Genomic DNA, 57671 nt, shown 5'->3' on the forward strand with positions numbered 1-57671 from the left:
TTTAGGGCATTATTGTGGTTTTGGTTAGATAATTTCATCGTGAAGTTGAAAAAAGCCGCGCATCGATTCGAGCGCTTTACTCATTTGGTTCCGGACCGTATTTATAGAGATTCCGAGTTCCTGACTTATTTCTTCGTAGCTCATTCCTTTTTTCCGAGACATTTTAAAAATCTGCCGTCGTTTAGGAGGGAGCTGTTTTATAGCTTGTTTTCGGAGTTTTTTACAATCGGCTTCGCGAACTGCATAATCTCCGTATTCATGTGATTTCTGACTTTCGTAAAAAACAGCTTCTTTTAAGATCTCCTCATTTGCTGCTTTATTTAAAACATTAAAAGCCTGATTTCTCGCTATGGTAAAAATATAAGCTTTAAAAGATTGTTCTATATTTAAACTTTCGCGGTTGAGCCAAACCTTCATAAAAACATCCTGTACATTCTCTTCTGCCGCCTCTTTCGATTTTAGAAGACTGATGCTGTAACCATAAATAGCTTGGTGGTATAAATCAAAAAGTTGGCGAAAAGCTTTTTCGTTTCCATTTTTGAGTTCACTTACCAATAATTTTTCACTATGGTCGCTCGCTTCTAACAATTTAATTCGCTTTTATTTAAAATCTAATGGTATTAAACTATCGAAATAGGAATTTGCATTTGACTTCGTGACAAATATATAAAAATATTATTCGCAACAAATCATATCTAAAAAAACTTAATTCGGATTTTTTGTTAGTTTTTTGTAGTGATGAGGTAAAAAACCTTGTAAAGTGGCTTTTATACAAGTAAGTGTCAAATTGACGCTTTTGAGAAATAAATTTGAATTATAGATTTCACTTTTGAGAATATTCTTATCTGCGAAAAATTGAATTTGGAAGTTAATCTTGTTTTACAAAAAAATCCTTTTAACTCTTTTCAATTAAAAAGAGATAAAAGGATTCTGTTTATAATGATTTTTAAAACTATTTTGTTTTAGTTTTTCAAGTCTTTAATTACTTTAAAAGCAACATCAACTTGATCTTCTCCTACAAGAATTGTAAATTCGTTTGAAGTCGAAATCACTTCGTTAATAATAATTCCTTCCCAAGCCAAACGCTGGAAGATGAAATAGTAAATACCCGGAACTACGATGTTTTCTTTCGGTAGTTTAACGGTGATAGAAGCTAAATTGTCTAATTTCTGAATTAGTTTTTCTCTCATAAAGTGTTTTTCAACTAAATGATTTACACTGCTGCTCACTACAATATTAGTCTCATTTACGCCACGGGATGAAGTATAAAAAATATCCGATAAAGCATTGATATCCGAAATTAAATCAGCTTGTTTGTTTAAGACAGTTTCTGATGCCGCAAAAGTGTAATCGGTAAGTTCAGAACGGACCGTAATTTCTCCAATGTTTTTAATTACTTTATTGATTTTGTGATTCAATTTAAAGTCCAATTCTTCTGTTAGCCTTTTTAAAGACATTACAACAGCGCCTTGTTTTACTTCTTTTCCAAATTCACTTTCCAATTCCGTCATAATGTTTCGAGAAAGCGAAGTCAGGTTGATAATTCCCAGCGACAATGCATTTAAGAGAAATGGTTTTGTTTTGATGTAATTTTCTACAATTGAAGAAACAGTTTTCATAATCTTTTTTTTTTTTGTAATCTAGTTGGTTGGTTAATTTAACATTTTGATGTTATAAATCTCTGCAAATATAAATAAAAAAACAAATTGTTACAATTATAACATTGAAAAATTATGTTAAAAATGATAAAATGCATCAGTAAGATGTTCAATTGCAAACAATTCCCCGTTTTTATGGACGGCAACAATGTCAAAACGGATTTCTAAATCTTCTCCAAAATCCTTTTCCCTATCGTTTATGTAGGCATTTACTGCTTTAATGAGTAATTGAATTTTTTTTGGCTTCACAAAATCTTGTGGCGCGCCAAAATCGAGACTCGATCTGGTCTTTACTTCGACAATGGCCAAAACAGATTCTTTTTGTGCAATAATATCTATTTCGGCTTTCTGAAAAACGTAGTTTCTGACTAGAATTTTATATCCATTTTCTTTTAAATGAGCGGCCGCAAGTTCTTCTCCTTTTTTTCCAAGTTCATTATGTTCTGCCATTTTTTTTTGTTTTAAGTTTCAGGTTTCAGGTTTCAGGTTTCAGGTTTCGAGTTTCAAGTTTCGAGTTTCAAGTTTCGAGTTTCAAGTTTCAGGTTTCGAGTTTCAGGTTTCAGGTTTCAGGTTTCAGGTTTCAAGTTTCGAGTTTCAGGTTTCAAGTTTCAGGTTTTTGAACCTTACTAATGAGCACGCAAAGACGCTAAGTTGCAAAGTGATTAAATTAAAAACTTTGCGACTTAGCGTCTGCGGGATAATAAGTATTGTGGTATTTATTTCTTTATAATAAAGAAATGGAAATTGGTATTATTTTTTAAAAGTAACGATGCTTCCTGTTGCAGTAACTTCGATAGAAACGGTATTTCCCATTATTAAAGCTCTGTTGTCTCTAATATGACCAGCTGGGAAATTAAAAATAACTGGAATATTGTATTTTTTAGTGACATCATCAATAATTTCTAAAGCATTTTTACCCCATGGCACTTCGTTATCTTTCATGCTTGTCATGCCTCCAATGATAATTCCTTTTAGGTTTTCGATGCATCCGTTACGTTTCAAATTCATCATCATTCTATCGATATGATAAAGATATTCATCTAGATCTTCAATAAATAAAATTTTAGCGCGGCAGTCAATTGCAGAAGGCGAACCTAATAAACTATATAAAATAGATAAATTACCGCCGACCAATTCGCCTGTTGCACTTCCAAAACGATTCATAGGAGCTGGGCTGATAGTATAGGAAACAGGCTCGCCAAACAGACTTGCTTTTAACGAACTTACAGCGTCTGGAGTTGCTCTAGGAACGGTAACCGGCATAATAGCATGGAGTGATTTGTAACCCATGGTATTCAAATGATTGTGCAAAACTGTTACATCACTAAACCCAATAACCCATTTTGGATGTTGTTTGAATTTTGTAAAATCTAACAAATCCAGCATTCGCACAGTTCCGTAACCGCCTCGAACGCACCAAATTGCTTTAATGTTTGGATTGTCTAACTGCTTTTGAAAATCGGCAGCTCTTTGCTCATCAGTTCCTGCCAATTGGTGATAATCTAATCCGATCGTAGAACCTACAACGGCTTCTAGTCCCCAGCTGTGAAGTAAATCGATAGTAGGTTTTAAGTTATCGTCTATATTTTTTCTTGCTGTTGCTAAAAGTGCTACAGTATCTCCTTTTTGTAAATAAGGTGGTGTTATCATGGTTTGTTGAGAATAACAGGTGAATGATTGTAAGGCAAAAGTAAAGAATAGGATTTTACAAAATGTAAAATGTTTCTTTAAGTATCGAAGTATGTTTGTCATAATATCTTTTACTTAAAATTATAAATTATTTTTTAGATTAAAATTTAACCGCCGTATTGTTTTTGTAATTTTTCAAGAAGCAGCATTAATCCTTTGTCTGCCTCCTCAGATTGTACATTGCAAAAAATAATAAAAGCTTTGTTGACAGCTTTACAAATATACACTTTGGTCAAAAAAGTTCCAGGATTTCCGTAATGAAATGAATATTGTAAATCTGAATTTTTATTTGTTTCTGAATACCAGCCATATGAAAATTCAAATAGGCCATGGTGCATCAAATTAAATTCTTCTTTTGAAAGTACCTTTGATTTCCCTAATAAACCTTGCAATTGCATTTGAGTAAATTTGCAATAATCAGGCAGGCTGCTATTTATATTTCCCGCAGATGAGAGCCAGTTTAATTTATAATTTAATGCAGGCTTTTCTGGGATTAAGTTTTCATCATGTCCCCAAGGCTGATTTTGATTTAATAAATTGGGTTGTCCAAAACCAAAATTGATACTTAATTCATCGCCCAATTCTTTTACCAACTTCTCATAGCTTTTCCCTGCCGCTTTTTCCAGCATGAGACCGGCAGCAACATAACTCATATTGGAATAATATACATCTTGCTTCTCTGAAAGCACTTTATTTTGTTTAAAAAACCAAGCAATAAATTCATAACGCTGCTGTTGGTCATTGCCTTTAATTTCTTTTTCTGCTAGTGTCGTATTTCCGTAAGACCAAGTTGGAATATTGGCTCTAAAAGTGATGAAATCTCTTAGAGTGAAGTCGTAGTATCTTGGATTACTTTGCGCTTTTAGTTCTGGATATAAATCGAAAAAATTGGTGTCCCATTTCAGTTTTCCCTGCTTTACCAAAATGGCAGCAATATAACTGGTAACAGTTTTTGTTAACGAACCTAATCGAAATTTATCATCAATATCTGCTTTTGCCGCTGCATTAATACGTTGATAACCTAAAGCTTGAATTTCGAGTATCGAATCGGAAGAAACAACAGCATAAGACAATTCAGGAATGTTGTGTTTAATTCTAATACTGTCAGCAAAAGCACTATTTTTTTGACCATAGAAAGTCCATAAAAAACTAAAGAAAAAAAGAAAAACAAGATTTTTTTGCATTTAAATGTGGTAAGATTTTGATGGCAAGTTACAAAGAGATTTTGCGAATTACGAAGATAAAAACAAAAAACAAACAATATAAAATTCTTACAAAAAAAAACAAATTCACTAAATTGCAGCATTTTTTAAAACATAAAATAGATGTCATTTGTTAGATTTTATTTCTTAGTTCTTCTTTTCACGATTCCGATTCAATCGCAGTCCAAAAAATATACAATTCATACCGTTGCCTTTTATAATTTCGAAAACTTCTACGACAGCGTTGACGATCCTATTATCAATGACGACGAATGGACACCCAATGGCGCACAGCATTGGACAGAAGAAAAGTATCAGCAAAAAGTAAAAAACCTGGCAAGGGTTATATCTGAAATCGGTACGCCAGAAAATCCGAACGCACCAACAATCATTGGGGGCGGTGAAATCGAAAACAGGGGAGTTTTAGAAGATTTGATTAAAGATTCAAAATTGCAGTCTTATGATTTCGGGATTGTTCATTTCGATTCACCCGACCGCCGAGGTATTGATGTAGCATTATTGTATCAAAAAAAGTATTTCCGTCCCACTTCATTTTCAAGTATACCGCTGATTATTTATAAAAAAGCTTTTGAAAAGAAAGAAGAACAAAATGATGTTTTGAATGATAGTATTGAAACAAAGACGATTAATAAAAACCGTGTTTTTACTCGAGACCAGCTTTTAGTTTCGGGTTTTCTCGAAGGAGAAGAAATTCATATCATTGTCAATCACTGGCCGTCGCGATCGGGAGGAGAAAAAGCCAGCAGTCCGTTTCGGGAAGCAGCGGCACAATTGAATAGAAAAATTATCGATTCACTGCAAAATATAAATCCAAAAGCCAAAGTCATTACGATGGGCGATTTTAATGACGGGCCACTAAATAAAAGTGTGAAAAACATTTTAGAAGCAAAAGCAAAGAAATCGGAAGTTTCAGAATTTGGCGTTTTCAATCCTTTTGAAGAAATGGCAGATAAAGGAATGGGAACAATTGCGTATCGTGATTCTTGGAATGTTTTTGACCAGATTATAATGACAGAGCCTTTTATAAACCCAGAGTCTTCGACTTATAAATTTTGGAAAGCCGGCATTTTCAATCGCGCATATCTCATTCAGACAACAGGACGATATAAAGGATATCCGTTACGGCACAGCCAGAAAGAAGTAGGTTTTAGCGATCATTTTCCAGTATATATTTATTTGGTAAAAGAAGTTAGGTGAGGGGGTCAGTATTTTTAATATTCAAGATGAGACCGAACACTAAAAATACTCAACACTGAATACTTTTTAGTAACTTAGCTTTTATAATTAGTACTAAAAAAAATGGGAATTGCAAAACCTTTCAATCTTACCAAGTGGATTGACGAAAATCGACACTTACTAAAACCACCAGTTGGGAATAAAAACCTTTACGTAGATTCTGGCGATTATATCGTGATGATCGTAGCGGGGCCAAATGCCCGAAAAGACTATCATTATAACGAAACCGAAGAACTTTTTTACCAGCTTGAAGGAAGTATAAAAGTAGTAATCCAAGAAGACGGCGAGCGCAAAGAAATGGAACTAAATGCCGGCGATATGTACCTGCATCCTGCAAAAGTGCCGCATTCTCCTGTTCGTTCAGAAGGTTCAATTGGTTTGGTAATCGAGCGTAAACGCGCGGGCAAAGGCTATACAGATGGTTTGCTTTGGCACTGTGACAATTGCAATCATAAATTGTACGAAGTCTATTTTGAACTTCATAATATCGAAAAAGACTTCCTGCCTCATTTCGAACATTTCTACAATTCAGAAGAATTAAGAACCTGCGATAATTGCGGTACTGTTATGGAAAGTGATCCTAGATTTGTGGCGAAGAAATAATATTTTATAACATATTCGTTATATTTGCATCATTGATGAAGTGAAAAAATATCAAAAATGATACAGGAAATTATCACATATAAGAGGATTGTAAGTAATCTAGAAAATTTAATGAATGAATCACCATTCAAAAAGAACTATATTATTGAAAAAACGGGTATTCCAAGTCCTACATTTTATCGCAAACTAAAGGCACAATCTTTTACTCCAGATGAAATACTTCAGATAGCAAAAATTATTTCGCCAGAAGAAAATTATATGTTAGAATTGAAAGCAGATATTGAACAGGGAAAACGGGATATAAAAAATGGAGATTTTATAACCCATGAAGAAGTGCTGGCAGAATTAAAAAGAAAAAATTTTATTTAAATCATAAATTGGTTAAATCTATAGGTTTTTGCCGGCTGTTATAAAAAGTGATTAATTCGATATAGTGATGTGTTAGTTCATAGTACAAAGTAATATTTTTTGAAATTACGATACTTCTACATTTTAATTTTGGATTGTATTTTCCAAGCAAAGGATTATTTTCTAATAAAACAAGAACGTTTAAGACATCATTGACGAATTTTTGAGTTACAAATGGAGACCAAGATTGTTCCAAATAATTTTGAATCTGATCAAAGTTGTATTTCGCTTTTTTAGACCAAATAATTTTCATTAATAGAATTTGATTATTCGGCAAATATAAAAAATAACCTACAAATTGTAGTTTTACAATTCGAACTTTTTGCCCTGTTCAGGATAAATAATCTGTACTCCCAAATCATTTTGGTTTTTAAGCTGTTCTTTAATTTTTGCAATATTTTTTGCTGGTGGTTTCAAATGTGTAATGATAATTTTTAAACCTTTTAGAGAACCTTTTCCGGCTAAATCTTCTAAAACATGAAGTTCTTTCATTAAATAATTTGGAGTTAAATGACCAAATAAGAATTTATCCGGCTGTTCATTCGGGAAAGAAACTTCGATTAAAATTCCTTTCAGTTTTTTCTCTTGAATTAAAGGTGCAGCCACTGTCCATAAATTTTTAAGAGCGTCACTTTTTTCAACTTCATCAGGTCCTGTGTCGCCAAGATATAAGGCATATGAATCCTTATTTTTAACTAAAAAAGCAGTACTCTCAAAGGGATTTACGTGACTTAATGGAAAAGCTTTTACCGTCATAGAAGTATTTGCAAGAGCAGTTTCTTCATTACTATTTAAAGTTTGAAAATGGTATTTTTTTAATGGAAAACCTAGCCCGGCATCTCCAAAATTGGCCCAAGTCTGATCATTAAAATAATGGTTTTCCATCATTTCCATGCATTTGTTAGTGGCATAAACAGTTTTAGAAGAATCAGCAGGCGAATTGATAATCAAGCCAGAAACATGGTCTAAATGCGCATGAGAGATAAGATATCCTTTTATGTATTTGCGTAAAACTTCGCTTGTCGAAACTTTAAATGTTTTCTTTTCAATTGCTTTTTCGATTCCTGCATTTAGAGTTCCCGCATCCAGACAAATAAAATCTTTGGAATCGGTTGGCGCTAATAAATAGGCAGAAAGATTTTTTTCGTCAATACCGCCTTTTACGCCAAGTGGAATAACTTGAAAAGATGATTTTACGTTATTTTGAGCAATTGCAGTTATTGAAATAAAAAATGTACAAAGTAAGATGCGATTTAAAAAAGTCATGTTTTCCTAATTTTTAATGCAAAGGTCAATATTTCTCAGTAATAAAGTGTAATCTAGTTTTTAAATTGATGTAAAATAGCTCTAAATTTACTTTAAATTTATTTTGGAATTACGCTGTAAGAATGTTTTAATTCACTTCGAAATAATATCTTTACAATAAAATATAACAATTTTAACCACAAAAGTTACAATGACAACAATAGCATCACAATTTGGAATGGATGAAGCTCTAGAAAAATTGGGCATCAAAAAGATAAATGAAGGAACATCAACCGGATCTAATAATTTTGCGTCTGGAGAAATCCTAGACAGTTATTCGCCAGTTGACGGAAAATTGATTGCTTCAGTAAAAACATCAACTGTTGCAGATTACGAAAAAGTAATGCAGTCGGCAACCGAGGCTTTTAAATCTTTTAGAGTAATGCCAGCACCTCAAAGAGGTGAAATCGTTCGTCAGTTTGGAGAAAAATTGAGACAAAATAAAGAAGCTTTAGGAAAACTCGTTTCTTATGAAATGGGAAAATCATTGCAGGAAGGTTACGGAGAAGTTCAGGAAATGATCGATATCTGTGATTTTGCGGTCGGACTTTCGCGTCAGCTTCACGGACTTACAATGCATTCAGAAAGACCTGGACACAGAATGTACGAGCAATATCATTCGCTGGGAGTTGTCGGAATTATTTCGGCTTTTAATTTCCCGGTTGCAGTTTGGTCTTGGAACACGGCTTTGGCTTGGATTTCTGGTGATGTATGCGTTTGGAAACCTTCAGAAAAAACACCTTTGTGCGGTATTGCCTGCCAGAATATTATTGCTCAGGTTTTAAAAGAAAACAATCTTCCTGAAGGAATTTCCTGCTTAGTAAACGGAGATTATACAATAGGTGAGCTGTTGACGAAAGATACCCGTATTCCGCTTATTTCAGCAACTGGATCAACGAGAATGGGTAAAATTGTGGCAAAAGAAGTTGCGGGTCGTTTAGGTAAATCGTTGTTAGAATTGGGCGGCAACAACGCCATAATTGTAACGCCGGATGCAGATATCAAAATGACAGTAATAGGCGCAGTTTTTGGAGCTGTAGGAACGGCAGGACAGCGTTGTACATCAACTCGAAGATTAATCATTCACGAAAGTATCTACGATAAAGTAAAAGAAGCATTAGTTGCTGCGTATAAACAATTAAGAATCGGAAATCCGCTTGACGAAAACAATCATGTCGGACCGCTTATTGACGTTCATGCGGTTGAAATGTATGCCAATGCTTTAAATAAAGTTACAGCTGAAGGCGGTACTATTTTGGTTGAAGGCGGTGTGCTTTCTGGAGAAGGTTATGAAAGCGGTTGTTATGTAAAACCAGCAATTGCAGAAGCTAAAAATTCTTTTGAAATTGTACAGCATGAGACTTTTGCCCCAGTGTTGTATTTAATAAAATATTCTGGAGAGGTTGATAATGCGATAGAATTGCAAAACGGTGTAGCTCAAGGTTTATCATCTGCAATCATGACAAACAATCTTCGAGAAGCTGAAAGATTTTTATCGGTTGTAGGTTCAGACTGTGGTATTGCGAATGTCAATATCGGAACGTCGGGTGCGGAAATCGGAGGTGCTTTTGGCGGTGAAAAAGAGACTGGCGGCGGACGCGAATCTGGGTCTGACGCTTGGAAAATTTACATGCGCCGTCAAACCAATACTATTAATTATACAACAAATCTTCCTTTAGCACAAGGAATAAAGTTTGATTTGTAACGATTCTAATAAATTTTTTGAGGCCGTTTTTTTTCATTTCTTTTGAAAATAACGGCCTTTTTTATGCATGATATTGTAGTAAATTACATAAGTTTGGTAAAACTTGGAGTTGATGAGATACAAAACAATTTTTTTGGCAGCAGTACTCTGTGCACTAAGCTGTACTAAAAAACCAGAAGCAAAAATTAAAGCCGCTGCAGTAAATAAAGACACTTTGAATCAGGAAGTTTATGAAGGAGAATATGAAGGTTATGAAAGTGAAGAAATAAACCTGAAACAGCTCGATTTTCCAAAATCAGGAAAAAATGCAGAAGCTTTTGTGTTAGAACCCTGCGAAATAAAAATGAAAGCAGAAGGTTTTTTAAATGACGATACACTCAAAGATATTGTAATTGTACTGCAGAATAAATACAATAATACAGATGATCGAGCAGTATTGGTGCTTTTGCAGCAAAGATCAGGAGAATATAAATTGCAAGATATTTCATGGGAAGCATTACGTGATGGTGATTTTAATGATTCTGAAGAAATTTCTATAGATAATGAGAAAAAACTTCATATTATGCTTCAGAACGTGGGGCCTGCTGGTTCAAGAGAAACAGTGTATAAATATGTAAACAACGAGTTGGTTCTTGTTAAAATTGAAACTTTTTATGCTGGTGCTGGTTCTCATTTGTCAAGCCAATATGATCTTGTTTCTGGAAAAGTTGATCATGAAGTAACCAATACGCTGCATGACAGCATGCCGAGTGAACATCAAATTAAAAGTTTCAAATTAAAAACAGCACCGCTTTTTGTTCGTGATAATCCTGAAGAGATTTTAGAAAAGCTGCCTTATGCAGAGTGGTAAATAGAAAAATTAAAAATGGCATTACTTTTTTTGGCAGGACTTACACCTTTTGGATATGCATTTATCGCATTAATCTTTTTATCATTCCTTATCGCCTACTTTTGGCTTAAATCTTCAAAAAAACAAAATAAGCCGGGGTGTTTGTCTATAGGACTTACCGCATTTCTTATATGGTTTGTATTAATGTTTCCGACTGCTTTTACTTTTACGATCATTGAAAGCGGTAATACATACGCACAAATGGGTGCAGCCGTTTTCTGGTGTATCATTTTGTTATTTATTCTGTATTTTGTTTTTGTAAAAGATACATCGAAAGGGAAGCGTTTTATTTTTTCGATTTTCAAATATCTTTTGTACCTAATATTTGCAGGTTTGTTTTTAGTATTGTTTGGCGGATTAGCTTATTACGCTTACATGAGATTGTTTACCACCGAGAAAAATGATGATCCGATATGGGTGGCTTTTTTGTGTATCTTTTTTGTAGCCTCTCTTATTATTGCTGCATTTGGACTTTTTATCCGAAATAAAGAATCTGAAAAGAAAGAAAAAACAACTTTTGACAATCTTGAAAAAGCAAAATTACAGCCAGAATTAGTTATAGAATTGAACTTATCAAATACCAATTTAAAGATGCTTCCAGAAGAGATTTTGAAGTTTCGACACCTAAAATTTCTTGTTTTGTCTCATAATGAGATTACTGAGCTTCCAAACGAAATTAACAAATTACAGCAGTTGATAGGCATTGATTTAAGTAACAACCCAATTTCTGATACAGAACGGGCAAAAATAAGAAGGTTGCTTTCTAAAAATGTTGAAATTGTATTTTAAAATGCCTGAGATTTAATTACTAAATTTATATGAATGATTTTTTTGATTTTTTAGTCCAAAACAAAGCAGAAGCTCCCGAAGTTATTTTTCTGATGCTTTTTAGTTGCGGCATTGCATTATTTCATACCGTTATATTTGCAGGGCTTTTTGATTTAAAGTTTCCGGGGTGGCTTTTCTTTGTTTTCGACCCGCTTTTTGTTGGTGTCAGTTATTTGGCTGACGATCATTATCCGCTTGCCGTGGTACTTCTTTTGTTTATTTCGGTTTTTATATTTGCCTTTATTGGAATGATTTATACGGGCATTAGAGGGCGTAAAGAAGATCGGTTAGAGCGGGAAAAATTCAATAGACAACATAATATTCCTAAGACCACATTCGGTCAAAAAGTATTGGGATTACTTATTCTAGTTTCAATTGGAGGAACTTTTTATTATTTAGCGATAAGCGAAAATTTAAAGCTTTTATTCTTAATTATTCCAGGTTTCCTTATCATAAAAAACATATTTTTTCCCAGCACTAAAAGTAAATTTTTCAGAATGCAGGCGGTATTGCCAACTTCTAAAATTGGCTCGGCAGCTATGGGATTAGTTGAGGTTGAAGGAGATCTGGAGCAAATAGAACCCATCATTTCGCCTTATTTTAAAAAGCCCTGTATCGGATATTCTTATAAGATAGAAAAAGAGAGTCCGCCGGATGATGATGGAAAAACAAGCTACAGTACTATTTTTAGCGAAGTTAAAACGGGTAAATTTAAAATAAAAGACGAAACAGGTTCTGTTGTGGTACATGGGGAAGGACTGGAATATTTTTTTGATCGTATAGATAATCAATTTGGAGGAAAAACCAGATATACAGAAACCTATCTGCATGACAATGATTATATGTTTTTAATAGGATATGCAGGCTCTGATAAGGGAAATGTTATGATACAGAAAGGAAATGAAGACAGCATTTTTGGCATTGCAGAACCGCGCAGTATTTCTTTTAGAAATAAATTCAAACCATTATTAGATTCCTTTTTAATTACCATATTCTTTATTTCACTTATACTTATCTATATCATTTTAAACTAATAAACATGACTATTCAAAATATTGCATTAATCATCGGAGTATTATTACTTATTGTATTTTTAAACTTTTTTATTAGAATTTACAACAAGCTTGTAATGCTTAAAAACAATTACGAAAAAGCCTTTCGAAACATTGACGTTATTCTGATGCAGAGAGCCGACGAAGTTCCCGAACTGGTAAAGATTGCTTCTAAATTTATGGAACATGAAACCGCAATTTTAACAAGTCTTACCAAATTAAGAACCGATTTTTTGAATTCTAAGAGCGTGGCAGATAAAGTTGAAAACGCTAATGAATTTTCGAAGACATTGAAGAATCTGTTTTCTGTTTCAGAGAATTATCCAACCCTTTCTTCTAATACCAATTTCTTAGAACTTCAAAAGAGAGTTTCTCAAATGGAAGATAAAATAGCCGACAGAAGAGAGTTTTTTAATGACAGCGTAAATTTGTATAATATAGGAATCGAGGAGTTTCCAAATTTTATTTTAGCCAAAGCAGCCGGTTATAAAGCTCAAGCTTTGTTTGATGTTACACCAGATCAGAAAAAATACGATGGAGTTCAATTTTAATACTTTTTTTGGATACGAGAAAGAAATTAATACTATGCAGGATCAGGTATTGATTTATGGGTTCGCAATTATTATTTTCAGTATTGTTGGATTGTTGTTCTTAGCTGCCATTTTGAGAAAAATAGGTTTGACTTCGTTTATTAGTTTTATTATTAACCCCTTGTTATTGTCTTTGGGATTAACGTTAATCATTGCAATTCTTCCAACGATAGTTTTTTATACCTCAAATTCAGAGGTTTCAAGTGTAAAAATAATCTACAGCTGGCTTACTATTTTTATTGGTATGTTATGGTTTGTGTTTTTTAATCTGGAAACTATAAAAGGATGTTTTAGAGAGTTTGATAAAATGAGTCAGCAGAAAGCGTTTAGGCACAGAAATAAATAGAATATTTAAAAAAGGCTTCCAACATTGGAAGCCTTTTTAGGTAGTTTTATTTTTTTATTAGAGTTTGGTTGAATGATCCATCCGAAGTGTAAATTTTGGCCAAATACGTTCCAGAAATTAAACCGCTCAAATCGATACTTTCAGATTTTCCAGATGTAATTACTAAATTTCCAGACATATTGTAAATCAAAACTTTTTCGACTTTCTGATTTGAATCTGACAAATATAAAGTACTTGAAACAGGATTTGGATACAATATGATTTTTGAATTTTCTTCAAAAGTTGTCGATTCTGCTGCATTTGCGGTTTTTAAAGTACCGCCATAAACCGTGCTGATGTAGAACAAGTTAGCAACAGAACCTTTTGTAATAGTATGTGATCCTGCAGGAATAGAGGCAGTAACGATTCCAGCAGAAGCGGTGTAAGAAACATTATCCACTTTTATTGTCCCTGTAAAACTTGCGTCAAAAACTAAAGTCAGTGTAGAAGCACTAGTTGTGGTATAAGTAATTGAAGTGCTTGACTCAATTTTTAAACGCTCTGTTAGTGTTAGTCCGTTGTAAGTTACAGATCCTGGTGTCGAATTGATATTTCCTGTGATAGAGTAAAATGAGCTGGTTTTTCCAGAAGTTGTAAAGTTATGAAGCTCGCTTCCGCCGCCCGAACCCGTTGTAACCGTTATTGTTCCAGAAGCTGTTATTGGTGTTCCAGCAGTTCCAGAAGTGGCAATAGAGTACGATACATTTGCTGTAGGCGTCCCGCTGATCGTGATTGTTTTTGCCGTTGTGTTTTTAACAAAAGTTAACCCAGAAGCTGGTAAACCTGTAACTGAAGCATCTGTGGCATTACCTCCCCAAGTAAAAACGATATTCGCAATAGCAGTTCCTGAAGAAACTGTCTGGCTGTTATTTCCTGTAGAAGTTAAGGTTTGCGTTCCTGCAGGTGTTACGGTTATGGTTCCAGATCCCGTTGCAGGCGAACCGCTGGTTCCGGTTGTTGCAATTGAATATGAAACAGTTGCAGTTGGTGTTCCTGTAATAGTAATAGTTTTAGCCGTTGTGTTTTTAACAAAACTTAAACCAGAAGCTGGTAAACCTGTAACAGTTGCGTCGGTTGCATCGCTGCCCCATGTAAATACGATAGAAGCAATTGCAGTTCCTGCCACAACAGTTTGATTGTTATTTGCTGTAGAAGTTAAAGTCTGACTTCCAGCAGGCGGATTTCCTTCTCCTTGTACCGCAACTAAAGTTCCTGTATAATTGGTAAGTGCCGATTTTAGGGCTGTAATTACTAATGATGAAGTATCATCTGTTGCATTGTTAAAAGTCCATTGCAAATCTCCTCCCGAAACACGTCCAGCATATTGAGTTGTTTTGGTTTTAGCAGCAGCTGGCGAGTCTACCACTAAGTTTTTAACATACAAAGCAGCATCAGTATCAAAATTATTATAAGTGTTTGCCCCAGATTTTGATTTTACAGAACTGCTCACTACTTCTCCTCTCGTTGAAGCAACATAAGCGTCAAAGTCTGTGGTAGAACTAATTTTTCCTGAGATATTGTACAAAGGATTCGGGTCATTATAAGCTACAAATCGCATATTGTTGGTACCGTTTGAGGCATCAAAAGTATTATTGAATGCTTTGATGCTGCCGCCAGCTTCACCAGAGAAAGTTCCCATTGTTCCGGCGTTATTTACTTGGTTGGCTTCGTCCCAAATGTCTGTTCCTTGTAATGATGTCAGCATTGGGTGTTTACTATTTCTAAAGTAGTTCCCTTCAACAAATAGGGAAGACCCCAGTGTTGAACCCGAACCATATTTAGCAACACCATCAAAATAGTTGTTGTAAATGTGAGCTGAGTAGTAACGTACTCTTGGATGGCGGGAATCAGAGTGGTCAAACCAATTGTGATGATAGGTTATATAAAGCCCAGAAGTGGTTCCTTCACTTAAACCTAAAAGACTTGCTTTTCCATTGTCCCAAAAATGATTGTAAGATAGGGTAATGTAAGTTGAAGTTTTATTGTCTAATGCTCCGTCACCCTTTATTTGGTCCGCGTCGCTTCCTGCATTTCCGTAAAACAAATCACAATTGTGCACCCAAACGTGATCATTGTCCTGCTGCATTCCGACGTTATCGCCCGCAGTACTGTTGCAGTTCATAAATCCGAGATTGCTTACTTCAATATTCGAAGCCGATTTAAGGCGAACGCCCCAACCATTAGCAACAGCATCATTACCAATACCTTCAAGTGTAACATAACTCGCAGCATTGTTATTGTTTTCTATTACAACATCGCCGCCTTCCATCACGGTCATGTCAGTAATATTTCCGATTAAACGAATGATAAACGGACGTGTGTCTTTTCCTTTTTTTATTGCGTACAAAATATTCTGTAATCCAATGCACGGGTTAGAACTAGCACCCGTAATATTCATCGAAATGGTGTTCTTGGTATTTTGGGTAATATAAAGAATTACAGCATTGTCTTTTGGAGTTCCGTCAGCTTTATAACCTCCGGGAACTCTGCCCCCTTCAAAAGCAAATCCGTTTCTGTCTTGTGCAGCAACGGTCAAATTTCCAGTAGTTGCACCACTTCCTTCTATGCCAGAAACTACAGGTTTTACTTTTACGGTATAAGTACCGGCTTTAAGACCTGGAATATCTGCACGAAAATAAGTGCCGTAACTTCTAATAAGCTGATCGTCAATTTTTTTGTCTGTAAATCCGTTTCCAGTGTAATAAACATTGTAGGTTTGGGCGCCGCTCACAGGCTGCCATTTCACAAATACAGATTCAAGCCAGCCAGAAGCTTCATTGATTGTAACAGATTGTGCCCATAGTTGAGCCGTCATGAGAAAGACGGCTACGAAAAGTAGGTTTTTTTTCATAATTGTTTGGTTTAAGATAGTTAATAAATAAGCAAGTGGTTTTGCTGTCGGTACAAGTGGTTTAATTGTAATCGATTACACAAATGTATTTATTAATTCTTAATTATGTAATTTTTTTAGCTTAAAAAAGAGGATTATAATTGTTAAGTCTAATTATAATGATAAAAATGTAATAAATTGCATGAATTGTAATTTATTACACATTTTGTTTTTGTTGAAATATATTGCAAACATTGATGTTTACGAATTCTGTAAAATGAAGTAAAGATTATTGAGTAATTTCTAAAAAATTTGATTACAAAAAAGTTACACAATTTATTTTGTAAGAAATAATTTAGTTTTTTATTTTAAAAAGAATCATTTTCTTTTTTTGTTGAAGATAACTTAAACAAAAAAATAGTGTAGAGAAATAAAAAAGCCCTTTTGATTTTACTCAAAAGGGCTTAGAATTATGTTTAAAAGATTTTAGTCTTTGCTCGCAATTTTTGATAAAAGTCTTAAGAACTCAATATACAACCAAACTAGTGTAATCATAAGTCCCATTGCACCAAACCATTCCATAAATTTTGGCATTCTTTCCTGAACACCTCTTTCAATTTGATCAAAGTCTAAGAACAAGTTTAGAGCAGCTATAATAATAACAAAAACGCTGATACCAATGCTCATCATTCCGTTTCCGTAATGAACAGGTGTGAAGTTAAAAATTAACGAAGCCAGCCAAGAAATTAGATAGTAAGTAGCAATAGCCAATGTTGCAGCAATTACAACAGATTTAAATTGCTCTGTTACTTTAACAATCTTGAATTTGTATAATCCAAGGCAAACTAAAAAAGTTACTAGTGTTGCCCCAACTGCATTAAGAACAATTCCCGGGAATCTTAATTCGAAAATAGCAGATATACCACCGATAAATAAACCTTCAAATAGAGCATAACCTGGCGCTAAATAAGGTGAAAGATGAGGTTTAAAAGCAGCAACCAATACCAAAATAAAACCAACAATAGCTCCTCCAATAGATGGAATAATCGGATTCATTCCGTTAAAAGCCATCCACCAAGTAACCATTGCACCAGCACATAAAATTAAAAACAAAATCGCTGTTTTATTTATGGTTCCAGACAAAGTCATTTCCTGATTGTAATCAATAATCTGCGATCCGTTTGCTTCCGCTTTAGAAACTGCATTTGATGAAAAACGCTTATCGCTTAAAAATGGATTTTTAGAATTAAAGTTCATAGTTTTAATAGGTTTAATTAAAGCCAAATATATGGAGTTTTTTTGAAGTGGAATTATAGGAGAGAAATTTTTAACATGAATTTCTCTTTGAAAAACAATCTTAAAATAAAAAATCCATCAAAAATTACTCTGATGGATTTTTGATATTGTATTTAGTATATTTTATTTCAAAAGATCTAAAACTAATGAAGGGAATAAACCTAGAGCAATGTTTAATGCAATAGAAATAACTGCTGCTGCATAAATAAGAAATGGTTTTCCTGTTCTTTCTTGGTTTGGTTCTTTCGAATACATAGCAAGAATTAGTTTGAAATAGTAACCTACACTTATAATAGAGTTGATAACAGCAACAATAACTAATCCGATATATCCTGCTTGAATTGTTTGGTTGAATAAGAATAACTTAGCAAAGAATCCAGAGAAAATCGGAATACCTGCCATAGATAATAAAGAAGCTGTTAAGATTGCAGCCAACAATGGATTTGTTTTTCCTAAACCATGAAAATTTGTAATGTCTTCATTGTCATGATCTCTGCAAACATATAATATAACGCTAAAAGCAGCAATTCCGGCTAAAGCATAAGCAGCAGTATAATATAATAAAACCCCGGCAGATGCAGAAACGGTCAATAAAGTCATTAACATGAAACCTGCATGAGAAATCCCTGAGAATGCAAGCATACGTTTTACGTTTACTTGTCGCAATGCCATAATATTTCCAACAGACATAGAAGCAATTGAGAGGACCACAACGATTATCTCAAATGTGTGCAATAAATCTTGATTTTCTAATGAAGAAATCAAGTTCAAACCAGAAACTAATTTAAATAGAGTCGCTATAGCTACAACTTTTGCAAGAGTACTCATTAATGCAGTTGTTAATGCTGGTGAACCTTCGTATACGTCTGGAGCCCAGAAGTGAAAAGGAACGGCAGCCACTTTAAACAACATGCCAACAATCACTAAAATCATTCCGATTGGAAACCAGATTGGTAATTCTGCAGATAAAGAGCTTTCGCTTATTTCTAAGACATCAAAGCTTCCCATCGCACCATAAATCAAACAGATTCCGAATAAGATAATTCCAGAGGCAAAAGATCCCATTAAGAAATATTTCATACCCGCTTCGTTACTTTTTATGTTTAGACGATCACTCGCTGCTAAAACATAAAGCGCAATAGATAAGATCTCGATTCCTAAAAAGAACATGGCTAAGTTTCCAAAAGAAACCATTGCAACAGCTCCAGCTAATAAGAAAATTTTGATCGCAACAAAATCAGAGATTTTAGTTGGATGATTATGGTAAAAATTATGACTTAATGCTACTAGGAAAATAGTCAAAATAATAAACAAAGATGAAAAAGCGGTAGAGAACTTACTCACCGTTATCATGTTGTTGTAATAACTTTGTTCCATTCCGAATTCGCAGAAATTTAGTGCCAGTACACCCAATAAACCTAAAATGGTAAAAGGAATGATGGCTTTTCTTAAATTAAGAATTTCAAACAATAGGCAGAAAATACCCAATCCTGTTATAGCTATTAATGTATTCATTTTTGTCTTTTTGAGTTAGGAGTCCGGTTGAAAACCAATCCTAATTTATTTTGTTTAAAATATTAATTCTTATTGATTACCTGTAAAATGGTTTCTAAGCTTGGCGTAATCAAATCTGTAATTGGTTTTGGATAAAATCCGAAAAACAATAAAACAGCTATAATTACAGCAAAAGAAATTCCTTCGTTAAGAGAAACATCAGCAAAAGTTTTTGAATTTGTTTCGCCCAACATTACATGCTGGAACATTCTTAACATATAATAAGCTCCTAAAATAATAGTTGTTCCTCCTAGAACTGCAAACCAAATATTGATTTGAGACAAGCTGTACAATACGGTAAATTCTCCAACAAAGTTAAATGTACTTGGCAAAGCAACAGATGCTAATACCAGGATTAAAAACATAGAAGTAAATTTTGGAGACTGGGTGCGAATACCGCCCATTTCTGCGATTTCTCTAGTTTCAAATCTTCTAAAAATTACTTCAGCAGCAAAGAACAACCCAACCACTACAAAACCGTGAGCGATCATTTGTAAAACCGCACCTCTTAGACCGTCAAGAGTCAAAGTATAGGATCCGGCAGCAATTAAACCAACGTGAGCAAGAGAAGAGTAAGCTAATAATTTTTTTAGATCATTTTGTCTTAAAGCTACAATCGAACCGTAAATTACACCAGCGATTCCTAGAGCAATAAATACATACATATATTCTTTTGCTGCTATTGGCGCCAGCGGCAATTGCCATCTGATAACGCTGTACAATCCCATTTTCAACATGATACCAGATAAAAGCATTGTTCCAACAGTTGGAGCTTTTTGATATACATTTGCCTGCCAAGTATGGAAAGGAATAAGTGGAATTTTAATAGCATACGCTAAGAAGAAAGCCAAGAAAATCCAGAATTGCTCGCAAGCAGATAAATTCAATTTATACAAATCTTCGATTAAGAAACTTCCGTTTGCTTTTTGAGATAAATAAATAAAAGCAGTTAACATAAACAAAGAACCAGCAAGTGTATAAATAAAGAATTTAACAACTGCTTTTCTGCGTTCTTCAGCATCGCCGTTACCCCAGATCAAAGCAATAAAGTAGATTGGAACAAGAGCTAACTCCCAGAAAATATAATATAAAAGACCATCAGAAGCCAAGAAAGTTCCTGTCATGGCAAAAGCCATAAATAAAATTAATCCGTAGAAAGCTTTTGCATTTTTATATTCATTTCCAAAAGAAGAGAATATAATAATAGGGGTCAAAGCAGCAGTTAATAAAACCATTGCCATTGCTAATCCATCTGCGTTTAAAGCAAAAGAAATTTTAGGCTGATTAATCCAGCTGGTAATCAAACTGATATTCTCACCAGCATTATAATTATTCAATAATAGAATTGAACATCCTAAAGCAGCTAAGCTAAAAAGCAAAGCGACTTTTGAAGATAGTTTGTCACCAGAAAAATAAGTGGCAAAGGCACCAATTAAAAGTATAATTAATATAGTAGAAACGTTCATAGTTATAGTATTATTGAGCTAAAAATATATAGGAAATAATGGCACACATTCCTAAAACAAAAACAAATAGATATAATCCGATACTTCCCGATTGTAATTTTTTTCCTTGAAAAGCAATTTCATTCGTTACTTTACCCAATCCGAAAACAAGAGCAGATAAACCAGTTTCGATATAATCTCTAAAGAATTTAGACAAAGAATTGATTGGCTGTACAAACACTGCATCGTAAGCTTCGTCTACATAATATTTGTTGTACAAAACTTTGCTTAAACCAGTAATGTTTTCGTCAGATTCTGGAACATTATCTTGTTTAAAGTATTTAATGTAAGCAATTAAAATCCCTAATATTCCTCCAAGAACAGCAACACCCATTAGTGTGTATTCAGTTGTTCCTAAATGATGTTCTTCACCAGCTGCTTTTGAAAAAAGAGGAGCGAGATATTCATTTAACCAACTGTTTCCAGGTAAGCTGATTAATCCGCCAAATGTTGCTAGAATTGCTAAGATGATCAATGGAATAGTGATTAAAGAACCACTTTCGTGTAAATGATGTTTTTGTTCTTCGGTTCCTCTAAATTCTTTAAAGAAAGTTAAGAACATTAATCTGAACATATAGAAAGCTGTCATGATAGACGCAATAGATCCAACAACGTATAATGAAATATTGTGGTGGAAAGCGGTCATTAAAATTTCGTCTTTAGAAAAGAATCCTGAGAAAAATGGCACACCGGAAATCGCTAATGAAGAAATCAACATCGTCCAGAAAGTAATTGGCATCGCTTTACGTAATCCTCCCATTTTTCGCATATCCTGTTCACCGTGTAAGCCGTGAATAACAGAACCTGAGCCTAAGAATAAACAAGCTTTAAAGAAAGCATGCGTGATTACGTGGAAAACAGCTACTTCGTAAGCTCCAAAGCCTAATGCTAGAAACATTAATCCTAATTGCGAAACAGTAGAATAAGCCAATACTTTTTTGATATCAGTCTGCACTAAACCAATTGTTGCGGCAACCAATGAAGTTATACCCCCAATAATTGCAATAACATTTTGAACATCGTGAGCGGCGTCAAATACAAAATTTAATCTTGTTACCATAAAGATACCAGCAGTAACCATCGTTGCTGCGTGAATCAATGCAGAAACAGGAGTTGGTCCCGCCATTGCATCTGGTAACCAAGTGTACAACGGAATTTGAGCAGATTTACCACAAGCCCCAATGAACAAACATAAAGCAGCTAAAGAAAGTAAAGGTGAATTTAAGTCCGATGCTCCAGCAACCGCTGTTTGTAAAGTTGCATAATCCAAAGTAGAGAACATTGAACCTATTATGAACATTCCGATCAAAAGGCCCAAATCTCCAATTCTGTTCATGATAAAAGCTTTTTTAGCAGCATCATTGTAATTTTGGTTTTTATGCCAGAATCCAATTAACAGATAAGAACAAAGTCCAACACCTTCCCAACCGATAAATAATACTAATAAGTTACTTCCAATTACAAGCGTAATCATAAAGAAAATAAACAGATTTAAATAGGCAAAAAACTTATGCATATTCTCATCATCGTGCATGTAACTGATAGAGTATAAGTGAATCAATGATCCAATTCCTGTTACAAAAAGCAACCAAAGAACCGATAATTGATCTAATAAAAAGCCAAGATTGATTTTTAAATTACTGATTTGAATCCAGTCAAATAAAGTAACTTGAATTCCTTTTCCAGTAGAAGTAATTTGATTAAAAAGTAAAAGAGAAACAACAAAAGAAATTGCAACAGCAATAGTTCCGATTGCACCAGAAACTGTTTTTCCTAAGCTTTTTCCAAAAAAGACATTTACCAGAAAACCTAGTAAAGGAGTTAAAACTAAAATTAAAGCTAAATTGGTATCCATTTCTAATTATCCTTTTAAATTTTTTAAACTATCGATACTAATTGAACCTAGATTTCTAAATATTGAAACTAAAATGGCCAATCCTACCGCAACTTCTGCCGCAGCAACTGCCATCGAGAAGAACACAAAAACCTGCCCTTGTGCATCTTGATGATAAGTTGAAAAAGCAACAAATAAAAGGTTAACTGCATTCAACATAATTTCGATAGACATGAAAACGATAATTGCATTTCGTCTGTACAATACACCAAAAATACCAATACAGAAAAGTACAACACTCAAAAAGATGTAATTTTCAATACCTATTTGATTTAATATATTACCCATTATTTATTATTTAGTTTTTCTTTTTTAGACAATAGAACAGTTCCAATCATGGCAACCAAAAGTAAGATCGAAGCAAACTCAAACGGAACCATGTATTCGTTCAATAATATTTTACCTAAAACCTGAATAGATTGGAAATCTTCTCCTGTAGAATCATAACCTCCAACAATTGGTTTAGAGTTGATAAATATTGTGATCAATACAATTACGATTAAACAGAAAGAAACGATAGCTCCAAGACGTGTAATTCTAGGTCGGTGAACTTCTCGCTGTTCGTTTAAGTTCATCAGCATTATTGTAAACAGGAAGAGAATCATAATCGCTCCCGAATAGACTATAATGTGTACAACGGCCAAAAATTGTGAATTCAATAATAAATAATGACCAGCAATTGAGAAGAAACAAATTACCAAATATATGGCACTGTGAATTGGGTTTCTGCTGAAAATTGTTAAGAAAGCAGTAATAACAGTAATAAATGCTAAAAAGCAAAAGATAACTTGAACAGTTGTTGCGTGTGCAAAATCAGGAATATGTATCATTTAGTTAGCATTTTTAAGTTGAGCATTTTTCAAAGCCATTTCTAAAGGCATTACTAATTTATCTTTCCCGAAAATGAAATCTTCTCTTTCGTAACTAGCAGGAACCAAAACTTTAGAAGTGGTCAAATAGATAGCATCTTTTGGACAAGCTTCTTCACAAAGACCGCAGAAAATACAACGAAGCATGTTGATCTCATAGATTTCAGCATATTTCTCTTCTCTATACAAATGTTTTTCGTCAGATTTACGCTCAGCAGCTTTCATTGTGATAGCTTCTGCAGGGCAAGATAAAGCACATAGTCCGCATGCAGTACAGTTTTCGCGTCCTTGCTCATCACGTTTCAACATATGTTGTCCGCGGTAAACGGGACTCATCGTACGAACTTGCTCCGGATAATGAATTGTAACTTTTTTTCTAAAAAGGTGTTTCAAAGTAATAATCAGACCTTTTACAATCGCCACAAGATACAATCGTTCAATAAAAGTCATGTCCTTATTAGAGACAACTTTTTTTCTACCCGATAATGAAATAGTTTCTATTGACATTTTTACTATTATAGTTTATGATTTACAATTTGAGATCAATCAAATTTAAAATCTATTTTATTTTTTACTTGAATCCCGATCCTATCAGGACTTTATCCGCTGTATTTTTATTTTTTAATGAAAAAAATAAAAAGATGTCGCTTCTACGGGGCTATTGCTCTACGATTCTTAAAATCCTAAAGCTGCTGCGATATCGTGTCTTAAAATAACAGCTCCCGTAATCATGATATTAACAATCGAAAGTGGAATTAAAATTCTCCATCCTAAGTTCATTAATTGGTCATATCTAAATCTTGGAATCGTCCAACGTACCCACATATAGAAAAATATGAAGAAACATATTTTTACAAACAATACCGCAATTCCTAATAAGTTAGCTGTATTTACACCAACATTTTCTACCATCCATTGCATTCCTGGATAATTGTATCCTCCAAAGAACAGCACAGAAATAATAGTTGCAGAAGTAAACATACTCGCGTATTCAGCAAATAAATAGAATCCCATTTTCATTGATGAATATTCGGTATGATAACCTCCAATTAACTCACTCTCACATTCTGCTAAATCAAAAGGAGTTCTGTTTGTTTCTGCAAATGAACAGATTAAGAAAATTAAAAAAGATAAAGGCTGATAGAAAACATTCCAATTCATCCCTTGCTGCTGTAATGACATTTCTTTTAAGCTCATTGTTCCAGTCATCATCAATAAAGCAATCATTGATAATCCCATTGCAACTTCGTAAGAAACCATTTGAGAAGCTGCACGAATAGCTCCCATTAAAGAGAATTTATTGTTAGAAGCCCAGCCACCAATCATGATGCCGTAAACTCCAACAGAAAGTACTCCGAAAATGTATAATAAAGCAATATTTACATCAGTTGCCTGAAGAATAATATCTCTTCCAAAAAGGTGTAGTCTATCTCCCCACGGAATTACAGCACTTGTCATTAAAGCTGTACTCATTGCAATTGCGGGACCTACAACAAATAAAAATCTATTTGGTGTATTTGGGAAAAATTCTTCTTTCGAGAATAATTTCATACCGTCTGCAAGCGGCTGTAATAAACCTCCCCATCCAGCACGGTTTGGACCAACACGATCCTGAAGGAAAGCAGCAACTTTACGTTCTGCCCAAGTAGAATACATGGCCATAATCATGGTTATCGCAAAAACGACAACAATAACAACACTCTTTTCTATAATAAATGCACTTTCCATTTCTTATTTTTTATCGTTTGTAGTTAATGGAATTGATGCCATACTGATTTTTTTACGGTCAATATCTCTACCCAAAAGAATGTTCTTCTCGGTATCGATTTCAACTTTCTCTAATTTTTGAGTATAATTATTTTGGTTGATTACAGAATCTTTTTCAAATTCTCTTGGTCCCTCAATAACCCAATCCTTAACATCTTTGTGATCAAAACGACAGCTGTTGCAGATAAATTCTTCAACTTCGTGATACTCATCTTTGCGACCTGTAACACGTTGAATTTCTCCACCAAACATCCAAACGGTAGTTTTACCGCAACATCCTGGAGTTGTACATTCTCTGTGCGCGTTGTAAGGTTTGTTAAACCAAACTCTTGATTTAAAACGGAAAGTTTTATCTGTTAAAGCTCCTACTGGACAAACATCGATCATGTTTCCAGAGAACTCATTTGTAATGGCTTTAGAAATACAAGTCGAAATATTAGCGTGGTCTCCACGATCTAATACTCCGTGAACTCTATTGTCTGTTAATTGATCTGCAACCTGTACACACCTTTGGCAAAGAATACAACGGTTCATGTGCAGTTGTATATTTGGCCCAATATCTTCTGGTTCAAATGTTCTTTTTTCTTCAATGTAACGTGACTTCGGATTTCCGTGTTCGAAACTTAAATTCTGCAAATCACACTCACCAGCCTGATCACAAATAGGGCAGTCTAATGGATGGTTGATTAATAAAAATTCTGTTACAGATTTACGAGCTTCCGTTACTCTTGCAGACGATTTGCTGTTCACTTCCATACCGTCCATACATCCTGTTACACAAGATGCCATTAATTTCGGCATTGGTCTCGGGTCAGCTTCACTACCTTTAGAAACTTCAACTAAACAACAACGACATTTACCGCCGCTGCCTTTTAATTTTGAGTAATAGCACATGGCTGGCGGAACAAGATCTCCTCCAATCATACGTGCAGCCTGCAGGATCGTTGTTCCTGGTTCTACGTCTATACTTTGACCGTCTATGGTTACTTTCATCTCTTTATTTTGTTTTTTTAGTTTCAGGTTTAAAGTTTCAGGTTGAACTTGAAACTAAAAAAACTTGAAACTTGAAACTATTATATAATTACTTTGCCGCCAACCAAATGTTTTACCTGAGAAAAAGGCTCAGCTACAAAGTGATCTCTATTTTTTATTTTTTCTGGGAAACGAACATGATATTCAAATTCATCTCTAAAGTGGCGAATCGCAGCTGCTACCGGCCAAGAAGCGGCGTCACCAAGCGGACAAATTGTGTTTCCTTCAATTTTACTTTGAATGCTCCACAATAATTCGATATCTTCTTCACGGCCTTGACCGTTTTCGATTCTCCATAATATTTTTTCCAACCAGCCTGTTCCTTCACGACAAGGTGTACATTGTCCACAAGATTCGTGGTGGTAGAAACGAGCAAAATTCCAAGTGTTTCTTACAACACAAGCAGTATCATTATATACGATAAATCCTCCTGAACCTAGCATAGATCCAGTAGCAAAACCACCATCACTCAAAGATTCGTAAGTCATTAATCTGTCTTCTCCGTTTGCTGTTTTAAAAATTAATTCAGCTGGTAAAATTGGCACAGAAGAACCTCCAGGTACAAATGCTTTAAGGGGTCTGCTAGAAGACATTCCTCCTAAATATTCATCAGAGTTCATGAATTCGTCAACACTTAAGCCTAATTCAATTTCGTAAACCCCAGGATTTTTGATGTGTCCAGAAGCAGAAATTAATTTAGTTCCTGTAGAACGTCCAATTCCAATTTTTGCATAATCTTCACCAGAATTGTTGATGATCCAAGGCACCGTCGCAATAGTTTCCACATTGTTTACTACTGTTGGATTTGCCCAAAGGCCAGAAACCGCTGGGAAAGGTGGTTTAATACGAGGGTTTCCTCTTTTACCTTCCAAAGATTCGATTAATGCAGTTTCTTCTCCACAGATATATGCTCCAGCTCCACAGTGTACGTGAAGTTCCAAATCATAACCTGTTCCTAATATATTTTTTCCTAACCAGCCGGCAGCTTTAGCTTCGGCGATTGCTCTTTCTAATATTTTGAAAACCCACATATATTCTCCACGGATGTAGATATACGAAAGGTTTGCGCCTAGAGCGTAACTTGAAGTAATCATTCCTTCGATCAATAAGTGAGGAATATATTCCATCAAAAAACGATCTTTGAAAGTACCCGGCTCAGACTCGTCGGCATTACAAACTAAATGTCTTGGTTTACCTGATTTTTTATCAATAAAACTCCATTTCATACCAGCAGGGAAACCTGCACCACCACGTCCGCGAAGACCTGATGTTTTTACTTCTTCAGTAACTTCGTCTGGAGTAAGGGTTTTTAAAGCTTTTTCTACAGAAGCATAACCACCATTTTGGCGATAAACTTCGTAGGTTTTAATTCCAGGAATATTGATTTTATCTAATAATATTTTTTGTGACATCTTATTTATCGTGTAATATTATTTTATCATCTCTACAATCAGCAATGATCTGATCGATTTTTTCTTCTGTCAATTTCTCTTTGTAGAAATCTCCCAACTGCATCATCGGAGCATAGCCGCAAGCACCTAAACATTCTACACCAGCAATGGTAAACATTCCGTCTGGAGTGGTTTCACCTACTTTAATGCCTAATTTTTCAGAAGTATAATCCATTAAATTTTCGGCACCATTTAAACAACAACAAGAAGTCTGGCAGAATTCAAACATGTATTTTCCAATTGGCTTTTGGTTGTACATCGTGTAAAAAGTTACCACTTCATAAACCTCGATTGGTTTGATCTGAAGGATCTCGGCAACTTTATCCTGTAATTCGATACTTAACCAGTTGTCATGCGCATCCTGCACTTCATGCAGAACAGGCAGTAAAGCCGATTTTTGTTTGCCTTCCGGATAATGACTAATCAATTCATTGATGCGGTTCATTAATGCCTCAGTCATGTTTATTTCTTGTTTGTAATGTTTACGTTCCATTTTTATTTTAGATTTTAGATTTTAGTCCCGATAGCTATCGGGATAGATTTTTTCAAATCTTACTCCAATCCGTATTCTGCAATCTTTGTTTAAGTTTTAGATTCTTCAATCTTTATATAATGTTAGATTTATAAATCTAAATTCTAAAATCTGCAAAGCAATCTAAAATCTAAATTCTAAAATCTAAAATTTTTTTACGCGTCTAATTCTCCAGCGATTACGTTAAGACTTGATAAAATAACAATCGCATCAGATAATAAAGAACCTTTAATCATTTCTGGATAGGCTTGATAATAAATAAAGCAAGGTCTTCTGAAATGTAATCTATATGGGGTTCTGCTTCCGTCTGTGACTAAGTAAAATCCTAATTCTCCATTTCCTCCTTCAACCGCATGGTAAATTTCTGCAACTGGTACAGGAACTTCTCCCATGACGATCTTAAAGTGATAAATTAAAGATTCCATAGAATTATAAACATCTTCTTTTGGAGGAAGGTAGTAATCTGGAACTTCTGCATGATATTCGTTTCCAGCCGGCATTTTATCCAAAGCCTGACGAATAATGCTTAAACTTTCCCAAACTTCTGCATTACGAACACAGAAACGATCGTAAGTATCTCCTGATTTTCCAACAGGAACAATGAAATCGAAATCTTCGTAAGAAGAGTAAGGCTGCGCTACACGAACATCATAATCAACTCCTGCTGCACGTAAGTTTGGACCTGTAAATCCGTAAGCCATTGCTTGCTCAGCAGAGATCGCTCCAACATTTACAGTTCTGTCAAGGAAAATTCTATTTCTCTCGAACAAGTTTTCGAATTCTTTCCAAGCAACTGGAAAGTCTTCCAGAAAAGTATTGATTTTTTTGAATGCTTCTGGAGACCAGTCTCTTTCAAATCCACCAATTCTTCCCATATTGGTTGTCAAACGAGCGCCACAAATTTCTTCGTAAATCTCGTAAACTTTTTCTCTAAATTGAAAAACGTATAAGAAACCAGTATACGCACCAGTATCTACACCTAGAATCGAGTTACAGATTAAGTGATCTGTAATACGCGCCAGCTCCATTACGATTACTCTTAGATATTGTACTCTTTTTGGAACTTCAATACCTAGTAATTTTTCTAGAGTCATCCACCATCCCATATTGTTGATAGGAGACGAACAATAGTTCATACGATCTGTAAGGGGCGTGATTTGATAAAACGGACGATTTTCGGCAATTTTTTCGAAAGCTCTGTGAATGTAACCAATAGTTGGTTCAGCCTCAAGAATTCTCTCACCATCCATCAATAAGATATTTTGGAAAATACCGTGTGTTGCAGGGTGTGTAGGACCTAAATTTAGTACAGAAAGTTCGCTTCCGTCTTCATTTAAACGATCCTTAATTATTTTAGCATATCGATGCTCTGGTGGTAATAATAGTTCTGACATTTTATAATGTTGAATTATTTTTTAGCAATTTGATGGTGTTCTTCCGAAGAATCTGTCATCTTTATCTGTTCTTCCGCTGTCTTCCATTGGAAATTCTTTTCGCATTGGGAAAGACTGCATTTCGTCCATATTTAGAATACGTTTCAATTGAGGGTGTCCAATAAAGTTTATCCCATAGAAATCGTACGTTTCTCTTTCCATCCAGTTTGTACTCAAGAAGATATTTGAAATAGATTTAATTTCTGGTTTTTCTCCATTTAGAAAAACTTTGATTCTCAATCTTTTGTTTTCGTACCAATTGTGTAAGTGATATACAACTGCAAACTGACGCTCTGTTTCATTATCTGGGTAATGAATACCGCATAAATCGGTTATGAAATGAAAACGCAGTTCTGGATCGTTTTTAAGGAAAAGAATCAATGGTTTGATAGTATCTGCCGAAGCTTCTAAAGAAAAAATATCTCTTTCTTGCTGGAAGTTAAAAACATCGTTATTAAATGTCTCTATCAGTTTGTCTTGAATCTGGGTATTTTCTAAAGCCATTTTATGAGATATTATAGGAAGCTAATAATTCTTGGTATTCTGGAGAGCTTCTTCTTCTCACAGACTCACTTTTTACCAGTTCTTGAAGTCTCATTACTCCATCTACAATTTGTTCTGGTCTTGGCGGGCATCCTGGTACATAAACATCTACCGGGATTACTTTGTCAATTCCCTGAAGTACAGAGTAAGTGTCAAAAACACCTCCAGAAGAAGCGCATGCTCCAACAGCAATTACCCAGCGAGGCTCAGACATCTGCTCGTATACTTGTCTTAAAATAGGCGCCATTTTTTTTGAAATAGTTCCCATTACCAATAACATATCTGCTTGACGAGGAGAGAAACTCACACGCTCGGAACCAAATCGTGCTAAATCGTAATGAGATGCCATTGTTGCCATGAATTCGATACCACAGCATGAAGTTGCGAAAGGAAGAGGCCATAATGAGTTTGCTCTTGCCAAACCAACAACATCATTAAGTTTTGTTGCGAAGAAACCTTCACCAACAACTCCTTCTGGCGGCGCTACCATATTTACTTTTGAATCGCTCATTTTTATTTTAGATTTCTGATTTTAGATTTTAGATTTGTGATCGTAAAAAATAAAATCAATATTTTAAATCAGTTTTGTTGAGGATCAAATCTTAAATTTTAATTCTAAATCTTTTTAAATCTAAAATCAGAAATCTAAAATCTAAAATCTCTAAATTATTCCCACTCTAATGCTTTCTTTTTGATGATGTAGAAAAAACCAACTAAAAGCAAAGCCATGAAAACAATCATTTTTAACATTCCTTCAATTCCTAAATCTTTGAAGTTTACTGCCCAAGGATAAAGGAAAATAACCTCTACGTCGAACAATACAAATAAAATAGCAACAAGGAAATATTTTACTGAGAAAGGAATACGGGCATTACCAACAGATTCGATACCGCATTCGAAGTTTTTGTCTTTTACTTCAGAGGTTCTTTTTGGACCTAATTTTCCAGAAATAATGATTGTTCCTACGACAAAACCAACAGCTAAAATTAACTGCATTAAAATAGGAATGTAACTGTATTGATCGGATTGCATAAGCTTAGGTTTTATACTTAAAAAATGAGCCACAAAGATAACTTGGAACTCTGTAAAACACAAGCTAAAAAAGGATTTAAGTACTGTAGTAAACCGCGTTTATAGGTAATTTTTATTCATTATAAATAAGAAAGAGTTTTTTTAATATTTTTTTAAGATTTAAGCAAAAAAAAACGTCTCGAAATTAATCGAAACGTTTTTCTTAGACCATTCAGGCAAAAAAAAATAAATTGCTATATTTTTCTTAGATCACCGCTACTTTTGCAGCAACTTTCCCTTTTCTTCCTTCTTCTTCTTCATAGCTTACACGGTCACCTTCGCGTAATTCTTCCGCGTTAATTCCTGAAGCGTGAACGAAGATATCTTTTCCTGTTTCTTCGTCTGTAATGAATCCATAACCTTTAGATTCATTGAAAAATTTTACTGTACCTGTACGCATTGTAATTGTAATAATAATTTATAATAAAACAAATGTAAGATTAAAATTCATACAAAAGACATGAAGGTGTTAATTTTTTGTAAAAATTATTGATTTACAGTGTTTTTAGTGTATATATTGCGTCTCTATTGAAAGGTTATCGGTTTAAATGAGAATCATTAAAAATACTTCAAAAAGTAAGAACTTCTTTACGGGATTTTTTGTTTGTTTCGTCGGTTTTTTTTGCTTTTTATCGATTGTTTTCGCAAAAAATACAAACGAGAATAATTTTCAAAAAAAATACTGCAGCTTAAAAAGTACTGCAGTATTAATTTTGTTTGTAAAGGATTTAAACTAAATCGACTTTGATATGTAATTCTTTCAATTGGTTGTCATCAATTGCAGCTGGAGCGTCGATCATCACGTCTCGTCCAGAATTGTTTTTTGGAAAAGCAATAAAGTCTCTAATCGTTTCCTGTCCGCCTAATATTGCTACCAAACGATCTAATCCAAATGCAAGTCCTCCGTGAGGCGGTGCTCCAAATTGGAAAGCGTCCATCAAGAATCCGAATTGTGCTTTTGCTTCTTCTTCGGTGAATCCTAAATATTTGAACATTAATTGCTGCGTTGCTTTGTCGTGAATACGAATCGATCCTCCGCCAATTTCATTTCCGTTTAAAACCATATCATAGGCGTTAGCACGAACTTTTCCTGGTTCTGTTTCCAACAATGCCATATCTTCTGGTTTTGGAGAAGTAAATGGGTGGTGCATCGCATGGTAACGGCCGCTTTCTTCGTCTAATTCTAATAATGGGAAATCTACAACCCATAATGGAGCAAAAACTTCTGGATTACGTAATCCTAAACGAGTTGCTAATTCCATTCTAAGTGCAGATAATTGCGCACGTGTTTTGTTTGCTGGGCCAGAAAGTACAAAAATCATATCTCCGGCTTTAGCGCCAGTAGTTTTTGCCCAATTGGTTAAATCTTCCTGATCGTAGAATTTATCTACAGAAGATTTAAAAGTTCCGTCTTCGTTACATTTTACGTAAACCATTCCAGAAGCTCCAACCTGAGGACGTTTTACCCAGTCAATCAAAGCATCGATTTCTTTACGGGTGTAATTTCCAGCGCCTGGAACTGCAATACCAACCACTAATTCTGCAGCATTGAATACTGGAAAATCTTTGTGTTGTGCAAATTCGTTTAACTCACCAAACTCCATTCCGAAACGAATGTCTGGTTTGTCATTTCCGTATGTTTTCATAGCATAATCGTAGGTAATTCTTGGGAATTTCTCTACTTCAATGCCTTTAATTTCTTTTAATAAATGTCTTGTCAATCCTTCAAAAACATTTAAAATATCTTCTTGTTCCACAAAAGCCATTTCGCAGTCAATCTGTGTAAACTCAGGCTGACGGTCTGCACGTAAATCTTCGTCACGGAAACATTTCACGATTTGGAAATATTTATCCATTCCACCCACCATCAATAATTGTTTGAAAGTCTGTGGAGATTGCGGCAAAGCATAAAACTGACCTTCGTTCATACGGCTTGGTACAACGAAATCTCTCGCTCCTTCTGGAGTAGATTTAATAAGGTATGGAGTTTCAACTTCGCAGAAATCTAAATCAGAAAGATATTTACGAACTTCCATTGCCACTTTGTGACGGAATAACAAACTGTTTTTTACAGGATTTCTTCTGATATCCAAGTAACGGTATTTCATTCTGATGTCTTCACCGCCATCTGTTTTATCTTCAATAGTAAACGGAGGCGTTATAGCCGCATTCAATATATTTAATTCAGTTACTAAAATTTCGATATCTCCAGTAGGAATGTTTTTGTTTTTAGCTTCACGCTCAATAACGGTTCCTTTAACTTGAATTACAAATTCTCTACCTAAAGTTTTAGCAAGTTCAAAGATTTTTTCGTCTGAACGGCTCTTGTCAAATAATAATTGAGTAATTCCATAGCGATCTCGTAAATTAACCCAATTTATAAATCCTTTATCGTTAGAGTTTTGAACCCATCCAGCCAGAGTAACTTCTGTATTAATATTTGAGGCATTTAATTCGCCGCAATTATGACTTCTATACATAATCTAAAATTTTAGACTGCAAAAGTAAATACAAAATTCAAGATAATATAGTAAAGTGATAAACTTGATGTCTATAATTTTAAATATTTTATCAAATGTTAAAATTTGAATTGTTATTTCTTTAGATTTGGATTTTTGAAAACCAGAATTAATAGTTTATGAATAAGTATTTTATTATCGTTTTAGTGATTTTTAATTTTTTGTTGAGCTGTAGTCGAAACGAGGGTGAAGTAAAATTCACAACAAATATTTCTAATAATATCAGTGATAGTTTAGTTATAACTGGAGCAGATAATTTTAGAAAGGTTATTTCACTTGATAAAAAGGGAAATTGTAATGTTAAATTTAATGTGACGAAAGGGTTTTATGACTTATTGTATGCAAATAAATATGTGCATTTATACTTAAAACCAAATGCTGAAATAAATTTAGCATTTGATGCCAATGATATTTCAAATACTATTATATATGAAGGGAAAGGTATAGATGAAAGTAAATGTATGGCAAAATATCTTTTGAAGAATGAAAAAATTAAAGAAAGGGCTTTAAAAACAGAATCTTCAAATTTCACGTTATTTATAGAAGATGAAAAAAAAGTAGCTTTAGAATATATTAATAAAGGTGACTATGATTCGGATTTTAAAGATGCAATGATAAAATCTTTAGAAGCATTTTATGCTGAAGTATTAAGAGATTATGAAGAAGGAGCAGAATTACGAGAAGTTAATAATAAATCGCCAAAGGAATTTGAATATGAGAATTACAAAGGCGGAAAAACAAAACTGTCAGATTTTAAAGGAAAATATGTCTATATAACTTTTTGGACATTATGGAATGATAAATATTTGGAAGAATTCAAATATATAAGAGCTATAACAGATAAATATAAAGACAAGAATGTTGTTTTTGTAAATATTTCAATAGAAGAGCAACACGAACGTGATTCATGGAGAAAATATATAGAGGAGAAAAAATTGGATGGTATCCAGCTTATTTCGGATCGTGGATTTAAATCTGATTTTATTACAAAGTGTAATATAAAAGATGTTCCAGTACATATATTAATAGACCCAAAAGGTTATATTCTATCAATTGATGCATGGGATCCTTCATCACTATCACTTCAATCACAATTTGAAACTTTATTAAAATAGTGAATCTATTTATTAAGCCATAATTTCAAATAAATTGTTAATTCTAAAATTTGAAGCTTTAATTTCTTTAGTTTTGATTCACTAAAAAACTAATTTAAATACCTATGAAAAAACTTTTTGTTGCGGGTTTAGTAATTATAAATACTTTAACGGTAGTTGGGCAGACCAAAAATCAAATAAAATTTTCGGCTAAAATCGAAAATCGAAACAGTGATACTTTAGTAATTAAAGGAAGAAATAATTTTAAGCAGGTAATTCCGATTGACAAAAAAGGAGTTTTTGCAGCTTCTTTTGAGGCACCAAAGGGATTTTATATGTTTTCTGACGGAACTGAATCTTCGAATTTATATCTAAAACCAAATTCTGAAGTTAACCTAACAATGAATGCCAAACAATTTGATGAGACTATTATATATAAAGGTAAAGGTGTAAACGAAAGTAATTTTCTGGCACAACAAGCTTTAAAAGATGAACAGTTTCAGGAAGCAGCATTTAAGTTAGAGCAACCTGCATTTGTTTCTTCGCTTGACGAAAAATTGAAAAAAGATACAGAAAGTCTTGAAAAAGGTGATTTTGATCCTGAATTTAAAACTGCTTTGAAACAAAGTTTTGAAAGTTTTCACCAATATGCTTCTGAAGAATACGACAGAGTATCAAAAGCAAATAAATTGGTTGGAAAACCTTCTCCAGAATTTGACTATGAAAACCATAAAGGCGGTAAAACAAAACTGGCCGACTTAAAAGGTAAATATGTATATATAGATCTTTGGGCAACATGGTGCGCGCCTTGTAGAGCAGAAATTCCGTATTTGCAAAAAATCGAAGAAAAGTATCACGGTAAAAACATCGAGTTTGTAAGTATTTCGATTGATAAATTGAAAGATAACGAGAAATGGAAAAAATTTGTAACCGATAAAAAATTGGGCGGTGTACAGCTTTTTGCAGATAAGGATTGGGAATCTGAGTTTGTTACTCAATATGGTGTAACAGGAATTCCGAGATTTATTTTAATTGATCCAAAAGGAAATGTTGTGAATGCAGATGCCACAAGACCATCAGATCCGAAGCTTGAAAATCAGTTAAATAGCTTATTGAACTAAAATATTTACGAAATTTACATCGTTATCGTTAAGATCTAAATTTTATTAAATACCAGTAAAACCAGTGCTTCGGCGCTGGTTTTTTCTTTTTTAGACATTTTCCAATGTTAAGTTTTTAGTCAATGTTACCAAATTGTTAAGCAAAAGTTTTTTTAATGTAAACATTTAATTATATTTGATAACGATTTGATAACATTAAATACCTAAAGATATGAAAAAGTGTGTGATTTTAGCGGCTGTATTGTTCTCTGGAATTTTAACAGCACAAGAAGGTAAGCCTGAACTAGAAGCTGTTGGAAATAGAGTGAAAGCAATCTATTATTATGAGAATGGAAATGTACAGCAAGAAGGTTATTATAAAGATGGTAAATTAGACGGTGTTTGGGTATCTTATGATGTAAAAGGAAATAAAACGGTTGAGGGAGAATACACAGAAGGTCTAAAAACTGGAAAATGGATGTTTTATAACGAAAAAAATCTTTCTGAAGTTGCTTACGTAAACAGTAAAATAAGTTCTGTAAAGAATTTACAAAAAAATGCTGTAGCAAATAGAAACTAAAAGATTTCGTTTATTGTTTTTTAAAACCGCCTCGTCAAGGTGGTTTTTTTATGTTTTTTTCTTTTTAAAATTTCTGCCGTACCAAATTACAAATCCCGTTATTGGCAATGCTGCCACAAATAAGCTGACTATAAAAGCGATGATTTTTCCAGGCAGATCCAGAATCTGTCCGGTATGAATTCCGTAGTTCATTTCTACAACTTGCAGTCCAAGACTTTTATCTTCAAAGAGCTGTTTCTGAATTAGTTTTCCGTTTTTGGGATGAAAATAATAATTACTTTGATTGTCATAGCTCAGCATATGCGGATATGCTCCTGTACTGACGATGTCGCCTTTTTGCTGCGGTATCATCACAAACAGCATTTCGGAGTCTGGTTTAAGTTTCATTGTCTGAGCAAAAGCGCGATCGATTGCAGTAATTGAATTCACCTTAAATTTTGTTGTATCAATTGATGGGAGTTTTGTTTCTAATGCCTTGTCACCGCCGAAATTAAATGTTTTGTAAATTCCATCGCCCATCCATTCGTAGGTAAACGTTAGGCCCGTTATGGCTAGAATCAATGCAATCAGCGAGATATAAAAACCCGAAGTATTGTGCCAGTCATAATTGACGCGACGCCACTTGGCAGACCATTTTATAGTGAAACTTCTTTTAATGTCAGATTTTTTCTTGGGCCACCATTGTATAATTCCAGAAATTAATAAAAGAATAAAAATAATGGTTGCACCGCCGATAATGTGTTTGCCAATATAATCGGGAAGGAGCAAATACAAATGAATGTATTCGACAATAATAAAAAAGTCTGTTTCCGGATTTTCAGACTTTAGAAACGTTCCATTGTAAGGATTAAAATATAAGTATTGATTTTTCTCTCCAGAAAAAGTATATACAATTGCCGAACGATTTTTCCCGTAATACGCGACCATGCTGGCTTTAAAATCTGGAGCAATTTTTTTAGCATTTCGCTCTAGAACAGAGGGCGGTAAAAAAGCTTTGTTTTCTGGTTCAACCAATCGCCATTCTTTTCGGGTAATGTCTTTTATTTCGTCATGAAAACAAAAAATACAGCCCGTAATACTGATAATAAAAACAATAAGCCCAGAAATTAATCCGAGCCATTTATGAAGAAAACGTATTTGCGTTTTGAATCCCATTTTGTAAATAAAAACGTAAATGTAGAGTCAAAATTTATAAGTGACAAATTATTGTAATTATTTTGTTTTGGGCTCGATAAGAATTTAGTTTTATCGCAAAGTTTTTTAGTCTCAGATTAAAAGGATTTTTGAAAAAAGTTTAGTGTCTTCGCGATTAAAAAACTTAAAATTACGAAACGGTTTCTTTAGGTTTTAAATGATAAGCCACATATAATGAAATGGATGCTAGAGCAATCCAAAATACATCAATAAAGAAAATCTGAATTTTGTTATGCGTGAACGATGTCCAGAACCAATCTCCAGAAACGATTCCGTTTGTAATTGGAATCAAGAATCCTAAAATACTTCCCGAAATCAAACAAAATTTATTTGTAAAACCATCATTCTTTTTAATAATAAAGAATATTGCAAGCAGTAACCAGCCTCCAAAATAAAGTGCAAACAAGTTAGACTTACTTAAAGGATAAAAAATCTTACTGCCAATAAAAGCCAAAGCAGTGATTGGATACATACTCAAACAAATTGCCAAATAAATGCGTACAACTGCTGCATTGAAACGTCTTTTCTTTTCAGGCATATTGTTTTTCTGTCTTGCAACTAACCAAATCATAACTCCCGAAATGATGACAAAACAGGTTATAATTCCTAAAACGAAACTTATTATTTTTAGAGCGTAACCTCCATAATCGCCAAAATGAATACGATATAAAACTGTTTTTACGGCGTCAAGATAGTTATTCTGCGAAATAGGATCTTTTTTAGCAATTTCTTTTCCGTCAGATACACGATAAACGACTTTTCCAACGCCTACAAATTTTTTATGAGATAATAATTCGCCCTCTACTAAAACATGCATGTTAACATCTCCGTAATTTTGAACAATTACTCGGGTAATTTCAAAATCTTTCCAATTGTTTTTTGCTTTTGAAACTAATTCATTAATATTAAACGGACTTGCTAATTTTTTGTATTCATAAGCATAATCTGGGTCGTTGTATTCTAGCTCTTGGTATAATTTCTTATCATCGCCATTATAAAGTGCCATAACAGCAGGGGCAACGATTAAAAGTTTAATCATAAAGAAAGCTCCTGTCACGGCATACACAAATTGAAAAGGAAGTCCGATCATTCCTAATGCGGTGTGGGCATCTGTCCAAAGTGTTTTTAATTTTTCTTTTGGACGGAAAATATAAAAGTTCGAAACAATTTTTTTCCAATGCAATAATAATCCGGTTACAATGGCAAATAAGAAAAACAAAGCAGTAAATCCAGAAAGATAATACCCAACCGGATACGGAATCTGCGCCAAAAAGTGCAGACGATATAAAAGCTCTCCCAAAGAATAAGATTCTTCGTAAGTATAAGATTTAAAATTTTTGGTGTCAAGATAGAAAAAGGAACCTTCTTTTTGTTTGGCTGGAGCCAAAGTATCTTTGGTTCCTTCCATGTAAATGGCAACTCTTTCTTCAATAGATGGTTTAGAAATCGTAATATTTCTTCCATGCAGAATGTGCTTTTTGTCAAGATCTTTTAATGCGCTGTTATAGTCTAATTGAATTTCTTTTGTAATTGCAGTGGATTCACTTCTTTCCCAATTGATGATTTCATCTCTAAAAAAAGAAAAAGACCCAGCAAAGAAAATCACAAAAAGAACTACGCTGATCACGATACCGCTGACAGTATGCGTATGGAAATAAATATTATAATGACGGTTATTCATAAATTATTTTGCCGTTGGATGGTAAGTTTGACCTAAATAAATAAAAAGACAGAAAAGGAGAGTAAGGAGTATGTAGATTCCCCAAATTTTCCAAGCACTTTTGGCTAAAAAAGCAATGACCATTAAAGCAACCCAAAGTATAAAGCCGCTATACGCCATAGTCATTAAAACATTGGCACGATTAAACCAAGCAGCAAGTGCAAGGTGAAACGTAACGGCAACGAAATAACCGCCTAAAATAGCAGCGGTAATCTTTAAAAAACGCGGCAAAAAAGCGGGTGTTAAATATTTTGAATTTGCGGGCATTGTTAAATGGATTTAAGCGTAATAAAATTCTAAAATTGAAACGATAATTAAAAGTGCTAAAAGTACTTTGTAGTTTACTTTTTTCAGAGGGGTTAAAATGATGATTAAACTTCCAATAGTCATTAACTGAATGAAGAACATCAAAGTGCCGCAACACAATGACTGGGTATAAAGCCATGATGCATAAGCAATCAAGAGCAGTCCTAAACCAGTAAATTTAGTTTGCTTTGGATTGTTTTTCATCCATTTTTCAAAACCAAAATCATACGATAAAACAGCTCTTTTGGAGGTGTAATAAAGGGTATAAAAAGCTAAAAAAACGATAAGGCTGGCAATTGTTATCATAATTTTAAAATTTAAAAAAGCACCTTTCTTTAATTTAGAAAGGTGCTTTTATGTAATTATTTATTAAAATCTATAAGAGAAGTTTGCAGATACGCTTCTCATGTTTTTTGGATGAATTGTTGACCATCCGTCATAGGTGTCAACATTTGCGATATTGTCAAGTTTCAATGTTAATGTAAATTTTTCTGTTCCGTAGAATACAGATGAATTTAATACAGTATAAGAAGGAATTGTAAACTGACCCACAACATTTCTGTTCATGATTAAGTTTTTGTCAGCATAGTTTCCACCAAAACCTAAACCAAAACCTTGTAAGCCTCCTTGTGGGAATTTGTAGCTTGCCCAAAAGTTTGCTGTGTTTCTTGGTCCTGAACTTTCTGGTCTGTTTCCTACAAACGAAGGATCTCCTGCAGTTAATATTGCATCAACATAGCTGTAACCTGCAACAATGTTTAAACCTGAAACTGGACTTGCAACAATTTCTGCTTCAAAACCTTTGTTTCTTTGTGCACCATCTTGGAAAGAAGTTTGAGTAGGTATAGGTCCGCTATAGTCATAAACAGTATAAACCTGATCGGTCACTTTGATGTCGTAGTAGCTAAGTGTTGCGTAAATTTTATCTTTAAGAACATTTAATTTTGTACCAATTTCAAATTGGTTAGCGTGTTCTGGTTTGAAAGTTCTTGGAAGAGAACTTCCGTCTGTCAAAATATCATTAGTCGGAGCTGAGTTAGCGAAACCATCCATGTAGTTGGCAAAAATAGAAACTTTGTCAATGATTGGCTGATAAACTAAACCAAATTTTGGAGAAAAAGAGGTTTGGTTATAATCATCGGCATTTGTAGTAACGTCACCTGCAGTCATAAAACGATCTACACGTAAACTAGCCATTGCAGATAATCCAGGAGTAATGTTGATTACATCTGATGCATAAGCACTAATAACTTCTTGTTTTGTTTTGTTATTGTTTGCATTAGTTTCTGCTAAAAGTTTATCAGAACCGGCTTTTGTTAAATTACCGCTGTCACCATTTGTAATATAATTTGCAGGATCTGTGATACCGAATACATATTGGTTTACTGTTGCTAAATCCAAGTTTCCAATATAAACTCTTCCGTTTGAAACGTATCCAGAACCATTATCAATCTGTCCTCTATTAAAGTAGTCTAAACCAACAACGATTCTATTTCTTAAGCTTCCTAATTTAAAGTCACCAATAAAGTTTTGTTGAATATCAGTTGTTAAAGTTGTTGTGTTTTGGTAATTCATTGAACGCCCTAAAACAATACCTTCACTTACCTGCGCAGGAAAAAATTGTGTTCCCTCATATAAATAAGTATAATACCCTTCAGATTTAGATGATCCTCTAGATAGAACCGTTTGAGAAGTCCATTGATCCGAGATTTTGTAATTCATTTGTCCTTGAAGAGAGTAAGAAGGAGTTTCTATTGCCAATTCGTTACTTGTGTAAGAACGTTTGTTGTCATATCCTAATTCATCCATATTATGAACTCTTAACGGCGCACCTCTGTCTAAGAATAACATAGTAGGGTTGGTCTGTTTGTTGTTCATGAATTCTGTATTAATGAAGAACGAAAGTCTGTCGCTAGCTTGGTAAGATAATGAAGGAGCAAAGAAAAATGATTTTCTAAATCCAGCATCTTGAAAGCTGTTTTCTGTGTGGTAAGCAGTATTAACTCTAAAATTAATTTTGTGCTCATCGTCAACAGGAGTATTCACATCAGCAGTAACACGATTTAAACCATAGCTTCCCGCTGTATAACTTACCTCTCCGCCAAAATGATCGTAAGGCTTTTTTGTAGTTAAGTTGATTAAACCTCCGTAAGAAATCAAGCTGCTTCCGAATAAAGTTCCAGAAGGTCCTTTGATAACTTCGATTTTGTCAATATTTGCAGGATCAATGCTTCCAGTATTCAAAGCAGGTAATCCGTTTGTCATTGTTGGCTGTACTGCAAAACCTCTAAGAGAGAAATATCCAGCACCATCACCTCCACGTCCGGTAGAAGCCCAAAGAGGAGATAAACCTGGAGCATTTTTAAGTGCATCATCAATGTTAGTTACCACTTGTTCTTTTAACAATTCGCTTGTTATTGTAGTATATACTTGTGGGTTTTCAAGATTTTTAAGAGGTAATCTTGATACTTGTTGTGTTTCTTTACGAGCTAATGGATTTTTTCGATTACCATTTACTACAATTTCATTTAATTGCTCAGAATTTTCACTGATTTTGAAATCTTCAATAATCGAATCACCGCTATTTAGCGTAATACTTTTTTCTTTAGAAGAATAACCAATTCCAGAAACTTTAATTACGTAGTTACCTGGTTTGATATTTTTAATTTCGTAGAAACCACTTTCATCTGTTGTAGTTCCTATTTTTGTTCCTTTTAATACTACATAAACATTATCTGCAGCTTCCCCATTTGTTAAGCTAATTTGACCTTTTATTGTTGCTTTTTCTTGAGCTAAAACAGATACGCTGGTTAATAAAGCAAGACAAAGACTCAAAAAAGAAATTGTAAATTTGAACTTCATTTTATTTAGAATTGATTTTAATAGCGCAAATGTAAGCCATGATTGCTTATCAAGCAAACTTTATTTTTATTTATTCCAAATTAAATACCTTGCTATTTGGTTAAAATTGACTTAACTAAGAATTGGACTAAAAAAAGAAACCCCGCTCAGATAAGAGCGGGGTTTTTGTATAATGAAAAATGTTTTAGATTATAGTTCTAAAGCACGTTTAGCATCGCCATTCATTAATAATTCAACTGGATTTTCTAAAGCTTCTTTTACAGCAACTAAGAAACCAACAGACTCACGTCCGTCAATGATTCTGTGGTCATAAGAAAGTGCCACGTACATCATTGGGTGAATTTCAACTTTTCCGTTTACTGCAATCGGACGCTCAATAATATTGTGCATTCCTAAGATTCCAGATTGAGGAGGGTTGATAATTGGAGTACTTAACATACTTCCAAAAACACCACCGTTAGTAATTGTAAAAGTTCCTCCAGTCATATCGTCAACTGTAATTTGACCATCACGAGCTCTTAAAGCCAATCTTTTGATCTCAGCTTCGATACCACGGAAAGTTAATAATTCAGCATTACGAACAACAGGAACCATTAAACCTTTTGGTCCAGAAACTGCGATTGAGATGTCAGCAAAATCATAAGCGATTTTGTAATCACCATCCATCATTGAGTTAACATCTGGATACAATTGTAAAGCTCTTGTAACTGCTTTTGTAAAGAATGACATAAAACCTAAACCTAATCCGCCATGTTTCGCTTTGAAAGCATCTTTGTATTCGTTACGAATTTGGTTGATTGGCGTCATGTTTACTTCGTTGAAAGTAGTAAGCATAGCCGTTTCGTTTTTAGCCGAAACTAATCTTTCAGCTACTTTACGACGTAACATTGATAATTTTGTACGCTCAGTTCCACGGCTTCCTCCAGTTGGAGTTCCCATAGAAGGTACTGCGTTTACAGCATCATCTTTAGTGATTCTTCCTCCTTTACCAGTTCCTGAAACTGATGCTGGAGCTATATTTTTTTCGTCTAATATTTTTCTTGCTGCCGGAGAAGGAGTTCCTGCCGCATAACTTGTTGCTGCTGGAGCTGCTTTTGGAGCCTCCGCTTTCGGTGCTTCTGCCTTTGGAGCCTCTGCTTTTGGTGCTTCTGCTTTTGGAGCTTCAGCTGCTGGAGCGTCGCCAGCTGGTTTTGCTGCATCTGTATCGATTAAACAAACTACAGCTCCTACTGCTACTGTATCACCTTCTTCTGCTTTAAGTGTGATAACACCACTCATTTCAGCAGGCAGTTCAAGAGTAGCTTTATCTGAATCAACTTCAGCAATCGCTTGATCTTTTTCTACATAATCTCCGTCTTTTACTAACCAAGTTGCAATTTCAACTTCTTTTATTGACTCCCCTGGTGATGGGACTTTCATTTCTAAAATCATCTTGTTTTTGTTTAAAGTTTTAGTTAGTCCCAAGTTTCAGTTTTTTACAAAACTTGAAACTTGAAACTTGAAACAATTTTTTTATTATCTAAATAAGTTTTTATCGAATACCATTCTAATTGCATCTGCATGACGACGTTTTGCACGTGTATAACTTCCAGATGCAGGCGCAGCATAAGCTTTTAATGAAGCAAGTCTCCACTTGATGAAGTCAAAGTTCATTAACATGAAGCTGTAAGCTCCCATGTTTTTAGGTTCTTCCTGAGCCCAAACATAATCATCAGCATTTGGATATTTTGCAATGATTTCTTTGATTTGCTCTGCTGGGAAAGGGAATAATTGTTCGATACGAACAACTGCAACATCATTTCTTCCGTTGTTTTCTCTTTCGGCAACAATATCATAGTAGAATTTACCAGTAACAAAAACTAATGTTTTTACTTTCTTTTTATCTACTGTATTATCGTCAATAGTTTCTTGAAAACTTCCAGATGCTAATTCCTCAACTGTTGAAACACATCTTGGGTCACGTAATAAACTTTTTGGAGAGAAAACTACCAAAGGTTTACGGAAGTTTGTTTTCATTTGTCTTCTCAACAAGTGGAAGAAATTGGCTGGCGTTGTACAATCTGCAACATACATATTTTGTCTTGCACAAAGTTGTAAATAACGCTCCATTCTTGCAGAAGAGTGCTCAGCTCCTTGACCTTCATATCCGTGAGGCAATAAAAGAACGATACCGTTTTGGTTGTTCCATTTATCTTCTCCACAAGAAATATACTGGTCAATCATAATTTGAGCTCCGTTAGAGAAATCTCCAAACTGTGCTTCCCAAATAGTCAATGCTTTTGGATTTGCCAAAGCATATCCGTAATCAAAACCAAGAACTCCATACTCAGATAAAAGAGAATTGAATACTCCGAATTTTCCTTTTTTGTTTTCGATTCCGTTTAATAAAATTACTTCTTCTTCAGAATCTTCTACTTTAACAACGGCATGACGGTGAGAGAATGTACCACGCTCGACGTCCTGACCAGAAATACGAACATCAAAACCTTCAGTTAAAAGAGAACCGTAAGCTAATGCCTCTGCAGTTCCCCAATCCAAAGTGTTATTGTCATAACCGGCTTTTCTGTCCGATACAATTTTAGTGATTTTACTGATGAATTTCTTATCAGCAGGTAAAGTAGAAATCGTGTTGATAATAGAATCTAATCCTTTTTTATCAAAAGTCGTATCTACTTTTTGAAGCATTTGCGTATCAGTAACCTGAACAAATCCTTCCCACTCATTTTTCATGAATGGAGTAATGATTGTTAAATCTTTTTTACGAGAAGCTTCTAAGTTTTCTTCAAGTGCAGATTTATATTGTTTTTCTAAAGCATTTACATAGGATGCATCAATTACGCCGTCAGTAAGTAATTTTTCAGCATAAATATCTCTTGGGTTCTTATGTTTTGCAATGATTTTGTATAAAACTGGTTGTGTAAAACGAGGTTCGTCACCTTCGTTATGACCGTATTTTCTATATCCTAAAAGATCAATAAATACGTCACGTCCAAATTGCATTCTGTAGTCTAATGCAAAAGATACAGCGTGTACAACAGCTTCAGCATCATCAGCATTTACGTGTAGTACTGGTGAAAGGGTTACTTTGGCAACGTCTGTACAATAAGTTGACGAACGCGCATCTAAGTAGTTTGTTGTAAAACCAACTTGGTTATTGATTACAATATGGATAGTCCCGCCTGTTTTGTAACCGTCAAGCTGTGCCATCTGAATGATTTCGTATAAGATACCTTGTCCTGCAATTGCAGCATCTCCGTGAACGGCGATAGGTAATACTTTTGAAAAATCTTCTGGGAAATATTTATCTTGTTTTGCTCTGGTAATACCTTCAATAACAGCTCCAACAGTTTCTAAGTGAGAAGGGTTTGGTGCTAAATTGATATTGATGCTTTTTCCAGTTCTTGTTTTTTTGTCAGCAGTAAGCCCTAAGTGGTATTTTACGTCACCATCAAAATATTCCTGATCGTAATCTTTACCGTCGAACTCACCAAAAATGTCCTGAGTCGATTTTCCGAAGATGTTTGCCAAAACGTTCAAACGGCCGCGGTGTGCCATTCCCATTACGAATTGTTCAACGCCTTTTTCGGCAGCCTGCTCGATTAAAGCATCAAGAGCCGGGATAATAGATTCACCACCTTCTAATGAGAAACGTTTTTGACCCACATATTTAGTATGAAGGAAGTTTTCAAAAGATACTGCTTCGTTAAGTTTATTTAGGATTGTTTTCTTTTCTTCTGTAGAAAAATTTGGCTGGTTGTTATCAACAGCTAATTTGTCCTGAATCCATTTTACAACGCCAGGATTTCTAATATACATGTACTCAATCCCGATATGCTGGCAGTAAATCGCTTTAAGACGGTTTACAATATCCTGCAATGAAGAAGGAGCCATTCCGATGGTTTGTGCAGCATCAAATACAGTAGAAAGATCTGCTGTAGATAATCCGAAATTTTCTATATCCAAAGTTGGAGAAGAAGTTCTACGGTCACGAACAGGGTTTGTTTTCGTGAATAAATGCCCGCGCGTACGGTATCCGTCAATTAATTTTAGAACGTTGAATTCTTTTTTTAGTTTTTCTGAAACCTGACTGTAATCTGTGTTGTCGCTAGTTACATACTCAACGATAGTTTGCACAGGATTCTCGTCGTTATAAGTAGTTTGTCCAAAGTCAAAACCTTGAAAGAAACTTCTCCAGCTAGGCTCAACGCTGTCTGGGTTTACTAAATATTGATCGTATAATTGTGCAAAAAACTCGGTATGCGCTGCGTTTAAAAATGAAAACCTATCCATAATATGAGTGAATATACTTTTTGTTATATAGAAAGGCAAAAGTACAACAATCACACTTATTTAAATCTTTTTTTTACGTACTTTTACGTAAAAATTTGTTAAAATAAACGTTAACTATGAATAAAATTCAATTTTCAATCGATTGCAAATATTTATTTGTGATTTTGACAGCCTTATTCTCTAGTTATTCTATTGCTCAACAAAAATATGTTATTGATAACAGTAATCATTTCTGGGAAAAAGTACAATTTGGCGGCGGGTTAGGTTTAGGAATTGGTTCTGGTTATACCGATATTTCTATAATGCCAAGCGCCATTTACAACGTAAACCAAATTGTTGCTGTTGGTGTTGGTTTACAATTTGGTTACTTAAACTCAAGAAATTACTATGAATCATATGTTTACGGAGGGAGTTTAATTACGCTTGTAAATCCGATTCCCGAACTTCAATTGTCTGCAGAGTTAGAGCAGGTAAGAGTGGATACGAGATATGACTCTAATATTAACAGACCTGCTTTTTCTGATAGTTATTGGAATACTGCATTATACCTTGGGGCAGGTTACAGGACTGGAAATGTAACTATCGGTGCACGTTACGATGTTTTGTATGATCCAGACAGAAGCCTTTACGGATCTGGATTTATGCCTTTTGTGAGGGTTTATTTTTAGAGTTGCTAAGGGGCTAAGATGCTGAAATTCTAAGTTTTTTAAATACAGAAATTTGAAAAGATATATTTTTATAATTATTTCAATTGTTGCTTTAAGCTGTAATAATTCGAATAAATCAAATATTGAAAATAAAAAGGTTGTAAAAAAGGAATTACGACCTTTTTTTGATTCTGATGAAATTGATCATTATTATTTGAATTTTTCTGAGGATGATTTTGCTAAAATCCTTATGAAAGATAATAATACTAAAAAGGAAAAGGAATTTTTTAAAATTTATGTAAGTACTTTTCCTGATACAATTCCGCAAGAAAATTTCGAGAAGATTCTATTAAATCATAACTACAAAAAATCTGATTTATCACTTAAACAGCAAAAAGGGATTGAAAATGTGTTTAGTGAAAAAGATTCATTACAAACTATTTTTGCTGGCTGTGCTGCAGAATACAGGGATATTTTTATTTTTAAAAAGAAAGAAAAAACAGTTGGTATAGCAAAAATTTGTTTTAAATGCGGTCGTACGCAAATTACAGGAAGTAAATTAGATGTTAGTGGATTTGGACTTTGGTCTGAATTTGCTAAGTTGAAAAGTATTATTAGACCTAACGAAAAACCTTAGTGCCTCAGAACCTTAGCATCTCAGTACCTTTTTTATCTATAATAATTCCGAAACCAAACTTTCTGCCATTCTCTTTTTAAAATCAAAAAAGCGACTTGCTCGGCAAGAATTACCAAATCGGAGCCGTCCAGGCTTTTGATTTCATTTTCTGGAACATCAATTATATAAAGAAGATTCAAGTACTCAGCAAATTTGTATTGAATCATTCGATATATTTTTTCGTGCAGCTGCATTTTTAATTCGTCTGGCGAAATACTTAACGGAAAATCAATTCCTTCATTAGCCAAATTAAAATCCTTGTTTATCTGCTCAATAAGATTTAGGTATAAAGTCTGTGCTTGAGCTTGCTCTAGTAAAGATTCTGTATTTATTGGCGCTACAAACATATTTATTTTAGATTTTAGATTGCTGATTATGATTGTAGATTTTTTTTACTCAAAACTGACATTTAAAACGGATTACTAAACCTTACGTCCCATTAAATTTTCGCCAAAAGTTCTTAAAACTTTTTTCTTCTCAGCGCTGATTTCCATTTTTTCTAAAGTTTCGAATGCTTTTAATGTATACATTTCGATAGCTTCCTGCGTTGCTTTTGAAGCGCCAGATTCGTTAAAAATTGTTTTTGCAGTTTCGATTTTAGTTGTATTATCCTCTAACTGTAACGTAAATAACTGCTCTAATGCCGATGCTTTTTCGCTTGACGAAAATTCTAATGCTTTTAGATATAAATAGGTTTTTTTGTTCTCAATAATGTCGCCTCCAACTTGTTTTCCAAAGGTTTCAGGATCTCCAAACGCATCTAAATAGTCATCTTGAAGCTGAAAAGCTAAGCCTAAATTAAGACCGAAATCGTAGATTAAATCAGCTTCATTTTCTGAAGTTTCGGCTACAATTGCCCCCATTTTCATCGCTGCAGCAACCAAAACGGCTGTTTTGTACTCGATCATTTTTAGGTATTCGGGAATCGTTACATCTTTTCGGGTTTCAAAATCAACGTCCCATTGCTGTCCTTCGCATACTTCAAGAGCGGTTTTGCTGAATAATTTTGCAAGATTTCTAAAAACATTTGGCTCGTATTGCTCAAAATACTGATAAGCCAGAATCAGCATCGCATCACCAGAAAGAATTCCGGTATTCAGATTCCATTTTTCGTGTACCGTAACTTGTCCTCTTCGCAAAGGAGCGTCGTCCATTATGTCGTCGTGTACCAAAGAAAAATTATGAAAAACCTCTACAGCCATCGCAGCCGGCAATGCTTTTGTATAGTCGGCATCAAAAACTTCAGCAGCCATTAATGTTAAGACTGGTCGAATGCGCTTTCCTCCAAGACCTAAAATATATTCTATCGGTTCGTAAAGATTAGAAGGTTCTTTGTGAATGTTTTGATTTTGTAAATATTGTATAAAAAAATCTTGGTACTGACTAATATCGTGCATAAAGTGAAAATCTGATTTACGAGGCTCAAAGATACAATTCAAATATGAATTATCTTATGATGAATGTATTAAAAACGTAATAACGCCTAAAGATCGAGGCTAACCTTTCTAATTTCTAATATGTTAATTTTTTTTTAGAAAAAACTCGGAAACTTTTTTGGTATTCTCAGTTTCCTGTTTATATTTGCATCGTCAAATGGAAACTAAGAACACTTTAAAAGTTTCCATGGAAAATTTGATGATTTGTAAAATCAATTAAATGAAGTATTTATGAAAACAAAATGGACCTTAGATTCTAGCCAGTCAGATGTTTTAATCAAGATGAGACATTCGATAATAGCCTATTTAGGAGGAACTACAAATAAATTTGGTGGTTATGTTAATATTGAAGATAACGAAATTGAAGATGCTTCGGTTGAGTTCTCTCTGGATATCAATAATAAAAATGACAGTTTCCAGCAAATTGATACACATTTGCAGCTTCATGATTTTTTTGATGTAAATGAGCATCCTGTCATCAGCTTTAAATCGACATCATTTCAAAAAATAAATAATAATATCAATTTTTTCAAAGGTGATTTGACCATTAAAGATGTAACCAAAGTTGTAGAATTGGATGCAGAATTTATTGGTGTTCACGATTACAATGGAGAAAAGAAAGTTGCTTTTGAAATAAAAGGAGATATTAAACGCCAAGATTTTGGATTAGATTATAATTCTTTTAATCATAGTGGAGGTTTGGCTCTTGGAAAAGATATTAAGCTTATTGCAAATCTGGAATTTAGCATATAAATCTTACCGAAAGAATAAATTAATGTAAAATTATTACAAATAAATCGGAAACTATTTTTTTGATTTTAGTTTCCAAAGTATATTTGTAATACAATTGGAGAATTTAACATGAAAGAGAAAATAATTTCAAAAGCAAGCGAGTTGTTTTTAAAGCTTGGTTTTAAGAGTGTTACAATGGATGATATTGCAGGTGAAATGTGTATATCCAAAAAAACGATTTACAAATATTTCTGTAATAAAGAAGTTTTGATTGAAGAAAGTACTTCAATGGTTCATAAGCAAGTTCACGAAATTATGGATACTATAGTTGCTAAAAATTATAATGCCATTCATGAGAATTTCGAAATTAGAGAGATGTTTCGAGATATGTTTAAAAACAATACTGATACTTCTCCAATTTATCAATTAAAGAAACATTATCCAGAAATCTATCAAAATATTTTGTCATACGAAATTGATCAGTGTACACAATGTTTTAAAGAAAATATAGAAAAAGGTATTCGAGAAGGGTTATATCGTCCAGAATTAGATGTAGACATTTATGTAAAGTTTTATTACACGCTGATTTTTCATATTAATGAAAATACAGTTTCTGAAAGTGAAGCTCAAAAAATAGAATTAGAAGCATTAGAATATCATACTCGTGCAATGGCCACGGAGGCAGGAGTACAGGAATTAGAAAAACAGCTAAAAAGAATTATCAATTAATCATCAATCCAAAATTAATCGTCATTCGTTTACGTGGAGTAATGGCGAACTATCTCAAAATTTAAAATAAATATTTAACTACTTATGAAAAGAATCTTTCTTATATGTTTGTTTACAATAGGCTTATCGGCCGGTGCGCAGACAACTTTAACCTTGAAAGACGCAGTTACATATGCGCTTCAAAATAAAGCTGATGCAAAAAAGGCAAAGCTTGAGGTTGAAAACAGCGAGTATAAAATTCAGGAAGTGCGCTCTAGAGCATTACCTCAAATTTCTGCCAACGGAAATCTAACCTATAATCCAATTATCCAGACTACAGTTATTGACGGAGCAGGATTCGGTCAGCCGGGAACAACGATTCAGGCAGCATTTGGTCAAAAATGGACCTCAACTGCAGGACTTTCTTTAACGCAGGCAATCTTTGACCAATCTGTTTTTACGGGATTAAGAGCGGCAAGATCTACTCGTGAGTTTTATCAGATAAACGATCAATTAACAGAAGAACAAGTTATTGAAAGAGTTGCAAATAACTATTATTCTGTTTATGTACAACAAGAAAGATTGGCTTTGTTGGACAGTAACTATGTTAATACAACAAAAGTTCGTGACATCGTTAAAGGACAGTTTGATAATGGTTTGGCCAAAAAAATCGACTTAGATCGTATTGTGGTAAAAATGTCCAATATTGATACAGAACGCCAGCAGATTAAAAATCAAATTGCTCTGCAGGAAAATGCTTTGAAGTTTTATATGGGAATGCCTATTGAAACTCAAATCGTATTACCAAAAGAAGAATTTGAGGTTGTCCCAGCTGCATTGACAGAAGAACCAAATATCGAAAACAGAACAGAATATCTGCTTTTAAAGAAACAAGAAGAGCTTTTAGTTTTCAATAAAAAAGCAGTTCAGGCAGGATATTATCCAACACTTTCTTTAACTGCAGGTTACAATTACATTGGGCAGGGACCGGAATTTCCTTGGTTTGCAAAACCAGACAAAGGTGTTTATTGGTCAGATTTCTCTTCTATCGGATTAAATCTACATGTACCAATCTTTACAGGGTTCGGAACTCGTGCTAAAGTGAGACAGGCAGATGTACAAATTAGATCGCTTCAAGAAGACATCAAAGACACAAAACTGTCTCTTGATCTGGATTACAGAAACGCTATAACTCAGATCAACAATAATCTTGTAACGATCGAGAATCAAAAAGAAAACATGCGTTTGGCAACTGAAATTCTAAGCAATACCAAAAACAATTATCTTCAAGGATTAGCTTCTCTAACCGATTTGCTTGACGCTGAAAATGCATCACTTGAAGCTCAAAATAACTATACCAGAGCAGTCTTAAATTATAAAATTGCCGAAATATCTCTAATTAAATCAAAAGGCGAACTAAAATCTCTTACTAAATAACTTATTACAATGAAGAAAATAATTATAACACTCGTAATCATAATCGCAGCTTTTTTCGGGATCAGCTACCTCTTAAATAAAAATAAAGCAGAAAATGAAGCGAAAACAGCTGTTGTAGCAGAAAAAAATGCTGCAGTTTCGGTAAAAGTAGCGACTGTAAAAACAGAAGATGTAAACTTAGGCTTTACTGCAAACGGAAACTTTGCACCAATTCAGGAATTAACTTTTTCTGCTGAAAAATCTGGAAAAGTAATAAGCGTTTTAGTAAAAGAAGGTGATTACGTTAGAGTAGGACAAACTCTTTTAACTGTAAGAGGCGACGTTATCAATGTAAGCGCACAGCAAGCTCAGGCAGTTTATCAAAATGCAAAATCTGATTATGAGAGATATGAAAATGCTTTTAAAACTGGCGGTGTTACAAAACAACAATTAGATCAGGCAAAATTAGCTTTGACAAATGCTCAGTCTAACTTAACACAAGCAAATATTAATGTAGGTGATACTAAAGTTAAAGCTCCGATTAACGGATACATTAACAAAAAATATGTGGAACCAGGTTCTATTTTAGCTGGAATGCCTGCAACTGCTTTATTTGATATTGTAAATGTTTCTAAGTTAAAATTGACTGCTACAGTAAACGAAACTCAAGTAGCAAGTTTAAAATTAGGAAGCCAGGTAAACATTACAGCAAGCGTTTATCCTGATAAAAATTTCTCTGGAAAAATTACTTTCATTGCTTCAAAAGCAGATGCTTCTTTAAATTTCCCTGTTGAAATCGAAATTACAAATAATGCTAATAACGACTTAAAAGCAGGTATGTACGGAACAGCAAACTTTGGTTCTAACAACCAAAAACAAAACTTAAAAATTGTTCCAAGAAATGCTTTTGTTGGAAGTGTAAGCAGTAACGAAATCTTTGTTGTAGAGAATAATGTTGCTAAATTGAAAAAAGTTGTTGCTGGTAGAATTTTAGGTGATAAAGTTGAAATCATCAATGGTTTGAATGATGGAGAAGTTGTGATTGTTACAGGTCAAATCAACCTACAAGACGGAAATACAGTAGAAATTATTAAGTAATTTAAAGCATTACGCTGTCAGCTGTAAGCCATAAGCTTATTGCCTAAAGCCTGTTGCCTAAAGCAAAAAATATGAAATTAGCCGAAATATCCATAAAACGTCCGTCGTTAGTAATTGTATTGTTTACAATTCTGATTCTAGGTGGATTGTTCAGTTACAGCCAATTAGGCTATGAGCTGATCCCAAAATTTGAAACCAACGTTATTACGGTTTCTACTGTTTATCCAGGAGCTTCTCCTAGTGAGGTTGAAAATACCGTAACAAAAAAGATTGAAGATGCGATTGCATCATTGGAAAATATTAAAAAGATTGACTCGAAATCTTATGAGAGTCTTTCGGTAGTATCAATTACATTGTTATCTACTGCGAATGTAGATATTTCGATGAATGATGCACAGCGTAAAATCAATGCGATTTTGAGTGATCTGCCAGATGATGCCGATCCGCCGTCTTTGACTAAATTCTCTTTGAGCGATTTACCAATTATGACCCTTGGTGCGAATGGTAAAATGGACGAGGCTGCTTTTTACGATTTGATCGATAAAAAGATTGCACCTGTTTTATCTCGTGTACAAGGTGTGGCGCAGGTAAATATTATTGGTGGTCAGGAACGTGAGATTCAGGTAAATCTTGATGCTGTTAAAATGCAGGGCTACGGACTTTCTGTTCCTCAGGTACAACAGACAATTTTGACTTCAAATTTGGATTTCCCAACAGGAAATATCCAGACTCGTAACCAAAAAATCTTAATCCGTTTAGCGGGTAAATATAAAAATGTTGAGGAATTAAGAAACTTAGTGGTTTCTTCTCAAGATGGTATCCAGGTTCGTTTAGGAGATATCGCTGACGTTCAGGATACACAAAAACTTGCTGAGAAAATTGCGCGTGTAGATCAAAAAAGTGCGATTGTACTTCAAATTGTAAAACAATCAGATGCCAATGCTGTTGCGGTAAGTGAGCAGTTGATTAAAACAATCAAAACATTAGAGAGCGATTACAAATCGGCTCAATTAAAATTAGAAGTGGCAAAAGACAGTACAGTCTTTACACTTGAAGCAGCAGATTCTGTGGTACACGATTTATTAATCGCGGTTATTCTGGTAGCATTTGTAATGTTGTTCTTCTTGCACAGTATTAGAAACTCATTGATCGTAATGGTATCTATTCCGGCTTCTTTGATTGCGACATTTATCGGTATTTATTTGTTAGGTTACACACTTAACTTGATGTCTTTACTAGGTTTATCTCTTGTTGTGGGTATTCTTGTGGATGATGCGATTGTGGTACTGGAGAATATTTACCGACATATGGAGATGGGTAAAAGCAAAATTCGTGCATCATATGACGGTACTGCAGAAATTGGTGGTACAGTAACTTCGATTACATTGGTAATTGTTGTGGTGTTCTTACCGATTGCAATGAGTACCGGTTTGGTATCTAACATTATTACACAATTCTGTGTTACGGTAATTATATCTACCATGTTCTCGTTATTGGCTTCATTTACAATTATTCCGTGGTTGTCTTCACGTTTTGGAAAATTGGAGCATATTGAAGGAAAAAATCTTTTCGGAAAAGTTATTCTTGGATTTGAAAGCTATTTAACCCGTTTTACAGATTGGATTTCTAATTTATTAAACTGGTGTTTAGATCACTATTTTAAAACTATTGGAATTGTATTGGTAATGTTCTTCGGATCGATCTTCTGGTTAATGGGAGGCGGTTACATCGGAGGAGAGTTCTTTGCTTCTTCTGATAGTGGAGAGTTCTTAGTACAAATTGAGATGCCAAAAGACGCTTCGTTGGAGCAGACTAACTTTATGACGCAAAAAGCAGAAGCTTTCTTAAAAGGAGAGAAATATGTTTTCAGTCAGATTACAACGGTAGGACAAACCAGTGAAGGTTTAGGAGCGGCGCAGGCAACTGCTTACAAAGCAGAGATCGATGTTAAAATGATCGAGCAAAAAGATCGTACAGATGATGCCAACGTTTATGCTGCTAAAACAAAACGTAAACTAGAGAAAATATTAGTTGGAGCAAAAGTAAAAACAGTTCCAGTAGGTATTTTGGGTACTGCTGAAGACGCTACTTTAGGTTTGATCGTAACAGGACCAAACGTAGAAAGCGCTATGAAATTTGCTAAAATGGCAGAGGCTGAATTACGCACAATTCCTGGAACAACTGAGATTAAATTAACAGTTGAGGACGGAAACCCAGAGATCAACGTTCAGGTTGACAGAGATAAAATGGCTGCTTTAGGTTTGACACTTCAAACAGTTGGTTTAACCATGCAGACAGCGTATAGCGGTAATACAGACGGTAAATTTAGAGCTGGTGAATACGAGTACGATATCAACATCAAATACAACGAATTTGATAGAAAAAATATTACTGATGTTAGTAATTTGATTTTCGTAAACAATGCAGGGCAGCAGATTAAATTAAACCAATTTGCTACAATTACAGAAGGTTCTGGACCAAGTAAACTAGAGCGTAGAGATAAAACAGCTTCTGTAACTGTACAAGGTCAGAACGTTGGGGTGCCGGCAGGAACAATTGTTACGCAATGGCAGGAAAAACTAGATAAATTGCAAAAACCAACCGGAGTAAATTACATCTGGGGTGGTGATCAAGAGAACCAATCTGAAGGTTTTGGTACTTTAGGAATTGCATTATTAGCGGCTATTATTTTGGTTTACCTTGTAATGGTGGGTCTTTATGACAGTTTTGTTCACCCGTTTGTTGTATTGTTTGCGATTCCGCTTTCGTTTATCGGAGTTTTATTTGCACTTGCTTTGACAAACAACACATTAAATATCTTTACAATTTTAGGGGTCATCATGTTGATTGGTCTGGTGTGTAAGAATGCGATCATGCTTGTCGACTATACCAACCAGCGAAGGGCGGCTGGAGAATCGATTAGAACGGCATTAATCCAGGCAAACCACGCTCGTTTACGTCCGATCTTGATGACAACAATTGCGATGGTATTTGGTATGTTCCCAATTGCATTGGCATCTGGAGCTGGAGCAGAATGGAAAAACGGATTGGCATGGGTAATTATCGGAGGTTTGATTTCATCATTATTCCTTACTTTGATCGTAGTGCCGGTAATCTATGATATTATGGAGAAAATTATTCGTAAGTTCTCTAAAGGAGAAAAAATCGATTACGAAGCTGAAATGGTTGCCGATTATGAGCATACAGAATTAAGCGAAGACGGTTTTAATCCGAAACATACACATTAATTTTTGATTTGATTTTCAATAGTGAAATTCCAATTTCAATTAGAATTTCACCAGACAAAAAATCCCAGATTCCTTTATTGGAATTTGGGATTTTTTATTGTTAATTTAAAAAGATGTTTATTTGCATCATCTTACCAAACTTACTATGCGACAAAAAGATAAATCGGCGGCGATTGGTTTTATATTCATAACCATGTTAATTGACATTACAGGATGGGGAATTATTATTCCGGTTATCCCAAAATTGATTGAAGAGCTGATTCAAGGCGATATCAGCGAAGCGGCAAAAATTGGCGGCTGGTTAACTTTCGCGTATGCGATAACCCAATTTGTTTTTGCTCCCTTAATTGGAAATTTGAGTGATAAATTTGGAAGGAGACCAATTATATTAATCTCTCTTTTCGGATTTTCATTAGATTATATCTTACTTGCCTTTGCGCCGACAATTACGTGGCTTTTTATTGGAAGAATTATCGCTGGAGTAACTGGAGCAAGTATTACTACAGCCTCGGCTTATATTGCAGATGTGAGTACTCCCGAAAATAGAGCAAAAAACTTCGGATTAATTGGAGCTGCTTTTGGATTAGGATTTATAATCGGTCCTGTAATTGGAGGTCTTTTAGGTCAATATGGTTCAAGAGTTCCGTTTTACGCAGCGGCTGTTTTGTGTATGGTAAACTTTCTGTACGGATTTTTC

Annotated in this window: 54 protein-coding genes (1 of these 54 cut by a window edge); 20 read left to right on the forward strand and 34 right to left on the reverse strand. The window is 34.3% G+C overall.

What is annotated here, in order from left to right:
- Positions 1 to 24: 24 nt before the first annotated feature.
- From C4F50_RS08740 to C4F50_RS08760, 5 genes are all read right to left on the reverse strand, one after another.
- Positions 25 to 588: an RNA polymerase sigma factor gene (locus tag C4F50_RS08740; RefSeq protein ID WP_193846060.1), complete on the reverse strand. Its 564-nt coding sequence runs from the start codon at positions 586 to 588 to the stop codon at positions 25 to 27.
- Positions 589 to 962: 374 nt separating this feature from the next.
- Positions 963 to 1619 (reverse strand): hypothetical protein, encoded by a 657-nt coding sequence (locus tag C4F50_RS08745; RefSeq protein ID WP_008466087.1) that lies wholly within the window; start codon positions 1617 to 1619, stop codon positions 963 to 965.
- 117 nt (positions 1620 to 1736) lie between these two features.
- A complete protein-coding gene (locus C4F50_RS08750; RefSeq protein ID WP_193846061.1) occupies positions 1737 to 2108 on the reverse strand; it encodes a YraN family protein in 372 nt (123 codons plus the stop codon).
- A gap of 300 nt (positions 2109 to 2408) precedes the next feature.
- Positions 2409 to 3308 (reverse strand): S66 peptidase family protein, encoded by a 900-nt coding sequence (locus C4F50_RS08755; RefSeq protein WP_193846062.1) that lies wholly within the window; start codon positions 3306 to 3308, stop codon positions 2409 to 2411.
- A 146-nt stretch (positions 3309 to 3454) separates the two neighbouring features.
- The gene (locus tag C4F50_RS08760) at positions 3455 to 4531 is read right to left on the reverse strand and encodes a serine hydrolase domain-containing protein (protein WP_193846063.1); all 1077 of its coding nucleotides are present in this window, start codon (positions 4529 to 4531) and stop codon (positions 3455 to 3457) included.
- Positions 4532 to 4672: 141 nt separating this feature from the next.
- Between C4F50_RS08760 and C4F50_RS08765 the strand changes: the two genes are divergently transcribed.
- The 3 genes from C4F50_RS08765 (at position 4673) to C4F50_RS08775 (ending at position 6778) form a co-directional block, all read left to right on the forward strand.
- Complete coding sequence (locus tag C4F50_RS08765; RefSeq protein ID WP_193846064.1) at positions 4673 to 5767, forward strand: endonuclease/exonuclease/phosphatase family protein; 1095 nt, start codon at positions 4673 to 4675, stop codon at positions 5765 to 5767.
- A gap of 102 nt (positions 5768 to 5869) precedes the next feature.
- Positions 5870 to 6409 (forward strand): 3-hydroxyanthranilate 3,4-dioxygenase, encoded by a 540-nt coding sequence (locus C4F50_RS08770; RefSeq protein WP_193846065.1) that lies wholly within the window; start codon positions 5870 to 5872, stop codon positions 6407 to 6409.
- A gap of 57 nt (positions 6410 to 6466) precedes the next feature.
- A complete protein-coding gene (locus C4F50_RS08775) occupies positions 6467 to 6778 on the forward strand; it encodes a hypothetical protein (protein ID WP_193846066.1) in 312 nt (103 codons plus the stop codon).
- Position 6779: 1 nt separating this feature from the next.
- Here the strand turns inward: C4F50_RS08775 and C4F50_RS08780 are convergent, their stop codons facing one another.
- Positions 6780 to 7070 carry a type II toxin-antitoxin system RelE/ParE family toxin gene (locus tag C4F50_RS08780; protein ID WP_193846067.1) on the reverse strand — a complete coding sequence of 97 codons (291 nt, stop codon included), beginning with the start codon at positions 7068 to 7070 and terminating at the stop codon, positions 6780 to 6782.
- A gap of 53 nt (positions 7071 to 7123) precedes the next feature.
- Positions 7124 to 8083, reverse strand: a complete 960-nt coding sequence (locus tag C4F50_RS08785; RefSeq protein WP_193846068.1) for an MBL fold metallo-hydrolase — start codon at positions 8081 to 8083, stop codon at positions 7124 to 7126.
- Between the two features lie 190 nt (positions 8084 to 8273).
- Here C4F50_RS08785 and amaB point away from each other — a divergent pair, with 190 nt between their 5' ends.
- The 6 genes from amaB to C4F50_RS08815 all read left to right on the forward strand — a co-directional run bounded on the left by amaB (position 8274) and on the right by C4F50_RS08815 (position 13532).
- Positions 8274 to 9827, forward strand: a complete 1554-nt coding sequence (gene amaB, locus C4F50_RS08790) for an L-piperidine-6-carboxylate dehydrogenase (RefSeq protein WP_193846069.1) — start codon at positions 8274 to 8276, stop codon at positions 9825 to 9827.
- 112 nt (positions 9828 to 9939) lie between these two features.
- Entirely contained in the window at positions 9940 to 10677 is a 738-nt protein-coding gene (locus C4F50_RS08795) for a hypothetical protein (RefSeq protein ID WP_193846070.1), read from the forward strand.
- A gap of 15 nt (positions 10678 to 10692) precedes the next feature.
- Positions 10693 to 11505 carry a hypothetical protein gene (locus C4F50_RS08800; RefSeq protein ID WP_193846071.1) on the forward strand — a complete coding sequence of 271 codons (813 nt, stop codon included), beginning with the start codon at positions 10693 to 10695 and terminating at the stop codon, positions 11503 to 11505.
- 29 nt (positions 11506 to 11534) lie between these two features.
- Complete coding sequence (locus C4F50_RS08805) at positions 11535 to 12578, forward strand: hypothetical protein (RefSeq protein WP_193846072.1); 1044 nt, start codon at positions 11535 to 11537, stop codon at positions 12576 to 12578.
- A 5-nt stretch (positions 12579 to 12583) separates the two neighbouring features.
- Positions 12584 to 13147 carry a LemA family protein gene (locus C4F50_RS08810; protein ID WP_193846073.1) on the forward strand — a complete coding sequence of 188 codons (564 nt, stop codon included), beginning with the start codon at positions 12584 to 12586 and terminating at the stop codon, positions 13145 to 13147.
- The gene (locus C4F50_RS08815) at positions 13131 to 13532 is read left to right on the forward strand and encodes a hypothetical protein (protein ID WP_193846074.1); all 402 of its coding nucleotides are present in this window, start codon (positions 13131 to 13133) and stop codon (positions 13530 to 13532) included. Before C4F50_RS08810 ends, C4F50_RS08815 begins: the two co-directional genes overlap by 17 nt.
- A gap of 46 nt (positions 13533 to 13578) precedes the next feature.
- Here C4F50_RS08815 and C4F50_RS08820 read toward each other — a convergent pair whose 3' ends face one another.
- The 18 genes from C4F50_RS08820 to aspS form a co-directional block, all read right to left on the reverse strand.
- Entirely contained in the window at positions 13579 to 16422 is a 2844-nt protein-coding gene (locus C4F50_RS08820; RefSeq protein WP_193846075.1) for a pectate lyase family protein, read from the reverse strand.
- Between the two features lie 465 nt (positions 16423 to 16887).
- The gene (locus C4F50_RS08825; protein ID WP_193846076.1) at positions 16888 to 17658 is read right to left on the reverse strand and encodes a Bax inhibitor-1/YccA family protein; all 771 of its coding nucleotides are present in this window, start codon (positions 17656 to 17658) and stop codon (positions 16888 to 16890) included.
- Positions 17659 to 17820: 162 nt separating this feature from the next.
- Entirely contained in the window at positions 17821 to 19212 is a 1392-nt protein-coding gene (locus tag C4F50_RS08830) for an NADH-quinone oxidoreductase subunit N (protein ID WP_193846077.1), read from the reverse strand.
- Positions 19213 to 19274: 62 nt separating this feature from the next.
- Positions 19275 to 20717, reverse strand: a complete 1443-nt coding sequence (locus tag C4F50_RS08835) for a complex I subunit 4 family protein (RefSeq protein ID WP_193846078.1) — start codon at positions 20715 to 20717, stop codon at positions 19275 to 19277.
- A gap of 10 nt (positions 20718 to 20727) precedes the next feature.
- Entirely contained in the window at positions 20728 to 22611 is a 1884-nt protein-coding gene (gene nuoL / locus C4F50_RS08840; protein ID WP_193846079.1) for an NADH-quinone oxidoreductase subunit L, read from the reverse strand.
- Between the two features lie 6 nt (positions 22612 to 22617).
- Positions 22618 to 22938, reverse strand: a complete 321-nt coding sequence (nuoK, locus tag C4F50_RS08845; RefSeq protein WP_193846080.1) for an NADH-quinone oxidoreductase subunit NuoK — start codon at positions 22936 to 22938, stop codon at positions 22618 to 22620.
- On the reverse strand, positions 22938 to 23480 hold the full coding sequence (locus C4F50_RS08850) for an NADH-quinone oxidoreductase subunit J family protein (RefSeq protein ID WP_193846081.1): 543 nt from the start codon (positions 23478 to 23480) through the stop codon (positions 22938 to 22940). The genes nuoK and C4F50_RS08850 overlap by 1 nt, the downstream gene beginning before the upstream one ends.
- Positions 23481 to 24026, reverse strand: coding sequence for a NuoI/complex I 23 kDa subunit family protein (locus C4F50_RS08855; protein ID WP_193846082.1), 546 nt, complete (start codon positions 24024 to 24026; stop codon positions 23481 to 23483).
- A gap of 168 nt (positions 24027 to 24194) precedes the next feature.
- On the reverse strand, positions 24195 to 25247 hold the full coding sequence (gene nuoH / locus C4F50_RS08860) for an NADH-quinone oxidoreductase subunit NuoH (protein WP_193846083.1): 1053 nt from the start codon (positions 25245 to 25247) through the stop codon (positions 24195 to 24197).
- 3 nt (positions 25248 to 25250) lie between these two features.
- A complete protein-coding gene (locus tag C4F50_RS08865) occupies positions 25251 to 26279 on the reverse strand; it encodes an NADH-quinone oxidoreductase subunit G (protein WP_193846084.1) in 1029 nt (342 codons plus the stop codon).
- An 80-nt stretch (positions 26280 to 26359) separates the two neighbouring features.
- The gene (nuoF, locus tag C4F50_RS08870; RefSeq protein ID WP_193846085.1) at positions 26360 to 27730 is read right to left on the reverse strand and encodes an NADH-quinone oxidoreductase subunit NuoF; all 1371 of its coding nucleotides are present in this window, start codon (positions 27728 to 27730) and stop codon (positions 26360 to 26362) included.
- Between the two features lies 1 nt (position 27731).
- On the reverse strand, positions 27732 to 28262 hold the full coding sequence (locus C4F50_RS08875; protein ID WP_193846086.1) for a complex I 24 kDa subunit family protein: 531 nt from the start codon (positions 28260 to 28262) through the stop codon (positions 27732 to 27734).
- Between the two features lie 194 nt (positions 28263 to 28456).
- Complete coding sequence (locus C4F50_RS08880; protein WP_193846087.1) at positions 28457 to 29695, reverse strand: NADH-quinone oxidoreductase subunit D; 1239 nt, start codon at positions 29693 to 29695, stop codon at positions 28457 to 28459.
- Between the two features lie 21 nt (positions 29696 to 29716).
- Positions 29717 to 30238 (reverse strand): NADH-quinone oxidoreductase subunit C, encoded by a 522-nt coding sequence (locus C4F50_RS08885; RefSeq protein ID WP_193846088.1) that lies wholly within the window; start codon positions 30236 to 30238, stop codon positions 29717 to 29719.
- Position 30239: 1 nt separating this feature from the next.
- Positions 30240 to 30788, reverse strand: coding sequence for an NADH-quinone oxidoreductase subunit B (locus C4F50_RS08890; protein WP_008466114.1), 549 nt, complete (start codon positions 30786 to 30788; stop codon positions 30240 to 30242).
- Positions 30789 to 30943: 155 nt separating this feature from the next.
- The gene (locus C4F50_RS08895) at positions 30944 to 31309 is read right to left on the reverse strand and encodes an NADH-quinone oxidoreductase subunit A (protein WP_193846089.1); all 366 of its coding nucleotides are present in this window, start codon (positions 31307 to 31309) and stop codon (positions 30944 to 30946) included.
- 244 nt (positions 31310 to 31553) lie between these two features.
- A complete protein-coding gene (locus tag C4F50_RS08900; RefSeq protein ID WP_007137066.1) occupies positions 31554 to 31748 on the reverse strand; it encodes a cold-shock protein in 195 nt (64 codons plus the stop codon).
- 328 nt (positions 31749 to 32076) lie between these two features.
- Positions 32077 to 33828, reverse strand: coding sequence for an aspartate--tRNA ligase (gene aspS, locus C4F50_RS08905; protein ID WP_193846090.1), 1752 nt, complete (start codon positions 33826 to 33828; stop codon positions 32077 to 32079).
- 158 nt (positions 33829 to 33986) lie between these two features.
- On the opposite strand from aspS, the gene C4F50_RS08910 reads away from it, so the two are divergent.
- The 3 genes from C4F50_RS08910 to C4F50_RS08920 all read left to right on the forward strand — a co-directional run bounded on the left by C4F50_RS08910 (position 33987) and on the right by C4F50_RS08920 (position 36641).
- Positions 33987 to 34982, forward strand: coding sequence for a TlpA family protein disulfide reductase (locus C4F50_RS08910; RefSeq protein WP_193846091.1), 996 nt, complete (start codon positions 33987 to 33989; stop codon positions 34980 to 34982).
- Positions 34983 to 35086: 104 nt separating this feature from the next.
- Positions 35087 to 36082, forward strand: coding sequence for a TlpA family protein disulfide reductase (locus tag C4F50_RS08915; protein WP_193846092.1), 996 nt, complete (start codon positions 35087 to 35089; stop codon positions 36080 to 36082).
- Between the two features lie 211 nt (positions 36083 to 36293).
- Positions 36294 to 36641 carry a toxin-antitoxin system YwqK family antitoxin gene (locus C4F50_RS08920; protein WP_193846093.1) on the forward strand — a complete coding sequence of 116 codons (348 nt, stop codon included), beginning with the start codon at positions 36294 to 36296 and terminating at the stop codon, positions 36639 to 36641.
- Between the two features lie 48 nt (positions 36642 to 36689).
- On the opposite strand, the gene C4F50_RS08925 is transcribed toward C4F50_RS08920, so the two are convergent.
- From C4F50_RS08925 to C4F50_RS08955, 7 genes are all read right to left on the reverse strand, one after another.
- A complete protein-coding gene (locus C4F50_RS08925) occupies positions 36690 to 37796 on the reverse strand; it encodes a PepSY-associated TM helix domain-containing protein (RefSeq protein WP_193846094.1) in 1107 nt (368 codons plus the stop codon).
- Positions 37797 to 37965: 169 nt separating this feature from the next.
- The gene (locus tag C4F50_RS08930; protein WP_193846095.1) at positions 37966 to 39516 is read right to left on the reverse strand and encodes a PepSY-associated TM helix domain-containing protein; all 1551 of its coding nucleotides are present in this window, start codon (positions 39514 to 39516) and stop codon (positions 37966 to 37968) included.
- Positions 39517 to 39519: 3 nt separating this feature from the next.
- Positions 39520 to 39822, reverse strand: coding sequence for a hypothetical protein (locus tag C4F50_RS08935; protein WP_193846096.1), 303 nt, complete (start codon positions 39820 to 39822; stop codon positions 39520 to 39522).
- A 12-nt stretch (positions 39823 to 39834) separates the two neighbouring features.
- Complete coding sequence (locus C4F50_RS08940) at positions 39835 to 40167, reverse strand: hypothetical protein (protein ID WP_193846097.1); 333 nt, start codon at positions 40165 to 40167, stop codon at positions 39835 to 39837.
- Between the two features lie 63 nt (positions 40168 to 40230).
- Positions 40231 to 42723, reverse strand: a complete 2493-nt coding sequence (locus C4F50_RS08945) for a TonB-dependent receptor (RefSeq protein WP_193846098.1) — start codon at positions 42721 to 42723, stop codon at positions 40231 to 40233.
- 189 nt (positions 42724 to 42912) lie between these two features.
- On the reverse strand, positions 42913 to 44154 hold the full coding sequence (gene odhB / locus C4F50_RS08950; RefSeq protein WP_193846099.1) for a 2-oxoglutarate dehydrogenase complex dihydrolipoyllysine-residue succinyltransferase: 1242 nt from the start codon (positions 44152 to 44154) through the stop codon (positions 42913 to 42915).
- Between the two features lie 84 nt (positions 44155 to 44238).
- On the reverse strand, positions 44239 to 47013 hold the full coding sequence (locus C4F50_RS08955) for a 2-oxoglutarate dehydrogenase E1 component (RefSeq protein WP_193846100.1): 2775 nt from the start codon (positions 47011 to 47013) through the stop codon (positions 44239 to 44241).
- A 116-nt stretch (positions 47014 to 47129) separates the two neighbouring features.
- Here C4F50_RS08955 and C4F50_RS08960 point away from each other — a divergent pair, with 116 nt between their 5' ends.
- Both C4F50_RS08960 and C4F50_RS08965 read left to right on the forward strand, forming a co-directional pair.
- On the forward strand, positions 47130 to 47681 hold the full coding sequence (locus C4F50_RS08960; RefSeq protein WP_193846101.1) for a hypothetical protein: 552 nt from the start codon (positions 47130 to 47132) through the stop codon (positions 47679 to 47681).
- Positions 47682 to 47733: 52 nt separating this feature from the next.
- Positions 47734 to 48297 (forward strand): hypothetical protein, encoded by a 564-nt coding sequence (locus C4F50_RS08965; protein WP_193846102.1) that lies wholly within the window; start codon positions 47734 to 47736, stop codon positions 48295 to 48297.
- 32 nt (positions 48298 to 48329) lie between these two features.
- On the opposite strand, the gene C4F50_RS08970 is transcribed toward C4F50_RS08965, so the two are convergent.
- Together C4F50_RS08970 and C4F50_RS08975 are read right to left on the reverse strand one after the other, a co-directional pair.
- Complete coding sequence (locus C4F50_RS08970; protein WP_193846103.1) at positions 48330 to 48683, reverse strand: hypothetical protein; 354 nt, start codon at positions 48681 to 48683, stop codon at positions 48330 to 48332.
- A 75-nt stretch (positions 48684 to 48758) separates the two neighbouring features.
- Positions 48759 to 49733 carry a polyprenyl synthetase family protein gene (locus tag C4F50_RS08975; protein ID WP_193846104.1) on the reverse strand — a complete coding sequence of 325 codons (975 nt, stop codon included), beginning with the start codon at positions 49731 to 49733 and terminating at the stop codon, positions 48759 to 48761.
- Positions 49734 to 50003: 270 nt separating this feature from the next.
- Between C4F50_RS08975 and C4F50_RS08980 the strand changes: the two genes are divergently transcribed.
- The 6 genes from C4F50_RS08980 to C4F50_RS09005 form a co-directional block, all read left to right on the forward strand.
- Positions 50004 to 50525: a YceI family protein gene (locus tag C4F50_RS08980; RefSeq protein WP_193846105.1), complete on the forward strand. Its 522-nt coding sequence runs from the start codon at positions 50004 to 50006 to the stop codon at positions 50523 to 50525.
- Positions 50526 to 50633: 108 nt separating this feature from the next.
- The gene (locus tag C4F50_RS08985) at positions 50634 to 51233 is read left to right on the forward strand and encodes a TetR/AcrR family transcriptional regulator (RefSeq protein WP_193846106.1); all 600 of its coding nucleotides are present in this window, start codon (positions 50634 to 50636) and stop codon (positions 51231 to 51233) included.
- Between the two features lie 84 nt (positions 51234 to 51317).
- Positions 51318 to 52649: a TolC family protein gene (locus tag C4F50_RS08990; RefSeq protein WP_193846107.1), complete on the forward strand. Its 1332-nt coding sequence runs from the start codon at positions 51318 to 51320 to the stop codon at positions 52647 to 52649.
- A gap of 9 nt (positions 52650 to 52658) precedes the next feature.
- Positions 52659 to 53726, forward strand: coding sequence for an efflux RND transporter periplasmic adaptor subunit (locus C4F50_RS08995; protein WP_193846108.1), 1068 nt, complete (start codon positions 52659 to 52661; stop codon positions 53724 to 53726).
- 71 nt (positions 53727 to 53797) lie between these two features.
- Positions 53798 to 56974, forward strand: a complete 3177-nt coding sequence (locus tag C4F50_RS09000) for an efflux RND transporter permease subunit (RefSeq protein ID WP_193846109.1) — start codon at positions 53798 to 53800, stop codon at positions 56972 to 56974.
- Positions 56975 to 57119: 145 nt separating this feature from the next.
- Positions 57120 to 57671, forward strand: partial view of a TCR/Tet family MFS transporter gene (locus tag C4F50_RS09005; RefSeq protein WP_193846110.1) — the 5' portion only. It continues 699 nt past the right edge of the window; 552 of the gene's 1251 nt are visible here — the first part of the coding sequence; it begins with the start codon at positions 57120 to 57122; its stop codon lies off the right edge, out of view.

The organism is Flavobacterium hungaricum, assembly GCF_015182285.1.
GTDB lineage: Bacteria > Bacteroidota > Bacteroidia > Flavobacteriales > Flavobacteriaceae > Flavobacterium > Flavobacterium hungaricum.

What these genes read in the sequence shown, in the direction of transcription:
- C4F50_RS08885 (WP_193846088.1), bottom strand. Translation starts at nt 30,238, where the DNA reads ATGGCTTTAGAAAATACCCAGATTCAAGACAAACTGATAGAGACATTT.
- nuoK (WP_193846080.1), bottom strand. Translation starts at nt 22,938, where the DNA reads ATGGGTAATATATTAAATCAAATAGGTATTGAAAATTACATCTTTTTG.
- C4F50_RS08940 (WP_193846097.1), bottom strand. Translation starts at nt 40,167, where the DNA reads ATGATAACAATTGCCAGCCTTATCGTTTTTTTAGCTTTTTATACCCTT.
- C4F50_RS08820 (WP_193846075.1), bottom strand. Translation starts at nt 16,422, where the DNA reads ATGAAAAAAAACCTACTTTTCGTAGCCGTCTTTCTCATGACGGCTCAA.
- C4F50_RS08980 (WP_193846105.1), top strand. Translation starts at nt 50,004, where the DNA reads ATGAAAACAAAATGGACCTTAGATTCTAGCCAGTCAGATGTTTTAATC.
- C4F50_RS08830 (WP_193846077.1), bottom strand. Translation starts at nt 19,212, where the DNA reads ATGAATACATTAATAGCTATAACAGGATTGGGTATTTTCTGCCTATTG.
- C4F50_RS08805 (WP_193846072.1), top strand. Translation starts at nt 11,535, where the DNA reads ATGAATGATTTTTTTGATTTTTTAGTCCAAAACAAAGCAGAAGCTCCC.
- C4F50_RS08875 (WP_193846086.1), bottom strand. Translation starts at nt 28,262, where the DNA reads ATGGAACGTAAACATTACAAACAAGAAATAAACATGACTGAGGCATTA.
- C4F50_RS08760 (WP_193846063.1), bottom strand. Translation starts at nt 4,531, where the DNA reads ATGCAAAAAAATCTTGTTTTTCTTTTTTTCTTTAGTTTTTTATGGACT.
- C4F50_RS08925 (WP_193846094.1), bottom strand. Translation starts at nt 37,796, where the DNA reads ATGGGATTCAAAACGCAAATACGTTTTCTTCATAAATGGCTCGGATTA.
- C4F50_RS08975 (WP_193846104.1), bottom strand. Translation starts at nt 49,733, where the DNA reads ATGCACGATATTAGTCAGTACCAAGATTTTTTTATACAATATTTACAA.
- C4F50_RS08755 (WP_193846062.1), bottom strand. Translation starts at nt 3,308, where the DNA reads ATGATAACACCACCTTATTTACAAAAAGGAGATACTGTAGCACTTTTA.
- nuoH (WP_193846083.1), bottom strand. Translation starts at nt 25,247, where the DNA reads ATGGAAAGTGCATTTATTATAGAAAAGAGTGTTGTTATTGTTGTCGTT.
- C4F50_RS08800 (WP_193846071.1), top strand. Translation starts at nt 10,693, where the DNA reads ATGGCATTACTTTTTTTGGCAGGACTTACACCTTTTGGATATGCATTT.
- C4F50_RS08910 (WP_193846091.1), top strand. Translation starts at nt 33,987, where the DNA reads ATGAATAAGTATTTTATTATCGTTTTAGTGATTTTTAATTTTTTGTTG.
- C4F50_RS08930 (WP_193846095.1), bottom strand. Translation starts at nt 39,516, where the DNA reads ATGAATAACCGTCATTATAATATTTATTTCCATACGCATACTGTCAGC.
- C4F50_RS08765 (WP_193846064.1), top strand. Translation starts at nt 4,673, where the DNA reads ATGTCATTTGTTAGATTTTATTTCTTAGTTCTTCTTTTCACGATTCCG.
- nuoF (WP_193846085.1), bottom strand. Translation starts at nt 27,730, where the DNA reads ATGTCACAAAAAATATTATTAGATAAAATCAATATTCCTGGAATTAAA.
- C4F50_RS08835 (WP_193846078.1), bottom strand. Translation starts at nt 20,717, where the DNA reads ATGAACGTTTCTACTATATTAATTATACTTTTAATTGGTGCCTTTGCC.
- C4F50_RS08865 (WP_193846084.1), bottom strand. Translation starts at nt 26,279, where the DNA reads ATGAAAGTAACCATAGACGGTCAAAGTATAGACGTAGAACCAGGAACA.
- C4F50_RS08985 (WP_193846106.1), top strand. Translation starts at nt 50,634, where the DNA reads ATGAAAGAGAAAATAATTTCAAAAGCAAGCGAGTTGTTTTTAAAGCTT.
- nuoL (WP_193846079.1), bottom strand. Translation starts at nt 22,611, where the DNA reads ATGGATACCAATTTAGCTTTAATTTTAGTTTTAACTCCTTTACTAGGT.
- C4F50_RS08960 (WP_193846101.1), top strand. Translation starts at nt 47,130, where the DNA reads ATGAATAAAATTCAATTTTCAATCGATTGCAAATATTTATTTGTGATT.
- C4F50_RS08945 (WP_193846098.1), bottom strand. Translation starts at nt 42,723, where the DNA reads ATGAAGTTCAAATTTACAATTTCTTTTTTGAGTCTTTGTCTTGCTTTA.
- odhB (WP_193846099.1), bottom strand. Translation starts at nt 44,154, where the DNA reads ATGATTTTAGAAATGAAAGTCCCATCACCAGGGGAGTCAATAAAAGAA.
- C4F50_RS08895 (WP_193846089.1), bottom strand. Translation starts at nt 31,309, where the DNA reads ATGCAATCCGATCAATACAGTTACATTCCTATTTTAATGCAGTTAATT.
- C4F50_RS08825 (WP_193846076.1), bottom strand. Translation starts at nt 17,658, where the DNA reads ATGAACTTTAATTCTAAAAATCCATTTTTAAGCGATAAGCGTTTTTCA.
- C4F50_RS08815 (WP_193846074.1), top strand. Translation starts at nt 13,131, where the DNA reads ATGGAGTTCAATTTTAATACTTTTTTTGGATACGAGAAAGAAATTAAT.
- C4F50_RS09000 (WP_193846109.1), top strand. Translation starts at nt 53,798, where the DNA reads ATGAAATTAGCCGAAATATCCATAAAACGTCCGTCGTTAGTAATTGTA.
- C4F50_RS08850 (WP_193846081.1), bottom strand. Translation starts at nt 23,480, where the DNA reads ATGATACATATTCCTGATTTTGCACACGCAACAACTGTTCAAGTTATC.
- C4F50_RS08770 (WP_193846065.1), top strand. Translation starts at nt 5,870, where the DNA reads ATGGGAATTGCAAAACCTTTCAATCTTACCAAGTGGATTGACGAAAAT.
- C4F50_RS08880 (WP_193846087.1), bottom strand. Translation starts at nt 29,695, where the DNA reads ATGTCAGAACTATTATTACCACCAGAGCATCGATATGCTAAAATAATT.
- C4F50_RS08785 (WP_193846068.1), bottom strand. Translation starts at nt 8,083, where the DNA reads ATGACTTTTTTAAATCGCATCTTACTTTGTACATTTTTTATTTCAATA.
- C4F50_RS08780 (WP_193846067.1), bottom strand. Translation starts at nt 7,070, where the DNA reads ATGAAAATTATTTGGTCTAAAAAAGCGAAATACAACTTTGATCAGATT.
- C4F50_RS08955 (WP_193846100.1), bottom strand. Translation starts at nt 47,013, where the DNA reads ATGGATAGGTTTTCATTTTTAAACGCAGCGCATACCGAGTTTTTTGCA.
- C4F50_RS08990 (WP_193846107.1), top strand. Translation starts at nt 51,318, where the DNA reads ATGAAAAGAATCTTTCTTATATGTTTGTTTACAATAGGCTTATCGGCC.
- amaB (WP_193846069.1), top strand. Translation starts at nt 8,274, where the DNA reads ATGACAACAATAGCATCACAATTTGGAATGGATGAAGCTCTAGAAAAA.
- C4F50_RS08890 (WP_008466114.1), bottom strand. Translation starts at nt 30,788, where the DNA reads ATGAGCGATTCAAAAGTAAATATGGTAGCGCCGCCAGAAGGAGTTGTT.
- C4F50_RS08935 (WP_193846096.1), bottom strand. Translation starts at nt 39,822, where the DNA reads ATGCCCGCAAATTCAAAATATTTAACACCCGCTTTTTTGCCGCGTTTT.
- C4F50_RS08970 (WP_193846103.1), bottom strand. Translation starts at nt 48,683, where the DNA reads ATGTTTGTAGCGCCAATAAATACAGAATCTTTACTAGAGCAAGCTCAA.
- C4F50_RS08900 (WP_007137066.1), bottom strand. Translation starts at nt 31,748, where the DNA reads ATGCGTACAGGTACAGTAAAATTTTTCAATGAATCTAAAGGTTATGGA.
- C4F50_RS08775 (WP_193846066.1), top strand. Translation starts at nt 6,467, where the DNA reads ATGATACAGGAAATTATCACATATAAGAGGATTGTAAGTAATCTAGAA.
- C4F50_RS08750 (WP_193846061.1), bottom strand. Translation starts at nt 2,108, where the DNA reads ATGGCAGAACATAATGAACTTGGAAAAAAAGGAGAAGAACTTGCGGCC.
- C4F50_RS08795 (WP_193846070.1), top strand. Translation starts at nt 9,940, where the DNA reads ATGAGATACAAAACAATTTTTTTGGCAGCAGTACTCTGTGCACTAAGC.
- C4F50_RS08855 (WP_193846082.1), bottom strand. Translation starts at nt 24,026, where the DNA reads ATGTCAATAGAAACTATTTCATTATCGGGTAGAAAAAAAGTTGTCTCT.
- aspS (WP_193846090.1), bottom strand. Translation starts at nt 33,828, where the DNA reads ATGTATAGAAGTCATAATTGCGGCGAATTAAATGCCTCAAATATTAAT.
- C4F50_RS08915 (WP_193846092.1), top strand. Translation starts at nt 35,087, where the DNA reads ATGAAAAAACTTTTTGTTGCGGGTTTAGTAATTATAAATACTTTAACG.
- C4F50_RS08995 (WP_193846108.1), top strand. Translation starts at nt 52,659, where the DNA reads ATGAAGAAAATAATTATAACACTCGTAATCATAATCGCAGCTTTTTTC.
- C4F50_RS08810 (WP_193846073.1), top strand. Translation starts at nt 12,584, where the DNA reads ATGACTATTCAAAATATTGCATTAATCATCGGAGTATTATTACTTATT.
- C4F50_RS08745 (WP_008466087.1), bottom strand. Translation starts at nt 1,619, where the DNA reads ATGAAAACTGTTTCTTCAATTGTAGAAAATTACATCAAAACAAAACCA.
- C4F50_RS08920 (WP_193846093.1), top strand. Translation starts at nt 36,294, where the DNA reads ATGAAAAAGTGTGTGATTTTAGCGGCTGTATTGTTCTCTGGAATTTTA.